General features: G+C 64.8%; 62 protein-coding genes and 1 tRNA gene (1 of these 63 cut by a window edge). 14 read left to right on the top strand and 49 right to left on the bottom strand.

The genetic code is table 11. The annotated features are described in order from the left end of the window. On the top strand, positions 1-108 hold the final stretch of the coding sequence (locus P24_RS19310) for a tetratricopeptide repeat protein (protein WP_008945219.1). It extends 2,283 nt beyond the left edge of the window; the window shows 108 of its 2,391 coding nt (coding positions 2,284-2,391); its start codon lies off the left edge, out of view; the stop codon is at positions 106-108. Positions 109-159: 51 nt separating this feature from the next. On the opposite strand, the gene P24_RS13125 is transcribed toward P24_RS19310, so the two are convergent. Then, positions 160-3,249, bottom strand: a complete 3,090-nt coding sequence (locus P24_RS13125) for a DUF4347 domain-containing protein (RefSeq protein WP_008945218.1) — start codon at positions 3,247-3,249, stop codon at positions 160-162. A 418-nt stretch (positions 3,250-3,667) separates the two neighbouring features. Between P24_RS13125 and P24_RS13120 the strand changes: the two genes are divergently transcribed. Next, on the top strand, positions 3,668-4,834 hold the full coding sequence (locus tag P24_RS13120; protein WP_008945217.1) for a glycosyltransferase: 1,167 nt from the start codon (positions 3,668-3,670) through the stop codon (positions 4,832-4,834). A gap of 38 nt (positions 4,835-4,872) precedes the next feature. Here the strand turns inward: P24_RS13120 and P24_RS13115 are convergent, their stop codons facing one another. The 5 genes from P24_RS13115 to P24_RS13095 form a co-directional block, all read right to left on the bottom strand. Further along, the gene (locus tag P24_RS13115; protein WP_008945216.1) at positions 4,873-5,619 is read right to left on the bottom strand and encodes an ABC transporter ATP-binding protein; all 747 of its coding nucleotides are present in this window, start codon (positions 5,617-5,619) and stop codon (positions 4,873-4,875) included. Beyond that, positions 5,619-6,377 (bottom strand): ABC transporter ATP-binding protein, encoded by a 759-nt coding sequence (locus tag P24_RS13110; protein ID WP_008945215.1) that lies wholly within the window; start codon positions 6,375-6,377, stop codon positions 5,619-5,621. Before P24_RS13110 ends, P24_RS13115 begins: the two co-directional genes overlap by 1 nt. Positions 6,378-6,387: 10 nt before the next feature. Continuing rightward, a complete protein-coding gene (locus tag P24_RS13105; RefSeq protein WP_008945214.1) occupies positions 6,388-7,527 on the bottom strand; it encodes a branched-chain amino acid ABC transporter permease in 1,140 nt (379 codons plus the stop codon). 1 nt (position 7,528) lies between these two features. After that, on the bottom strand, positions 7,529-8,551 hold the full coding sequence (locus tag P24_RS13100; RefSeq protein ID WP_008945213.1) for a branched-chain amino acid ABC transporter permease: 1,023 nt from the start codon (positions 8,549-8,551) through the stop codon (positions 7,529-7,531). A gap of 86 nt (positions 8,552-8,637) precedes the next feature. Next, the gene (locus tag P24_RS13095; RefSeq protein WP_008945212.1) at positions 8,638-9,978 is read right to left on the bottom strand and encodes a substrate-binding protein; all 1,341 of its coding nucleotides are present in this window, start codon (positions 9,976-9,978) and stop codon (positions 8,638-8,640) included. 187 nt (positions 9,979-10,165) lie between these two features. On the opposite strand from P24_RS13095, the gene P24_RS13090 reads away from it, so the two are divergent. The 4 genes from P24_RS13090 (at position 10,166) to P24_RS13075 (ending at position 15,131) form a co-directional block, all read left to right on the top strand. Further along, positions 10,166-11,617 (top strand): XRE family transcriptional regulator, encoded by a 1,452-nt coding sequence (locus P24_RS13090; protein ID WP_008945211.1) that lies wholly within the window; start codon positions 10,166-10,168, stop codon positions 11,615-11,617. Positions 11,618-11,803: 186 nt separating this feature from the next. After that, positions 11,804-12,178, top strand: a complete 375-nt coding sequence (locus P24_RS13085; RefSeq protein WP_008945210.1) for a response regulator transcription factor — start codon at positions 11,804-11,806, stop codon at positions 12,176-12,178. Positions 12,179-12,182: 4 nt separating this feature from the next. After that, the gene (locus tag P24_RS13080; RefSeq protein ID WP_008945209.1) at positions 12,183-12,431 is read left to right on the top strand and encodes a hypothetical protein; all 249 of its coding nucleotides are present in this window, start codon (positions 12,183-12,185) and stop codon (positions 12,429-12,431) included. Next, complete coding sequence (locus tag P24_RS13075; RefSeq protein WP_008945208.1) at positions 12,432-15,131, top strand: sodium:solute symporter family transporter; 2,700 nt, start codon at positions 12,432-12,434, stop codon at positions 15,129-15,131. Between the two features lie 132 nt (positions 15,132-15,263). On the opposite strand, the gene P24_RS13070 is transcribed toward P24_RS13075, so the two are convergent. Both P24_RS13070 and P24_RS13065 read right to left on the bottom strand, forming a co-directional pair. Next, positions 15,264-15,355, bottom strand: a tRNA-Ser gene (locus P24_RS13070). A 160-nt stretch (positions 15,356-15,515) separates the two neighbouring features. Next, positions 15,516-16,136: a glutathione S-transferase family protein gene (locus P24_RS13065; RefSeq protein WP_008945207.1), complete on the bottom strand. Its 621-nt coding sequence runs from the start codon at positions 16,134-16,136 to the stop codon at positions 15,516-15,518. Positions 16,137-16,320: 184 nt separating this feature from the next. Here P24_RS13065 and P24_RS13060 point away from each other — a divergent pair, with 184 nt between their 5' ends. Further along, complete coding sequence (locus P24_RS13060; protein ID WP_008945206.1) at positions 16,321-17,709, top strand: tetratricopeptide repeat protein; 1,389 nt, start codon at positions 16,321-16,323, stop codon at positions 17,707-17,709. Positions 17,710-17,794: 85 nt separating this feature from the next. Next, a complete protein-coding gene (locus P24_RS13055) occupies positions 17,795-18,772 on the top strand; it encodes a DMT family transporter (protein WP_008945205.1) in 978 nt (325 codons plus the stop codon). Here P24_RS13055 and P24_RS13050 read toward each other — a convergent pair. After that, positions 18,769-21,207, bottom strand: coding sequence for a mechanosensitive ion channel domain-containing protein (locus P24_RS13050; RefSeq protein ID WP_008945204.1), 2,439 nt, complete (start codon positions 21,205-21,207; stop codon positions 18,769-18,771). The two genes, P24_RS13055 and P24_RS13050, sit on opposite strands and share 4 nt — an antisense overlap. A gap of 229 nt (positions 21,208-21,436) precedes the next feature. Here P24_RS13050 and acs point away from each other — a divergent pair, with 229 nt between their 5' ends. Beyond that, entirely contained in the window at positions 21,437-23,383 is a 1,947-nt protein-coding gene (acs, locus tag P24_RS13045) for an acetate--CoA ligase (RefSeq protein WP_008945203.1), read from the top strand. A 97-nt stretch (positions 23,384-23,480) separates the two neighbouring features. On the opposite strand, the gene P24_RS13040 is transcribed toward acs, so the two are convergent. From P24_RS13040 to P24_RS12990, 11 genes are all read right to left on the bottom strand, one after another. Continuing rightward, entirely contained in the window at positions 23,481-24,254 is a 774-nt protein-coding gene (locus P24_RS13040) for an ABC transporter ATP-binding protein (RefSeq protein WP_008945202.1), read from the bottom strand. After that, positions 24,251-25,282: a FecCD family ABC transporter permease gene (locus P24_RS13035; protein WP_008945201.1), complete on the bottom strand. Its 1,032-nt coding sequence runs from the start codon at positions 25,280-25,282 to the stop codon at positions 24,251-24,253. Before P24_RS13035 ends, P24_RS13040 begins: the two co-directional genes overlap by 4 nt. Further along, positions 25,279-26,124, bottom strand: coding sequence for an ABC transporter substrate-binding protein (locus P24_RS13030; protein ID WP_008945200.1), 846 nt, complete (start codon positions 26,122-26,124; stop codon positions 25,279-25,281). The genes P24_RS13035 and P24_RS13030 overlap by 4 nt, the downstream gene beginning before the upstream one ends. Positions 26,125-26,620: 496 nt before the next feature. Beyond that, complete coding sequence (locus P24_RS13025; protein WP_008945199.1) at positions 26,621-27,598, bottom strand: Gfo/Idh/MocA family protein; 978 nt, start codon at positions 27,596-27,598, stop codon at positions 26,621-26,623. A 20-nt stretch (positions 27,599-27,618) separates the two neighbouring features. Then, positions 27,619-28,437 (bottom strand): sulfite exporter TauE/SafE family protein, encoded by an 819-nt coding sequence (locus P24_RS13020; protein ID WP_322095728.1) that lies wholly within the window; start codon positions 28,435-28,437, stop codon positions 27,619-27,621. A 124-nt stretch (positions 28,438-28,561) separates the two neighbouring features. Further along, on the bottom strand, positions 28,562-28,879 hold the full coding sequence (locus P24_RS13015; protein ID WP_008945197.1) for a hypothetical protein: 318 nt from the start codon (positions 28,877-28,879) through the stop codon (positions 28,562-28,564). A gap of 31 nt (positions 28,880-28,910) precedes the next feature. Next, positions 28,911-30,803, bottom strand: a complete 1,893-nt coding sequence (gene cysC / locus P24_RS13010) for an adenylyl-sulfate kinase (RefSeq protein WP_008945196.1) — start codon at positions 30,801-30,803, stop codon at positions 28,911-28,913. Beyond that, positions 30,803-31,597: a sulfate adenylyltransferase subunit CysD gene (cysD, locus tag P24_RS13005; protein WP_008945195.1), complete on the bottom strand. Its 795-nt coding sequence runs from the start codon at positions 31,595-31,597 to the stop codon at positions 30,803-30,805. Before cysD ends, cysC begins: the two co-directional genes overlap by 1 nt. Before the next feature lie 85 nt (positions 31,598-31,682). Next, on the bottom strand, positions 31,683-32,858 hold the full coding sequence (locus P24_RS13000) for a 2OG-Fe(II) oxygenase (RefSeq protein ID WP_008945194.1): 1,176 nt from the start codon (positions 32,856-32,858) through the stop codon (positions 31,683-31,685). 40 nt (positions 32,859-32,898) lie between these two features. Continuing rightward, on the bottom strand, positions 32,899-33,684 hold the full coding sequence (locus tag P24_RS19305) for an anti-sigma factor family protein (RefSeq protein WP_008945193.1): 786 nt from the start codon (positions 33,682-33,684) through the stop codon (positions 32,899-32,901). Positions 33,685-33,687: 3 nt separating this feature from the next. Beyond that, entirely contained in the window at positions 33,688-34,215 is a 528-nt protein-coding gene (locus tag P24_RS12990) for a sigma-70 family RNA polymerase sigma factor (RefSeq protein ID WP_008945192.1), read from the bottom strand. 203 nt (positions 34,216-34,418) lie between these two features. On the opposite strand from P24_RS12990, the gene crcB reads away from it, so the two are divergent. From crcB to P24_RS12975, 3 genes are all read left to right on the top strand, one after another. Beyond that, the gene (crcB, locus tag P24_RS12985; RefSeq protein ID WP_008945191.1) at positions 34,419-34,799 is read left to right on the top strand and encodes a fluoride efflux transporter CrcB; all 381 of its coding nucleotides are present in this window, start codon (positions 34,419-34,421) and stop codon (positions 34,797-34,799) included. Then, positions 34,796-35,782: an RluA family pseudouridine synthase gene (locus tag P24_RS12980; protein WP_008945190.1), complete on the top strand. Its 987-nt coding sequence runs from the start codon at positions 34,796-34,798 to the stop codon at positions 35,780-35,782. The genes crcB and P24_RS12980 overlap by 4 nt, the downstream gene beginning before the upstream one ends. 64 nt (positions 35,783-35,846) lie before the next feature. Then, complete coding sequence (locus P24_RS12975) at positions 35,847-36,467, top strand: glutathione S-transferase family protein (protein ID WP_008945189.1); 621 nt, start codon at positions 35,847-35,849, stop codon at positions 36,465-36,467. Here P24_RS12975 and P24_RS12970 read toward each other — a convergent pair. Continuing rightward, complete coding sequence (locus P24_RS12970; RefSeq protein WP_008945188.1) at positions 36,464-37,417, bottom strand: LysR family transcriptional regulator; 954 nt, start codon at positions 37,415-37,417, stop codon at positions 36,464-36,466. The genes P24_RS12975 and P24_RS12970 overlap by 4 nt on opposite strands. Before the next feature lie 116 nt (positions 37,418-37,533). Between P24_RS12970 and P24_RS12965 the strand changes: the two genes are divergently transcribed. Beyond that, the gene (locus P24_RS12965) at positions 37,534-37,749 is read left to right on the top strand and encodes an RSP_7527 family protein (protein WP_008945187.1); all 216 of its coding nucleotides are present in this window, start codon (positions 37,534-37,536) and stop codon (positions 37,747-37,749) included. Between the two features lie 99 nt (positions 37,750-37,848). Then, positions 37,849-39,000, top strand: coding sequence for a trans-sulfuration enzyme family protein (locus tag P24_RS12960; RefSeq protein ID WP_008945186.1), 1,152 nt, complete (start codon positions 37,849-37,851; stop codon positions 38,998-39,000). Positions 39,001-39,158: 158 nt separating this feature from the next. Here the strand turns inward: P24_RS12960 and htpG are convergent, their stop codons facing one another. The 28 genes from htpG to rpsJ form a co-directional block, all read right to left on the bottom strand. Then, positions 39,159-41,030, bottom strand: a complete 1,872-nt coding sequence (gene htpG / locus P24_RS12955; protein ID WP_008945185.1) for a molecular chaperone HtpG — start codon at positions 41,028-41,030, stop codon at positions 39,159-39,161. Between the two features lie 172 nt (positions 41,031-41,202). After that, positions 41,203-41,628, bottom strand: coding sequence for a 50S ribosomal protein L17 (gene rplQ / locus P24_RS12950; RefSeq protein WP_008945184.1), 426 nt, complete (start codon positions 41,626-41,628; stop codon positions 41,203-41,205). 96 nt (positions 41,629-41,724) lie between these two features. Then, positions 41,725-42,741 carry a DNA-directed RNA polymerase subunit alpha gene (locus tag P24_RS12945; protein ID WP_008945183.1) on the bottom strand — a complete coding sequence of 339 codons (1,017 nt, stop codon included), beginning with the start codon at positions 42,739-42,741 and terminating at the stop codon, positions 41,725-41,727. A 112-nt stretch (positions 42,742-42,853) separates the two neighbouring features. Further along, the gene (gene rpsK, locus P24_RS12940) at positions 42,854-43,243 is read right to left on the bottom strand and encodes a 30S ribosomal protein S11 (protein WP_008945182.1); all 390 of its coding nucleotides are present in this window, start codon (positions 43,241-43,243) and stop codon (positions 42,854-42,856) included. Between the two features lie 21 nt (positions 43,244-43,264). Continuing rightward, positions 43,265-43,633, bottom strand: coding sequence for a 30S ribosomal protein S13 (rpsM, locus tag P24_RS12935; protein ID WP_008945181.1), 369 nt, complete (start codon positions 43,631-43,633; stop codon positions 43,265-43,267). A gap of 131 nt (positions 43,634-43,764) precedes the next feature. After that, the gene (locus P24_RS12930; RefSeq protein WP_008945180.1) at positions 43,765-44,409 is read right to left on the bottom strand and encodes an adenylate kinase; all 645 of its coding nucleotides are present in this window, start codon (positions 44,407-44,409) and stop codon (positions 43,765-43,767) included. Then, complete coding sequence (gene secY, locus P24_RS12925; protein WP_008945179.1) at positions 44,406-45,749, bottom strand: preprotein translocase subunit SecY; 1,344 nt, start codon at positions 45,747-45,749, stop codon at positions 44,406-44,408. Before secY ends, P24_RS12930 begins: the two co-directional genes overlap by 4 nt. A gap of 6 nt (positions 45,750-45,755) precedes the next feature. Beyond that, a complete protein-coding gene (gene rplO, locus P24_RS12920) occupies positions 45,756-46,238 on the bottom strand; it encodes a 50S ribosomal protein L15 (protein WP_008945178.1) in 483 nt (160 codons plus the stop codon). A gap of 124 nt (positions 46,239-46,362) precedes the next feature. Beyond that, entirely contained in the window at positions 46,363-46,569 is a 207-nt protein-coding gene (rpmD, locus tag P24_RS12915) for a 50S ribosomal protein L30 (RefSeq protein WP_008945177.1), read from the bottom strand. A gap of 5 nt (positions 46,570-46,574) precedes the next feature. Continuing rightward, positions 46,575-47,159, bottom strand: a complete 585-nt coding sequence (gene rpsE / locus P24_RS12910; RefSeq protein WP_008945176.1) for a 30S ribosomal protein S5 — start codon at positions 47,157-47,159, stop codon at positions 46,575-46,577. 31 nt (positions 47,160-47,190) lie between these two features. Beyond that, a complete protein-coding gene (rplR, locus tag P24_RS12905) occupies positions 47,191-47,553 on the bottom strand; it encodes a 50S ribosomal protein L18 (RefSeq protein WP_008945175.1) in 363 nt (120 codons plus the stop codon). A gap of 29 nt (positions 47,554-47,582) precedes the next feature. Continuing rightward, positions 47,583-48,119: a 50S ribosomal protein L6 gene (gene rplF / locus P24_RS12900; RefSeq protein WP_008945174.1), complete on the bottom strand. Its 537-nt coding sequence runs from the start codon at positions 48,117-48,119 to the stop codon at positions 47,583-47,585. Between the two features lie 15 nt (positions 48,120-48,134). Beyond that, positions 48,135-48,533: a 30S ribosomal protein S8 gene (gene rpsH / locus P24_RS12895; RefSeq protein ID WP_008945173.1), complete on the bottom strand. Its 399-nt coding sequence runs from the start codon at positions 48,531-48,533 to the stop codon at positions 48,135-48,137. 15 nt (positions 48,534-48,548) lie between these two features. Then, positions 48,549-48,854, bottom strand: a complete 306-nt coding sequence (gene rpsN / locus P24_RS12890; protein WP_008945172.1) for a 30S ribosomal protein S14 — start codon at positions 48,852-48,854, stop codon at positions 48,549-48,551. A gap of 19 nt (positions 48,855-48,873) precedes the next feature. Next, entirely contained in the window at positions 48,874-49,416 is a 543-nt protein-coding gene (rplE, locus tag P24_RS12885; RefSeq protein WP_008945171.1) for a 50S ribosomal protein L5, read from the bottom strand. 11 nt (positions 49,417-49,427) lie between these two features. After that, positions 49,428-49,751, bottom strand: a complete 324-nt coding sequence (gene rplX, locus P24_RS12880; RefSeq protein WP_008945170.1) for a 50S ribosomal protein L24 — start codon at positions 49,749-49,751, stop codon at positions 49,428-49,430. After that, the gene (gene rplN, locus P24_RS12875) at positions 49,751-50,119 is read right to left on the bottom strand and encodes a 50S ribosomal protein L14 (RefSeq protein ID WP_008945169.1); all 369 of its coding nucleotides are present in this window, start codon (positions 50,117-50,119) and stop codon (positions 49,751-49,753) included. The genes rplX and rplN overlap by 1 nt, the downstream gene beginning before the upstream one ends. Before the next feature lie 18 nt (positions 50,120-50,137). After that, on the bottom strand, positions 50,138-50,386 hold the full coding sequence (rpsQ, locus tag P24_RS12870; RefSeq protein WP_008945168.1) for a 30S ribosomal protein S17: 249 nt from the start codon (positions 50,384-50,386) through the stop codon (positions 50,138-50,140). Between the two features lie 26 nt (positions 50,387-50,412). Further along, the gene (rpmC, locus tag P24_RS12865) at positions 50,413-50,616 is read right to left on the bottom strand and encodes a 50S ribosomal protein L29 (protein ID WP_008945167.1); all 204 of its coding nucleotides are present in this window, start codon (positions 50,614-50,616) and stop codon (positions 50,413-50,415) included. A 3-nt stretch (positions 50,617-50,619) separates the two neighbouring features. Continuing rightward, positions 50,620-51,039 (bottom strand): 50S ribosomal protein L16, encoded by a 420-nt coding sequence (rplP, locus tag P24_RS12860; protein ID WP_008945166.1) that lies wholly within the window; start codon positions 51,037-51,039, stop codon positions 50,620-50,622. A gap of 37 nt (positions 51,040-51,076) precedes the next feature. After that, positions 51,077-51,757: a 30S ribosomal protein S3 gene (rpsC, locus tag P24_RS12855; protein ID WP_008945165.1), complete on the bottom strand. Its 681-nt coding sequence runs from the start codon at positions 51,755-51,757 to the stop codon at positions 51,077-51,079. Next, entirely contained in the window at positions 51,757-52,137 is a 381-nt protein-coding gene (gene rplV / locus P24_RS12850) for a 50S ribosomal protein L22 (protein WP_008945164.1), read from the bottom strand. Before rplV ends, rpsC begins: the two co-directional genes overlap by 1 nt. A 2-nt stretch (positions 52,138-52,139) precedes the next feature. Continuing rightward, positions 52,140-52,418, bottom strand: a complete 279-nt coding sequence (rpsS, locus tag P24_RS12845) for a 30S ribosomal protein S19 (protein ID WP_008945163.1) — start codon at positions 52,416-52,418, stop codon at positions 52,140-52,142. 12 nt (positions 52,419-52,430) lie between these two features. Next, positions 52,431-53,258: a 50S ribosomal protein L2 gene (gene rplB / locus P24_RS12840; RefSeq protein WP_008945162.1), complete on the bottom strand. Its 828-nt coding sequence runs from the start codon at positions 53,256-53,258 to the stop codon at positions 52,431-52,433. 4 nt (positions 53,259-53,262) lie between these two features. Beyond that, positions 53,263-53,595 carry a 50S ribosomal protein L23 gene (locus P24_RS12835; RefSeq protein WP_008945161.1) on the bottom strand — a complete coding sequence of 111 codons (333 nt, stop codon included), beginning with the start codon at positions 53,593-53,595 and terminating at the stop codon, positions 53,263-53,265. Next, positions 53,592-54,209, bottom strand: coding sequence for a 50S ribosomal protein L4 (gene rplD, locus P24_RS12830; RefSeq protein ID WP_008945160.1), 618 nt, complete (start codon positions 54,207-54,209; stop codon positions 53,592-53,594). Before rplD ends, P24_RS12835 begins: the two co-directional genes overlap by 4 nt. 4 nt (positions 54,210-54,213) lie before the next feature. Further along, positions 54,214-54,984 (bottom strand): 50S ribosomal protein L3, encoded by a 771-nt coding sequence (rplC, locus tag P24_RS12825; protein WP_040707687.1) that lies wholly within the window; start codon positions 54,982-54,984, stop codon positions 54,214-54,216. 18 nt (positions 54,985-55,002) lie between these two features. After that, positions 55,003-55,311, bottom strand: a complete 309-nt coding sequence (gene rpsJ / locus P24_RS12820) for a 30S ribosomal protein S10 (protein ID WP_008945158.1) — start codon at positions 55,309-55,311, stop codon at positions 55,003-55,005. Between the last annotated feature and the right edge of the window lie 91 nt (positions 55,312-55,402).

The raw sequence follows: 55,402 nt of genomic DNA, 5'->3' as shown, positions 1-55,402 counted from the left end.
TATCCGTCGCTGACCCTGTTCCGCCGCCGCACGCCTGAGGGGTGGGACGCGCTAGCCGCAAGGGTCGCCCAGGCTTTGGCCCACTGGCGCGACGCGCGAGCACGATAAAAAAAGCCTCCCCGAAGGGAGGCTTTTTGTCTCTGGCATGCCGCCTGCCGGTCAGGCGTAGAAGGCGCTGTCGATATCGGCCGCGGTGAGGGCGCTGATGCCGAGGAAGGTGAGGGTCGCCCCCGCCACCTGGATCACCACGCCGGTCTCCGTTACCGTCTGGCTGGCAATCGCCGCCTGAAGCTCGGCCAGCGTCGCATTCTCCACTGCGAGGCGGTCGGTGCCCTGCTGGAAGTCGGTGATGGTCGGCGTCAGCACGGCGTTGCCGTAGTTCGGATCGAACCCCTTCAGCACGAACAGGTCCGCGCCGTCGCCGCCGGTCAGCGTGTCATTGCCCTGGCCGCTGTAGATCACGTCATCGCCGGCGCCGCCGGTGATGGAATCGTGGCCCTTGCCGCCACGCATCTGATCGTCGCCGGCACCACCCAGGATGGTGTCGCCATTCAGGCCGCCCTGCGCGATGTTCGCGCCGCCGCCGGTCAGGTCCAGCGTGTCATAGCCGTCACCACCGTCGAGACTGTCGTCGCCCTGACCGCCGAACACCGAGTCATTGCCGGCGCCGCCCAGCAGCGTGTCATTGCCATCGGCGGACCCGACCGTGTCATCGCCGGCACCGCCGTCGATATAGTCGTCATCCTCACCCAGCATGATGTACTGGCTGGCCTCGTCCGCGACGACATAGTTCTGGCCGGCGCCGCCATTGACGGTGGTCGCCCCCATGACCGAGGCGAACTCGATATTGTCGAGGCGCAGATAGGAGCCCGTGGGCAGGCTGCGCATATCGATGACGAAGGCTTCAGACTGGCTGGTCCCGGTCGAGCCGGTAATGACAATGGCCGTGGACAGCTTGGAATCCGTCGTCGTCGGAACGATGGTCCGCACGTCCAGCGTCGTGGTCTGCGCCAGATTGGTCAGGAAACTCTGCGCCCCGCCGACAAGCTGGGTCTCCGATGTGGAGCCACGGGTCTGGATCGAGGTCACCAGGCTGGTCAGGGCATCGGTCTTGGTCTGCGCCTGCGCCGGGCCTTCCGAGACAACGCTCGTATTCCCTGGCACGGTCGCATTCACCACATTGCCATTATTGTTGGAATTCTGAACGAGCGCCGCCACGCCGGGCGTGTTGCCGGTATTGGTGATCGTCTCCGCCTTGTTGCTGGCACCGTCAGTTCCCGGTGTTGTGGGAATTGTCGGCGTCGTGGGTGTGACGATAACGGGATTCACAGGCGTCTCGGTAGCTACCGGCGCGACCAGCGTAATCGTCGACTGGCTGCCATCAAGCACAACCTTGAAGGTGCCGCTGGCCGAGGAAATACCGGTCAGGGTCAGGCTGTTGCCGCCGCCCAGCTCGATGGTGCCGCTGGCCGCATTGCCGTTCAGCGCGGTCAGATCCGTGCTGGTAACGATGATGCTGTCGCCCAAGGCGAAATCGGCAATGGTATCGCCGTTAAATTCCGCGGCAGTGCCTGTGAAGACATCGTTGCCGGCACCACCATGTTGTTCGTCGGTTCCATCACCACCGCGCAGGGTATCGTCGCCAGCGCCACCCCAGAGCGTATCATTATCGCCGAACCCCGAGAGGACATCGTTACCATCCTCACCAAACAGCAGATCGTTGCCGGCATCGCCCGACAGCGTGTCACTGCCGTCACCGCCATAGAGCGTGTCGTTATCGTTCTGACCCCACATCCAGTCATTGCCGGCGCCGCCATACTCCAGATCGTCACCATTGCCACCGATGGTGGTGTCGTTGCCGTCACCGCCATAGATGGTGTCGTTGCCGTCGCCGGCGCTCAGCCCGTCATTACCGGCCTCGCCAAAAAGAATGTCGTTGCCATTGAAGGCGTAGAGGAAATCATTCCCCACACCGCCATACAGCGTGTCATTGCCGGCATCGGTGATGTTTGAGCCGCCATACAGCGTGTCATTGCCCAAGCCGCCATAGATGATGTCGGCGCCAGTGCCCCCCCGCAGCGTGTCATTGGCAGAGCCGCCTGTAAGATTGAAAGTGCCGTCCGTCTCCAGACCGCCTTCCCATATAATGGACGCCGTCGCGGCGGACCCATCCACGGTCATGGTCTGACCCGACGCTACCGTCGCGTCATGAGTGTAGATTTTGACGCTTCCAGTAGTGTGCCCGATCGTGATTTTCTCGACATTGGTCAGCGTCGTGGCATTGAAGCTAACGTCATGCGATGCCGTGATGACCAGCGTGTCGTTGCCACCCTCGCCATCGATGACATCACCCGCATTCACCGAGTTGCCGATGGCCGCGACGATGACATCGTCGCCATTGGTCAAGGCCGGCGTGTCATTCCCGGTGGTCAGCACCTCGTCGTTCACATCCGTGATGGTGATGGCAACGGCCAGCGCCGTGCTGGTCAGGGTGCCGTCCGAGGCCGTGACCTCGATGTCATAGACGTTGTTAGCGCCATTGTCGGTCGGGTTCTCGAAATCCGGCATCGTCTTGAAGGTGATCGCACCGGTCTTGCTGTCGATGTTGAACAGCGCCGCATCCGCACCGCCCGAAATGGCGAAGGTAAGCGTATCGTTCTCCGGATCGGTGGCGGTTACGGTGTAGACCGTACCGAAGCTGTTTTCCGCGAAACTGCCTCCCTCGCCGGACGTCACCGTCGGCGCGGCCAGCACGGCGCGGAACTCACCGGCCAGTCCGGCGGCGAAGGGCATCGGGACGGGCTGGCCGAGATCGCGGCGGAACAGCGTCCAGTCGCCGCCGAGATCGGCATGGCCGACGAGGCTGTCCGTGGCGGCGACAGTACGGCCGGTCAGTTCCTCCAGCTGGTCCAGCAGGGCTTCACCCTCGACATCCGCCGCGACGCGGCAGCCATAGAGCGAGATCAGCCCGTCCGGCGCCAGCGCGGCACCGATGGTAGCCAGCGTATCCGCGCGCGCGTCGAGCAGGTCCGCCGTCAGTGGAGTTGCACCCAGATACAGAGTGCCCGGCGCGCCATGCGCGACCAGCAGAAGATCAGTAATGTCTGCCGCGCCAGACAGCCGGGCGGCAATATGGGACAGCGCGTCTTCCTGCGCACCGATCCGCGACACCAGCGCACCGTGCGGCAGGTGCCGCAACAGGGTTTCGATCTGCGGTACGCGCGAATCGACAAAAATCAGGCTGCTCACCACTCTATCCCCAAACGACAGGTTGAAAGTTGGATGAAGCTAGCCGGCGATTATTAAAATTTCATTTATTTTTTCGAGAATCGAAACGTGATCATTTGATAATATAAAGAGAAACAGCGATTAATCTGAACAGAAATGCATATATAGCCTACTTGAATACCATATATATTATTGATTTAAATTCCATTAATATGGAATATTAGCTGTTCCATCTTTTAGTCTACACAATGATCTCTACCCTGCCGGCCAGTCCCGCCCGACACAGAGCCAGCACAGGGCAAGAATCGCGCTTTGACGTTCCTTTCCGGACAGGCTGCTTTATTCTCGCCTCGTTCCGCCCTGCACCTGGTAAACATGTATGCCGTCAACCCATCCCCCTGAGCGCGTCGAGGATACTTCCGGCAGGGGCCGTACCATCTTGCTCACCTGGGAAGTTGGCGAGGGTTTCGCCCATGCGACGCGCCTGCTGTTGATCGCCCGGCAGCTGCGCCAGACAGGCTGGCGCCCGGCTGTCGCCGCGCGCGACCCGGAAACCTTGCGGAGTGCATATGAGGCCGAGGGGATAGAGCTGTTCCCGGCGCCGCAGCACGAATCCTGCTTCACCGGCACACCGCCATTCCGCGCCGCCAGCTATGCCGATGTCATGGGCATCTGCGGCTATGCCGACCGCGACCGGCTGGCCGCCAGCCTTGCCGCATGGGAGTCCATCCTGGCGCGGCTCAAGCCTGCGGCGATCATCGCCGACTATGCGCCGCTGCTGTCGCTGGCCGCCTTCCGCCGAATTCCGCTGATCCCCATCGGCGACGGCTTCGTCGTACCACCTGCCCTGCCGGAGGGCGGCTTTCCGCCGCTTGGGGGAAAAGTGCCGGATGTCTGGCCACCGGCTGACCTGCTGGCCAATGCCCGTGCCGTACAGGCGGCACGCGGGCAACCCCTGCCGGAGAACCTGCCGGAGATCATCAATGGTATCGGCGGGGTGGTCTCCATACCGCCGGAACTGGACATCTATGCCGACTGGCGGCCGCAGCCCGCCGCCGGCCCGTGGGAGCACCCGGACACCCCCTTGCCAAGGCCGGATGCGCCGCGCTTCTTCGGCTATCTGCGCCTCAGCCATCCGCTGGCGCGACGCATCGTGAAGGCGCTGATCGACACCCGCATGCCCGGCGCGCTGTTCCTGCGCGACATTCCGCCGGGCCGGGCGGACGCGCTGGCGGGGGAGCTGAAGGCGGCCGGCATCCGGCTGCACGGGACGCCGCCTCCAATCCGCGAGGCGCTGGCCCCGGCCAGCCTGTTCATCCACCATGGCGGCATCGGCTCGCTGACTGACGGCGCCACTTTGGGGCGGATGCAGCTGCTGCTGCCCCGCCATCGCGAGCAGAGCTGCAACGCGAAGCGCGCGCTGGAGACTCTGCCCGGCTGCTTCCGGATTGGCGAGAACGCCCGGGATGAAAGTCTGCGCGAAACCCTGCCAAGGCTGATGTCCGACCGTCAGGCTTTCCGTCGCGCGCAGGAAACCGCGACGCGCATCGGCGCCCGGCCGGAAACTGCCTGGGCCGCCCTGCAGCCGCTGCTGGCCGGAATATAACCGCGTCGGCCAATTCCGAGCCGGATCCTGGGCCGGCCTCAGATGGCGAGGTATTCGTTCCGCAACTCCGGGCTTTCCAGCACCGATTTGGCGGTTCCGTCGAACACGATCTGCCCCATATCGAGAATCAGCGCGCGATTGGCGAGTTCGAGGGCGGCCACCGCATTCTGCTCGACGATGATGGTGGTGATGCCGAGTTCCTTGATCTGGGCGACGATCTTTTCGATCTCCCGCACAATGACCGGCGCCAGCCCTTCATAAGGCTCATCGAGCAACAGCAGCCGGATATCGCGGGCCAGCGCGCGCGCCACGGCAAGCATCTGCTGCTCGCCGCCGGAAAGCGTTACCCCCTCCTGCTTGCGCCGTTCCGCCAGGCGCGGGAAATATTCATAGATCTTCTCCAGCGGCCAGCCTTTCGGCTCGGCGATCTGCGAGAGCTGAAGATTCTCCTCGACGGTAAGGCCCGGAATGATGCGCCGGTCTTCCTGCACGAACTGGATGCCGGATTGCGACGCCTGATAATCCTTCAGCGTATGCACGGCAAGATCGCCAAGCCAGATCTCGCCGCTTTTGAGCTGCGGGTCCTGTGCCCGCGCCAGCGTGCGCAGCGTCGATGTCTTGCCCGCCCCGTTGCGGCCGAGCAGCGCCACGATATCGCCTTCCGCGATATCGAAGCTGACACCCTGGACGATATAGCTCTCGCCGTAATAGGCGTGGATATCCCGGACACTGAAGAAGGGAGCGTCGGTTGCGCTCTCAGCCCTTGGCATAGTCACGGCGTTCATCAATGCGCACCTCCCAGATAGGCTTCCTGCACGACCGCGCTGCGCCTGACCTCTTCCGGCGTGCCATCGGCGATGATCCGCCCCTGGGCGAGCACAGTGACGCGGTCAGCCAGCGAAAACACGACATGCATGTCGTGCTCGATGATGACCTTGGTCATGCCGCGCGCCTTGATCTTCTTCAGAAGGTCGATGGTGGAGTTGGTATCGTGGCGCGACATGCCGGCCGTCGGCTCGTCCAGCAGAAGCAGCCGCGGGCGCTGCACAAGCCCCATGGCCAGCTCCAGCCGGCGCTTGTCGCCGCGCGACAGGCTCGCCGCCTGCGTGTCCTTGTATCCGGCGAGCCCGACATCGGCGAGCCAGTGCTCCGCCTCCTCGCGGATTTCCGTCTCGCCATCGGTTCCCCGGAAGGCATTGAGCCTGAACGCGCCGTCGCGCTTGGCGAAAGCCGGCACCATGACGTTCTGGAGCAGCGTCAGGTCCGGAAATATCTCCGGCGTCTGAAACACCCGCACGATTCCCATCTGGTTGATCTCGTGCGGGCGCTTGCCCGTGATGACCTCCCCATCGAAGACCACGGCCCCTGTATCGGGCGCGATACGCCCGATACACACGTTCAGCAATGTCGATTTACCGGCGCCGTTGGGGCCGATGATCGCATGGGTCGTCCCCTCGACGATCTGCAGATCGATGTCGGACAGGGCCCGCAGACCGCCGAAGCTTTTGTGCACGTCCGCGACATGCAGCACCGCATTTGTCATCTTGTCCCTCCTATTCCGCCGGTGCCGGATTGCCCGAGGGCGCCTTGCTTCCCGTGCCGCGCCCCTTGCCGATGCGCGCCCTGATCCGGCGCGCGCCCTCCATCAGGCCGCCCGGCAGGAAAATGACGATCAGCATGAAGATGAGGCCGAGCGTCAGGTGCCAGCCCTCGCCGACGAAGGGAGAGACGACCGAGACCACGAAATCCTCCAGCCCATCGGGCAGGAACGAGAAGATGTCTTCCAGCCGTGCCTTGTGGAAGGCCGAGAAGATGTTCTCGAAATATTTGATCACCGCCGCACCGATGACAGGGCCGACGAGGGTGCCGACACCGCCAAGGATGGTCATCAGCACGACCTCGCCCGAGGCGGTCCACTGCATGCGCTCGGCACCGGCAAGCGGGTCCGTCACCGCCAGCAGGCCGCCGGCAATGCCAGCGTAAATGCCTGAAATAACGAAGGCCGCCAGCGTATAGGGACGGGTGTTGAAGCCGGTGTAGGCCATCCGGGTCTGGTTCGACTTGATGGCCTTCAGCATCATCCCGAATGGCGACCGGTCGATCCGCATCGCCACGAAGAAACACAGGATCAGGACCACCGCGCACAGGTAGAAGGCTTCAAGGCCGCCGAGTTCGAGCCCGAACAGGTTGGGACGGGGGATGCCCGGCACATCGGTGAAGAAGGCACGGTCGATGACCCGCGGGTCGTTGAGGGCGAGCTGCAATCCCGTCTCGCCGTTCGTGATCGGCGTGAACACCGAATAGGCGAGGTTGTACGACATCTGCGCGAAGGCGAGCGTCAGGATCGAGAAATAGATGCCGGACCGCCGCAGGCTGATATAGCCGATGGCGGCGGCAAACAGGCCGGAGATCAGGATCGCCAGCGCCAGCGCCGGAATGACGTTCATGGTCAGCAGCTTGAACGACCACACCGCCGCATAGGAACCGACGCCCAGGAAGGCGGCGTGCCCGAACGACAGGTAGCCGGTCATGCCGAACAGGATGTTGAAGCCGATGGCGAAGATGCCGTAGATCGCGAATTTCTGCATCAGGTCGGGGTAGGCCGCGCCGAAAGGGGCCAGCCAGATCGGCATGGTCAGCACCGCCGCAGCGAACACCACGAGATAGACGAGGTCGTTGCGCAAGGCGTTCATGTCAGTTCTCCATCACGCCTTTGCGCCCCATCAGGCCGCGCGGCATGACCAGCAGCACGACGACGGCGACGAGATATATGATGACCTGGTCGATGCCAGGCAGGATGCTGTTGACCTCGTTCATCGAGGCGAAGCTTTGCAGGACTCCGAGCAGGAAGCCGGCAAGGACAGCGCCACTCACCGAGCCCATGCCGCCAACGACGACCACCACGAAGGACAGGACCAGGAAGTCCATGCCGATATGGTAGTTGGGCGAGACAATGGGCGTGTACATGACGCCGGCGATTCCGGCGACCACGGCGGCAATGCCGAACACGACCGTGAAGCGCTTCTGGATGTCGATGCCCAGGAAGCCGACAGTCTGCCGGTCTTCCATGCCCGCGCGCACCACCATGCCATAGGTCGTATAGCGCAGGAACGCGATCACCATCCCCATGACGGCAAGCGCGAAGCCCAGATAGACCAGTCGCCACCAGGGATAGAAGATGCCGCTGAGGCCGATCCATCCGCCAACATCGACACTGCCCGCCAAAGCGGCCGGCGCACTTGTCGGTATCGGGTTGGCGCCGAAATTCGCCTTCACGATTTCCTGCAGGACAATCGCCAGCCCGAAGGTGACCAGGATCTGGTCCGCATGGGCGCGCTTGTAGAAGTGGCGGATGAGCCCGCGCTCCATGGCGATGCCGACAATCAGCATAACCGGAATGGCAAACAGGATCGAAAGCGGCACCGACCATTGCACCAGGATGGCGCCGAAATCACCGAGCCATGCCTGGACAAGCGGCGTGCGCACCTCCATCGGCGACCCCCACGGGGTCAGCCGGTCGGGGTCGATGGTCACGGTCTCGAGCTTGAGCAGACGGCTGAAGACGACGGCACAGAAGGCGCCGATCATGAACAGCGCGCCATGCGCGAAATTGACGATGCCGAGCGTGCCGAAGACGAGCGTCAGGCCAAGCGCGATCAGCGCATAGGCCGCACCCTTGTCGAGTCCGTTGAGCAATTGCAGAAAAATTTGGTCCATGAGCCCCATCCGCTCCGGTAGAGAAACGATGCCTCAAGCGAGACGGCGACCGGCCCCCCCGGAGGCCGGCCGCCAGGGTCAGCCGATCAGCACTTAGTGCTGACCGGGCCCAATTCTCCGCCAAAGATCGATGGGTCATAGGTGACAGTCTTGGTCGGGACCTCTTTCACGACCTGCAGCAGATCGTACTTGTCCTTCGGGTTCTCCTTACCCTGCACGACCAGCACCGGCTTGAAGCACTGATGGTCGGAGCCGCGATAGAGCGTCGGCCCGTTGCCGAGACCGTCGAACTCGAAATCCTCCAGCGCCTTGACGACGCCTTCCGGATTGAAGGTTCCGGCGCGCTCGCAGGCATCGGCATAGAGCAGGGCCTGCACATAACCGGTCTGCGCGGCCTGCGACGGCGGGGTTCCATAGGCCTCGCCGAAGGATTTCGTGAACGCCTTGGTGCCTTCGTTCTGCAGCTTCCAGTCCCAGTTGGCGGTGCCGTAGATGCCCTTGATGGCATCGCCGGCGCCCTGCGCCATCAGCTCGGAGAACAGCGGCACGACAATCTCGAAATTCTTGCCGTTGACCTGCTTGTCGCGCAGCCCGAACTGAACCGCCTGGCGCAGCGAGTTCACCATGTCGTTGCCATAGTGATTGAGGATCAGCACATCGGCGCCGGAGTTCAGGACCGGCGTGATGTACTGCGAGAAGTCGGCAGCACCGACCGGCGTGCGAACGGTCTGCACCGTCTCCCAGCCAAGACCCTCTGTCGCGTTCTTGATCGATTCTTCCTGGGTCCAGCCCCAGGTGTAGTCGGCGGTGAGGTGATAGGCGCGGCGGTCCTTGCCATAGGCCTCGCCAAGCACTGGCGCGATGGCCACACCCGACATGTAGGCGTTGAAGAAGTGCCGGAAGCCGTTCTTCTTCTTGTCCTTGCCGGTGGTGTCGTTGGAATGCGTCAGGCCGGACATGAAGATGATGCCCATGTCCTGGCACAGCGACTGCACCGCAACGGCAACGCCCGACGAGGAACCGCCGGAGATCATGATGGCGCCGTCGCGCTCGATCATGCGGGTTGCCGAGGCGCGCGCCGCGTCACTCTTGGTCTGCGTGTCGCCGGTGACGTATTCGACCTTCTTGCCCAGGACGCCGTTGCCCTTCAGCGCGGTGCCCTTGAAGGTGTTCAGCATGCCGCCATCACCCTCGCCGTTAATATGCTTCACGGCAAGCTGGTAGGCCTTCAGCTGGTCCTTGCCCTCTTCGGCATAGGGGCCGGTCTGCGGACAGTTGAAGCCGAACACCACCTTGGAGCCGGTCGGGCTGTTGCAGAAGCTCTGAGCACGCGCGGCACCCGACAGAATCATGGGCATCGCAAGGCCGGCACCGACAAGGCTGGTGCGTTGCAGGAACAAGCGTCGGTTGATCTTCTCGATTGGCATCTTTTTTCCTCCCAGTTCGCGTTGCCGGCTGCTCGCCGGTCGGTCGACGGGTTCTTTGACCCTGCGACATCATTACGCGGGATTGTAATTTATTCAATAAGTCATTGGTAAATCACAGTTTTTTTGTAAATTATTTTATTGCGATCATAAGAAATTTGTCATTAATTTACAAACTAGGGGGTAAAGGATGGCAGCGAAACTCGTCGGGCTGAAGATCAGGACCCTGCGCATGCAGGCGGGGCTGTCCCAGAACATTCTGGCCCAGCGCGCCGGCATATCGCCGTCCTACCTCAATCTGATCGAGCGCAATCGCCGCCCGGCATCGACGCTGCTGCTCGACCGGATCGCTGCCGAGCTGGCCGTCGATCGCGCGCAACTCGACGGCGAGGCGGAACGGCGCCTGGCGGATGAGGTGCGCGAGGTCTCGGCGGAGCTGGCGGCCAGCGAGAAGCTGCCCGAACTTGCGTCAGCCGAGGAATTTGTCGGCCATCATCCGGGATGGGCAGCGCTGCTCCTGCGCCTCTATCGTTCCTACCAGGACCGCGACGCCGCGGTTCTCGCCCTTGCCGACCGGCTTGAACATGACCCGTTCCTGCGTGACAGCGTCCACCAGATGCTGACCCATGTGACCTCGATTCGCTCGGCGGCGGAGATCATGCAGGCCAGCGACACACTCGAATCGACCGACAGCCGCCGTTTCCTGGAGATTGTCGCCGGCGACAGCGCACGGCTTTCCCAAACGGCCATGGCCCTTGCCGCCTTCTTCGACAGTGCGCAAACCCGTGTGCGCGCCGCCACCCCGACCGAGAAGGTCGATGCGCTGATCGTGGCGTCGCAGAATTATTTCCCTGAACTGGAAGCCTATGCCGACGCTGTCCGCGCCACCGGGGAGCACGAAACGCTGCTGCACATCCCGCCTGCGTTCGATGCGGCAGACAATGAGGAGCGGCCATCGCCCTTCGAGCAGCTGCGCGCGCAGGCGCGGCTGGGCGCGGCCGGCGAGGTTGCCGCGATCCTGTCGCGCCATGAGGGGTTCGAGCAGGATGGCGAGGCCTTCCGGCTGGCCGCCAATGCGTTGTTCGCCTACACCGCTGCGGCAGTGCTGATGCCGTACGAGCCGTTCCATGCCGCCGCGGAACGGCATCGCTATGATCCCAACAGGCTGGCCAGACTGTTCGGCGTTTCCTACGAGCAGGCGGCACACCGGATGACCACACTGCGCCGTCCCGGCCGGGAAGGGGTGCGCTTCGCCTTCATGCGGGCCGACCCGTCAGGCTATATCAGCAAGCGTCTGCCCCTGCCCCGTCTCCCGCTGCCCCGCTACGGCAATGCCTGTCCGCTCTGGGTGATCTATACCGCGTTCCAGACGCCCGGCATGACGGCGCGCGCCTTCGGCGCCCTGGCGTCAGGCGATGATTTCCTTTTCTTCGCCCGCGCCGTCGAGAAGCAGCCGGCAATGACCGGCGGGGCGCGGCACCTGATGTCGATCATGCTCGCCTGTGATGGCGATGACGCGGCCCGCGTGGCCGCCGCCGACGGCATCGAAAGGCGGGCGGCAACAGTGCCCGTTGGCACGACATGCCGGCTGTGCGTCCGTGAGGCGTGCCGGCAGCGACAGGAACCGCCGCTGATCGCCTGAGCCGCCGCGTAGCAAAAGCGATGGCAAGAGGCGGTATTGCGCGCCGGAACACGGGCTTAGCCAAAAGGCTTGTTTGACCGCCATGCAGGCCCGATTATGGCATCAGTGGTCCCAGCATAAGAACCATGGCTGCCAAACAGGCGGTCAACAAGGTTGAAGAAGCGGACCGCAGGGGAGGACGAAACATTGGGGAGAACCAGAATACTGATCGTCGAGGATGAGCCGAACATTGTCGAATCGCTCAGCTACATTCTCAGACATGCGGATTTCGACGTCTCCATAGCGGAGAATGGGCTGGAGGCGCTGGAACGGCTGCGCCGCGCGAAATTCTCGGCGATGATCCTCGATGTCATGATGCCGGGAATGAGCGGATTCGATGTGCTGCGGGAAGTCCGCGCCGACCGCACCCTGTCCGGCCTGCCTGTCATTGTCCTGACGGCCAAGGGCCAGAGCCGCGACCGCCAGACCGCCAGCGAGGCCGGGGCGACCGAATTCATCACCAAGCCCTTCTCGAACGCCGAGATCATCGCCTGCATGCGACAGGTCACCGGCAAGGGCTGAAGCGGTGAAGCACTGGGACAGCAGAACCCGGAATATCCGGGACGGCGCTGCGATACTCCCCGTCGCAGCGATATTCCTGCTCCTGCCGCCAACGATCCTCGTCTTCTCAGCCCCCGTCCTGATTGCCGGCATCCCGCTGATCGTCCTCTATGTTTACGGCGTCTGGGCCTGCCTGATCCTGTGCGCGTTGCTGGTGGCCGTGCGCGTCAGGGAAGTCGACGCGAACGGCGAGAACGATCAGGACGGCACCTGAATGCTGCATCCCGATCTCGTCATCGTCATATGCCTTGTCTATGTCGCCGTTCTGTTCGGGGTGGCGTTCGCAGGCGACCGGCGGGCCAGACGCGACTCGGGCGGCTGGCTCTCGTCTCCGCTGGTCTATACCCTGTCGATCTCGATCTACTGTACCTCCTGGACATTCTTTGGCGCCGTTGGCTCGGCGGCACGGAACGGGCTGGAATTCATTACCATCTATCTTGGCCCGACCATCGTGTTCGTCGGATGGTGGATATTCCTGCGCAAGCTGGTCACGGTCGGCCGCGTCCATAATACGACCTCGATTGCCGACTTCATCTCCGCGCGCTTCGGCAAGAATCCGATGCTGGGTGCCCTGGTGACGCTGATCGCCGTCATCGCAACCGCGCCCTACATTTCGCTGCAGCTCAAGGCCCTGACCGACAGCTTCCAGGTGCTGACATATCCTCGCGGGGCGGTGACGGCGGCAAGCTCGACGATCGAGCCCGACTATGCGCTGGCCTTCTGGATCGCGGCGGGCATGTGCGTCTTCTCGATCATGTTCGGCGTGCGCAATATCGATGTGAACGAACGGCATCAGGGCGTCGTCGCCGCCATCGCGCTGGAGGCGGTGGTCAAGCTGGTCGCCCTTCTGGCCGTAGGCCTGTGGGTTGTCGGCCTGTCTGACTGGGACCCGGCCGCGGCTTTCGCCAATGCGCCGGCAAGCATCATCGACCCCGCCGAAACCTTTGGCCCGCGCTGGCTGACCCTGCTGTTTCTCGCGGCGGCAGCCGTTATCTGCCTTCCGCGCCAGTTCCAGGTCACCGTAGTGGAGAATTCCAACAACAGCCAGATCAGGACCGCCTCCTGGCTGTTTCCGCTGTATCTGCTGCTGCTGTGCCTTTTCGTGATTCCGATCGCCATCGCGGGGCTGGAGCGGCTTCCCAGCGGTTCCAACCCCGATCTCTTCGTGCTGACCCTGCCGATGCAGGAGAACAACAATACGTTGACCTTGCTTGCCTTTCTGGGCGGCTTCTCCTCCGCCACCTCAATGGTGATCGTATCCTCGATTGCGCTTTCGACGATGATCTCGAATCACATCATCATGCCCCTGGCCTTGCGGTTTTCGCTGCTGCCGCAGGCCAGTGCCAAGGCGATGCGCCATTTCATCCTGACCGCGCGGCGCGGGGCGGTGATCTTCGTGGTCCTGCTCGGCCTGATCTATTTGCGGGCAAGCAACTCCGAGGCGCTGGCCGCCATCGGTCTTGTCTCCTTCTGTGGTGTTGCCCAGTTCCTGCCCAGCCTTGTCGGGGGGCTGTACTGGAGCCGCGCAACCGCCGCCGGCGCGCTGGTCGGGCTGTTCGCCGGCCTCATCGTATGGGGATACACGCTCGTCCTGCCCAGCTTCGGGGAGAGCGCCCTGATATCGGCTACGATGATGGCCGATGGCCCGTTTGGCTTCCTGTGGCTGCGGCCACACGCCCTGTTCGGCCTCACCGGCTATGACCCGCTCGTCCATGCGGTGTTCTGGAGCATGACCGCAAATATCGGGCTGTTCGTGCTGGTGTCGCTGATCAGCGAACCGACACCGCTGGCGCGTTTCCAGTCGATGCTTTTCGTCGATGTCTTCCGCCGCCAGACCGAGACCGAACAGCGCATCATCCGCCGCACGGCACGGGTCGCCGACCTGCGCCAGATCGCCGAGCGCATCCTCGGCCCCGCCGAGGCAACCGCAATGTTCGCGGATCGCGACGTCCACCGTTCGGTCCTTGCCGGCGATGAGACGATCTCGCGCGTCGAACAGCGGCTGGCGGCGAATGTTGGCGCGGCATCAGCCCGCTCGCTGATCTCACGGGTGGTCAGCGACGAGACCATCAGCGTGCAGGAGCTGAAACGCATCGCTGGCGAGGCCGAGCAGATCCGCGCCTATTCCGAGGAGCTGGAGCGCAAGTCGCGCGAGGTGGAGGCCACGGCCGCAGCCCTCGCGGCGGCCAACCAGCGCCTGCGCGAGGTCGATGCGCAGAAGGACGAGTTCCTCAGCCAGATCAGCCATGAGGTGCGCACCCCGATGACCTCGATCCGGTCGTTCAGCGATATCCTGCTCGCCGAACCGGCCATGCAGGAGGAGCGGAAGCTGCGTTTCCTCAACATCATCCAGAATGAAAGCATCCGGCTGACCAGGCTGCTCGACAGCATTCTCGAAATCGACCAGCTGCGCACCGCCTCGGCGCGCCAGGCGCCCGTCGATTTCGACCCGGAAGAGATTCTGACCTCCGCCCTGGAAAGCTGCGAGGCGCTTGCCCACACCGCCGGCACCACACTGGTTCAGCAGCGGCACGAGGGCGCCGTTACGCTGTCGGGCGAACCGGACAAGCTGGCGCAGATCTTCATCAACCTGATCTCCAACGCCATCAAGTACAACGACGCGCCGAACCCCAGCGTGACCGTCTCCAGCCGCTCAGACCAGGGCATCTATGAAGTGCGTGTCGAGGATAACGGGCGTGGCATCCCCAGTGAGGATCACGAACGCATCTTCCTGAAATTCGAACGCGGCGCTATCGCGGGCCATCAGGGGGCGGGCCATCACGGGGCAGGGCTGGGGCTGGCCATTTCGCGCCAGATCGCCGAGCAGTTTGGCGGCAAGCTGTTCCTCGACGATCATGGCAAGGCTGGCGCCTGCTTCGTCCTGCAGGTCCCGATAGCGGGCGGCAAGGTCTAGATCAGGTCGCGCGGGACGATACGGAAAGCGTCGATGTTCGTGTGGGCCCAATAGCCTCGCGTCGCGCAACCACGCGCGCCCCCAAAAGGGGAAAGCAGCGCGTTGTCTTGATCGGAAAATTCAGAAGGAAGCTGGCGGAGGGGATGGGATTCGAACCCACGATACAGTTTAACCTGTATAACGGTTTAGCAAACCGTCGCCTTCAGCCACTCGGCCACCCCTCCGCCGTGAGCGGCTTACGTTCACGACGTATGCGGAGGCCCCTTCTATAGACCGCCCCTGCCCCTGTCAACGAGAGATGGCGTATCCGTCTGAGGGGGCTGAAAAAAGCCGGAAGAGCCCGCCCCGGCGCGCGATCGGCCGGGGCGGAATCGTCTCTGAGGATCAGGCCGGAACCGCCATGCCCTTTTGCACGGCAGGCCGCGCGCCAACATCATCGAACCAGCGCTTCAGGTTCGGATAATTGGCCCAGTCGATGCCGTGCCATTCCCAGCGCGAGACCCACGGATAGGTGGCCACATCGGCGATGGTGTACTCCTGCCCGGCAAGGTAGGGCACCTCGCCCAGCCGCTTGTCCATGACGCCATAGATGCGGTGCGTCTCGTTGGTGTAGCGGTCGATGGCGTAGGGCACCTGCTCCTTGGCGAAGCGGCGGAAATGGTGAGCCTGGCCGAACATCGGGCCGACGCCGGCCATCTGGAACATCAGCCACACCATGGTCTCGTAGCGGGCAGCCGGATCGGCGGGCAGCAGCTTGCCGGTCTTCTCCGCCAGGTAGAACAGGATGGCGCCGCTCTCGAACAGGCTGATCGGCTTGCCGCCCGGCCCCTCCGGATCGACGATGGCGGGAATCTTGTTGTTCGGGCTGACCTTCAGGAAGTCCGGCGCGAACTGCTCGTCCTTGCTGATGTTCACGCTGTGCGTGTTGTAGGGCAGGCCGACCTCCTCCAGCATGATGGAGATCTTGCGGCCATTCGGCGTACCCCAGGTATAAAGCTCGATCATTTCGGTTCCTTAGTGATGGTTAAGGATGGATGGCCGCACCTTAGTGCATGGACCGCCGCGATGGAACCGGGCTGGGCATTGAAAGGGCCGGCCTCACGCCCTCTTGACGGAAGCCGGGCGAAGGCGCATTTCTCCGCTGCCCCGCCGGATTTCCCGGCGGGCTTTTCATGGACAGAACGCACCCATGTCGTCCGCGTCGTCGCTTCCTTCGGCGCTGCCGCCCTTTCTGGCGGCCCTTCCCGATTCCGAATCCTCCGCTCCACTGTACGCCGGCGACGGCATCGCCGCCGCGCTGACACTGCGCGAAGCGGGTGCGCCAGGAGCGGCACTCGACCGGCTGGCCGCCGTGCTGCGCCACTGGCCGGCCGAGACCGAGCCCTGCCTGCTCGCCGGAGAGATATTGCTGGAGCTGGGCCGCTCGACAGAGGCTGCCGGCATCATCACCCGCGCCCTGGCGCTGGCGCCCGGCGATACGCGTATCCGCCTTGCCCATGCCGAGGCGCTGGCCCGATCCGGCCGTCCGGCGACCGCGATCACTGCCTATGAGGCGCTGCTGCGGCTGCGGCCCGGCCATGCCGGTGCCCTGCTCGGTCTGGCGCGATTGCAGGCGGTGACGGGCGAGCAGGAGCGCGCCGCCGACACCTACCGCGAACTCTGCCGGATCGACCCGCGCGATCCCGTTGCGGCGCAGGAGCTTGGCGCGCTGCTGATCGGGCTGGATGCCCTGCCGGAGGCCGTGGAGGCGCTGCAACGCGCGCTGCGGCTTGACCCCAGCAATGCAGAGAGCCATGCCCATCTCGGCCGGGCCTGGATGCTGTTGGGCGAGCGCGAGAAGGCCCGCGCCAGCCTGGCCCGGGCGCTTGAACTCGACTCCGCGGACCGGCTAGGCGTACAGAGCCTGCTGGAGGCGCTGGACGCGCCGAGCGACAGCCTGCCGCCCTCCTATGTCCGGCACCTGTTCGACCAGTATGCTGAAGCGTTCGACAAGGCGCTGCTGGAGGTGCTGGACTATCAGGGTCCCCGCCTCCTGCGCCGGGCACTGGACCGGCTGATTCCGACGGAAAGCCACGGCCATCTGGCGATGCTGGATATCGGCTGTGGTACCGGGCTGACCGGCCGCGAGCTGCGCCCCTTCGCCCGCCACCTTGCCGGTATAGACCTTGCCCCGCGCATGATCGAGCAGGCCGCCCGCACCGGCGTCTATGACGCGCTCGCCGTGGCTGATGCGGTCGCCGCGCTGCGCGACGGGGTGGAAGAGTGTACGCGTTGGGATGTGGTGGTCGCCGGCGATGTGCTGGTCTATCTGGGTGACCTCGCCCCGCTGATGGAGGCGCTGGCGGCAGCGCTGGAACCCGGCGGGCTGTTCCTCGCCACCGCCGAGGCCCTGCCGGAAGGGTCGGACGGCCCCTTCCAGCTGAAACCGACCCGGCGGTTCGGCCATGCCGAAGGCTATATCGCGCGGCTGGCCGCGGAGCGCGGCCTGTCCGTGGTGCTGGCCGAGCAGGCGGTGCTGCGGCTGGAAAAACGCCAGCCGGTGCAGGGCTTCGTCATCGCCCTCAAAAGAAGCGCATAAAGCAGGGCTGCCCCGACGCTTTCCATCTGGCTGCGCGGCGGGTTTGGCCGCAGAGTGACAAAAACGCCGAGGAAATGCCCCGCCCGTGACCGCCACCCCCTCACCCGCCCCGGCCCCGACGCTGACCGAGGCCGACCGCCCTTTTACAGCCATCGCCTTCACCTTGGCGGCGATGCTGCTGTTCAGCGTGATGGACGGCATCGCGAAGCACATGACCGCAAGCGTTCCACCGCTGCAGGTGGTCTGGGGGCGCTATTTCTTCAACACGCTGTTCCTGCTGCCCTGGCTGCTGCTGGTGTGGCGCGACCGGCCGCTTGCCACCGGCCAGCCGAAGCTGCAGCTGACGCGCGGCCTGTTCATGCTGGGCTCCTCCACCTTCTTCGTCACCGGGCTGGCGCACCTGCCGCTGGCGCAGGCGACCGCCATCGGCTTCGTCGCCCCGCTGATGGTGACGGCGCTGTCGATCCCGCTGCTGGGGGAAAAGGTGGGGCTGCGCCGCTGGCTGGCGGTGCTGGCCGGCTTCATCGGCATGCTCATCATCATCCGGCCGGGCAGCGACCAGTTCGACCCGGCAGCCTTCTTCCCGATGTTCTCCGCGACCAGCTGGGCGCTGGGCCTGATCATGACCCGCCGCATGCGCCATGCCGAAAAGCCGGTGACGACGCTGTTCTACACGGCGCTGGTCGGGGTGGTCATCATGAGCGCGATCATGCCCTTCCTGTGGGTACCGGCCGATGCCGCCTACTGGGGCTTCATGGTGGTGATGGGCTTTCTGTCGGTGACCGGCCAGTACCTGCTGATCCGCGGCTTCAACCTGGCCTCGGCCTCGCTGCTGGCGCCATTCTCCTACAGCAACCTGATCTGGACGACGGCCATCGGCTATCTGGTCTTCGCCTCGGTCCCCGATGGCTGGACCTGGGTTGGGGCCAGCATCGTCATCGCGTCCGGCGTCTATGTCTGGCATCGCGAGCGGGTGAATGCCCGGCCGGTGGTGGTGGCGGGCGCCTCCATCGCGCCCACCACGATACCGGCCTCATCGAAACGACGCTGGCGCAGAGGCTAGCTCTTTTTCTTTTCCTTCTCCGCGGCCTCCTCGGCCTGCTTCTCCTCCGCCTCTTCCTTCGCGGCCTGAACCTTGGCGTCAGCGGAATCGCGCATCTCCGGCGGCGGGCCCTTGGGCTGCTTCGCCTCGGACGTGGCAGCGTCGACGGCGGCCTCGTCCTTCTGCACCGGCTTGGCGCGCTTTGTCCGGTCGATCAGCAGCCGCGCCGGCGGCGAGCCGCCCTCCTTGTCGATGCCGAAATACAGCGTCTGATGCGGGAACGGAATCTCGATGCCCAGCTCGTCGAAGCGGTTCTTCACCCGGCGGTTCATCTCGCGGCTGATGGCCCACTGCATGCCGGCCTTGGTGGTGAAGCGGCAGCGGATGACCACGGCGGAATCGCCCAGCGCCTGCACGCCGAAAATCTCCATCGGCGCGGTGATATTGGCCTTGAAGTTCTCGTCCTCGGCCAGTTCCTCGCCGATCTTGCGCAGCACCTCGATGACCTCGTCCACATTCTCCCGGTAGGCGATGCCGACATCGACCACCGCGCGGCCGAAATCCTTGGTCATGTTGGTGATGATATCGACCGAGCCGAACGGGATGACATGCACGTTGCCGCCCAGGTCGCGCAGCCGGATGGCGCGGATCGACATGCCCTCGACCACGCCGGACTGGCTGCCGACCTGCACCACGTCACCGACATTGATGGTGTCCTCGACCAGCAGGAACAGGCCGGTGATCACATCCTTCACCAGCGCCTGCGAGCCGAAGCCGATGGCCAGGCCGATGACACCGGCACCGGCCAGCAGCGGCGCGATATTGACCCCCAACTCCGACAGCACGATCAGCGTGACCAGCGTGATCAGCACGATCAACAGCGCGTTGCGCACCAGCGGCAGCAGGGTCTTGGCGCGGGTGTTGGTCTGGCCCTGATCGTCCAGCCGCTTCAGATAGCGCTCCACCATCAGGCTGACCGCCTCCCAGATCGCGGCGGCCACGCCGAGGATGATCAGGATGGTCAGCACCGTGGTCACGAAACGCTGGCCGCCGGTTGAGGTGACATAGGCGAAGGCGTCCAGCCCCCAGACCTGCAGCAGCGCCACGGCGGCGATCACGACGATGAGGCCATGCAGCACGGTGCTGAGCACAGGCACATAGCGGTTGGCGCGGGCCTCCAGGCTGGGGAAATCCTGGCGCATCTGCTCGCTGACCGAAAACAGCTGCGTGACCGCCCGGTCGATCCCGGTCCAGGCCAGACGGGCCAGGACCAGGATGATGCCGGAAATGATTGTCGCGCGGATCACGAAGGTGAAGCCGCCCTGGACCTCAAGGATCAGGATGCCGAAGAGGGCGAAGATGTAGAGCAGCGCCACAAAGTGCCAGATGCCGGCAATCCGCCGACGCATCCGCCGCATCGCGCGGGCGGCGGCGGGCAGTTCGGGCTGCGGCTCCTCGCCTTCGGCCTGCCAGGCGGTCGCCGGATCACCGCCGCGCAGCGCATCGGCCACCGGCTTGCGGTTCTGCAGCACGAAGATGACCGCCATGACCGCCAGCACGACATAGATCAGCTTCACGAAAACCTCAGCCACCGCGTTCGGCAGGCCAAGCGGCACCGCGGCCTCGACGGCGAACAGGCCGAACACGGCGGTTATCGTGAAACGGCGCAGCCAGATATGCAGATAGGCCGCGGTCTCGTCGGTGATGCGCAGATGGCGGCGGTCGCGATGCTGTGGCGACAGCATCAGGTCGATGGCGGCCATCACCGCCTTGTACACGACGAAGGCGAAGATCAGCGCAACCGACGCCAGCCGCACGGAAGGCGGCATCTGCGCCATAACGATGACCGCCTGGGCGGCGCCGAAGAAGGCCAGGACCGGGATCAGGTCGAACACGCCGCGCACCAGAAGCATCAGCCAGCTGAGCCAGCGGGTCTGCGTCTCCTTCTCCGCCGCCTGACGCCGTAGCCGCCGGAACAGCAGGCGCACCACGTAATAGGCGACATAGCCCGACAGCACGACGACGAGGATCTTGCCGAGGCCGAGCAGCAGGCGCTCGCGGCGCTGTTCGTCCCGCGCCAGCGTCATACCCCAGTCGAGAACGCGGTCATAGTTGAACACCGCCTCGATGCCCTGGACCAGCGCGCCGCTCAGCACACCGATGCGCGCCGACACGCGGCCCAGCAGGCTGGACACCGGCACCGGCTCCTGCGCCTCGCCGCTGGCATCCTGAACCTTGACCAGCGCCTCGATCTGCTCGATCAGCGCCTGGCGCTTCTGCTCGTCCTTCAGCGTATCGGCCAGCTTCTGCAATTCCTGCTGCGCTGGCACCTGGGCAGAGTCCTGGGCCGTTTCCTGGGCCTGGCCGGACTGTTGCGCCATCGCACCGGCGGCCGGCACGAGAAGGGCGCAGGCAAGACTGAGGGCGAAAAGCGCGGTCCGCAGGCCAGAAAGCATTGTGGAATTTCCCCTTCGTGATTTGCCGTCACTATAGGGCTTCATTCCCGTCGCTCAAGGGCGGGGCCGATTTCCCGGCAGAAGCGAGCGATTTCGGCGGGCTTGTTTCGCGCCGTGCGAGCATGGATAATCGCCCCGCTAACCGCGTGATTGGCCAGATCGCTGCGAGCCCCCGGACAGCCCGTACGGTCATATAAACGCATTCGGAACTTAGGGAGACGGCCGCATCATGTCAGACGCCTCAGTGATACCGATTCGCGAAGACCGGGCTAAATCCGCCTGGATTGACGAAAAAGGGTATTTCGACCTCTACGAACGCTCGATCAAGGACCCGGACGGTTTCTGGGCCGAACACGGCAAGCGCATCGACTGGATCAAGCCCTACAGCAAGGTCAAGGACATCTCCTTCGACCGCAACAACCTGCATATCCGTTGGTTCGAGGATGGCACGCTGAATGTCGCGGCCAACTGCATCGACCGGCACCTGGCCAAGCGCCGCGACCAGGTGGCGATCATCTGGGAAGGCGACGATCCGTCCGAGCATAAAAACATCACCTATGGCCAGCTCCATGAGGAGGTCTGCCGCTTCGCCAATGTGCTGAAGGCGCAGGGCGTGAAGAAGGGCGACCGGGTGACGATCTACCTGCCGATGATCCCGGAAGCGGCCTATGCCATGCTGGCCTGCGCGCGCATCGGCGCCATCCATTCCGTGGTGTTCGGCGGCTTCTCGCCGGACGCGCTGGCAGGCCGGATCGTGGATTGCGATTCCACCGTGGTCGTGACCTCCGACGAAGGGCTGCGCGGCGGCCGCAAGGTGCCGCTGAAGGCGAACACCGACGAGGCGCTGAAGAAGTGTCCGGGCGTGAAGAGTGTCGTCGTGGTGAAGCGCACCGGCGGCAAGATCGACTGGGCGGACGGGCGCGATGTCTGGTACCACGAGGCGGCCTCCAAGGTTCCGGCCGACTGCCCGCCGGAGGAGATGAAGGCGGAAGACCCGCTGTTCATCCTCTATACCTCCGGCTCGACCGGCAGTCCGAAGGGCGTGCTGCACACCTCGGGCGGCTATCTCGTCTATACCTCGATGACCCACCAGTATGTCTTCGACTATCACGAGGGCGATATCTACTGGTGCACCGCCGATGTCGGCTGGGTGACCGGCCACAGCTACATCGTCTATGGCCCGCTGGCGAACGGGGCCACCACGCTGATGTTCGAGGGCGTGCCGAACTATCCGGACGGCTCGCGCTTCTGGCAGGTCGTGGACAAGCACAAGGTGAATACCTTCTACACCGCGCCGACCGCCATCCGCGCCCTGATGCGCGACGGCGAGGAGCCGGTAAAGAAGACCAACCGCAAGAGCCTGCGCCTGCTGGGCTCGGTCGGCGAGCCGATCAACCCGGAAGCCTGGCTGTGGTACTACCGCGTCGTCGGCGACGAGAAGTCGCCCATCGTCGATACCTGGTGGCAGACCGAGACCGGCGGCATCCTGATCAGCCCGCTGCCTGGCGCCACGCCGCTGAAGCCGGGATCGGCCACCCGCCCGTTCTTCGGGGTTCTGCCGGTGCTGGTGGACCATGAAGGCAACGAGCTGAAGGGCGCCACCGAGGGCAATCTCTGCATCGCCGACAGCTGGCCCGGCCAGATGCGCACCGTCTATGGCGATCACCAGCGCTTCATCGACACCTACTTCTCGACCTTCCTCGGCTACTACTTCACCGGCGACGGCGCGCGGCGGGACGAGGATGGCTATTACTGGATCACCGGCCGCGTCGATGACGTGATCAACGTGTCCGGCCATCGCATGGGCACGGCCGAGGTGGAAAGCGCGCTGGTCGCCCATCCGAAGGTGGCGGAAGCCGCCGTGGTCGGCTACCCGCACGACATCAAGGGCCAGGGCATCTATGCCTATGTGACGCTGACCGCCGGCGAGGAGCCGACCGAGGCGCTGCGCAAGGAACTGGTGCAATGGGTGCGCAAGGAAATCGGCCCGATCGCCAGCCCAGACCTCATCCAGTGGGCGCCCGGACTGCCAAAAACGCGCTCGGGTAAAATTATGCGTCGCATTCTGCGCAAGATTGCGGCAAATGAATATGACGCCCTTGGCGATACCTCAACGCTGGCCGATCCCGGCGTCGTGAATGATCTGATCGAAAATCGGATGAACCGCGCGTCCTGACAGGCAGCGGGTTGAGGTGGGGTAAAACGCCCCGCCGCCAAGACGCGAACGCACACCGACAAAATTCGGCCCGGGGAGCAATCCCCGGGTTCTTTTTTTATGGACGAGTCACGGCGATGGCGACCTGGCCGCCCAGCGTGCCGACCGTCGCCTCTATGCCATAGGCGGCGCGTAGGTTCTCCGGCGTCAGCACAGCCTCGGCAGCGCCTTCGGCCAGCAGCGTCCCCTCGGACAACAGGATGAGCCGCGTGCAGAAGCGCGCCGCCAGTGTCAGGTCGTGCAACGCCACGACTACAGTTCCCCCACCTGCGGCCCGGCGCGCCAGCAGCGCCATCACGTCCAGCTGATGGCCGGGGTCGAGCCCGGCCACCGGCTCGTCCGCCAGCAGCAGTTCGGGATCGCCGGCCAAAGCGCGGGCCAGCAGCACGCGCGCCAGCTCGCCGCCGGAGAGCTGCGTGACGGGCCGCCCGACAAGGCCGAGCACGCCGGTAAAGCGCATCGCCGATTCGATGGCAGCCATATCCTCCACCGACAGACGGCTCCAGGGCGTGCGGTGCGGCAGGCGTCCCAGCGCCACCAGCGCCTCGGCCACCAGCGGCCACTGGCACTCGTTCCCGGATGCCAGATAAGCCAGGCGCCGGGCCAGCACCGGCGGAGACATCGCCGCCAGCGGCGCACCATCCAGCGTCACCGCCCCGGCCTGCGGAGCCTGCAGCCCGGACAGGGCGCGCAACAGCGTCGTCTTGCCCGCTCCGTTCGGTCCCAGCAGGCCGACCAGCTCGCCCGGCCCCGCCGCGACATCCACCCCGGACAGGACAGAGCGGCCGCCAAGCGAAACGGCAAGGCCGGTGGCATGCAGCAGGCCGCTCATCGCATCTGTCTCCGCGTGGTATAGAGCAGATGCAGGAAGAAGGGCGCGCCGACTAACGCCGTGACCACGCCCAGCTTCAGCTCCATGGCGCCGACCGGCAGGCGGACGGCGATGTCGGCGGCCAGCACAAGGGCCGCTCCGCCCAGCGCGCTCAGCGGCAGCAGCCGCGCCGGGTCATAGCCCACCAGCGGGCGAAGCAGATGCGGCACGACCAGCCCGACAAAGCCGATGGCACCGCTGACCGACACCGCCGCCCCCACCGCCAGCGCGGTGCCGCCGATCACCAGCAGGCGCAGCCGCCCCAGCCGCACGCCCAGGCTGCGCGCGGTATCCTCGCCGAGGCTGAGCGCTGCCAGGCTGCCGCCGCTCGCCAGCAGCAGCACCATGCCGGCCAGCATGAAGGGGGCGGCCAGCCAGACCTCCCGCATGCTGCGGTCGGCCAGCGAGCCCAGCAGCCAATAGACGATCTCCAGCGCGGCATAGGGCGATGGGGCCAGGTTCAGCGCCAGCGCTGTCAGTGCACCGGCAAGGCTGTTCAGCGCCACCCCGGCCAGGATCAGCGTCAGCACGCTGGCATCCCGTCCCGCCAGCGCATAGAGCAGCAGCACCGACAGGGCAGCACCGATCAGCCCACCCAGCGGCAGGATCAGCGACAGGCTGCCGGCGAGCCCGAAATAGAACACGGTGACCGCCCCCAGCGCGGCACTGGCCGAGATGCCCAGCAGCCCCGGCTCCGCCAGCGGGTTGCGCAGCAGCCCCTGCAGGGCGGCCCCCGACAGGCCCAGCGCCGCGCCCACCAGCAGGCCCAGCAGCGCGCGCGGCAGGCGGATATCCAGCAGGATCGACCGGGCGATGGCCGCCTCCTCCCCGCCCATGCTCAACAGTTCGAGCAGCGCCAGCGGCGCCCGGCCGATCAGCAGGGAAGCGGCAAAGAGAATCACGACCAGCAGGACCAGCCCCAGCCCGACATGCCAGGCGGACCGGCCAGCCCGCGCCAGCGAGGCCGAAATATCGGGGGATACCGTCACGGGCGCGCCTCCGCCAGAATTTCCGCCGCCACCGCCAGCCCCGGTCCGGGGCAGGTCAGCAACCGCCCTTCCAGCGAGACGCGCCGCTGTGTCGAAGCCTGCAGCGCCGCATGATCGAGGCGATGCCGCGCCAGCGAGACGCCTTCGCCTATTGCTTCCTCCAGTACCAGCACATCCGGGCGGGCGAGCAGAATATCCTCCAGCGTCAGGAACGTGCCTTGGCGGGCGGTTGGGCCTGCCGCGAGATTACGGAACCCGGCCTGTTCCAGCAGGTGACCGGCCAGCGAATCCGGCCCGCTGGCATAGAGGTTGGGTTGCAGCAGAAACGCGCCTGGCCGATCCGCCTTGGGCGACGGACGGGCAGCGGCAATGCGCCGTTCAAGCGATTGCGCCAGCGCCTCGCCCTTCTCCGCCGCCCCGATGGCGGTCGCGACGCTGCGGATCTGCGCCAGCGCCCCGTCCAGCGAGTCCGCCGGTGGCAGCTCCAGCACGGCAACACCCAGCCGGCGCAGCATGCCGTTCGTCATACGCTGCTGATAGGTGCCGGACAGCACGAGGTCCGGCTGAAGTGCGACGATCTCCTCCGCCCGGCCGCTGTTCAGGGGAATATCCCCCACCCGGTCGGCCAGCGCCGACACGGCAGGATCGGCGGCAAGATAAGACAGGCTGGCGATCTGCCGGCGTTCCGCCAGCAACAGCAGCAGCTGGTCGCCGCACAGATTGATCGAGGCCAGCCGCCGCGGCGGTTCGGCACGGGACGATTCGGCATGAGCCGGTTGCGCACCGGCCGCCAGCAGCGCCACAGCGATAGAAATGGCCGTAATGACGATACCCCGTTTCATAAGCCGCGCGGTCCCCGCATCCGCTGGCCGACAGCGCCAGCGCCGCGATCTTCCCCGCAACGAGCCGCGCCCGCAACCCGCTTGGCGCAAACAAAAAAAGGCCCTCCCCCGCGCAGGAGAGGGGGAGGGCCAGTGGTGGGGAGGCACACCTCGCAGAACGAGGGTGCATTTCGAGGCCGTACGGCTAAACGACCACGAAATCAGTAGGGTCACGAGGGAACGCCGAACCCGATCCTGTCCTCTCGGACAAGCCGGCTACCCTTGCAACGATAGACGGCACACCAAAAAGTTCATCTCAGGAGAGAATGATATGCCAAGCTGGTATCCCGGTAAACATGAAAAGTAATTCCCAGAAAAACTTTTTGAACAGAATGCTATTTGAACAAAAACCTTCCGAATGAACGGCAGTCAAACACCATCCAACCCTTTGACTCCAGACGAAAAAGCCCGCCGGCGATGCCGGCGGGCGCATTCCGATCAAAGAAAGTGGGGTGGGTCAGGCGGTCGTATGCTGCCCCAGCAGCGCCTCGACGCAGCCCTGCACGGCATAGCCTTCCTCGAAGGTGGCCAGCCGGTGCGGCTTGCCCTGCAGCATCAGGGAGAGCTGGTTCAGCTGCTGCTGCACGGAGCGCGGGCGCAGCGTATCGGCGGGACCGAGATCGACCGTTTCCCAGCTGGTCGCCCCGAACCGCTCCGCAGTCATCCAGTCGCAGATGCGCATCGCGCCCTTCTCGCCGGTGACAGTCCAGCGATTATGGTCATCCTTCTCGCCCTCAACACGACCCTGCAGTCGTACCGCGACACCCCCCGCCATCATGTCGGCCTCGATGGCGACCTCTGCCGTCACACCGTCTTCCGGGTACTCCACGGTGACACCGCGGATCGACAGTGGGCCAATCAGGCGGCGGGTCAGGAACAGGAAATGCGACAGCACCTCGCGGGTAAAGCCGCCCTGCTCCCGCCGGGCCAGCCAGCCGACAGCGCCCTCCTGCCAGCCGCGCGGCCATTTCGCGAAGGCGACCTCGATCTCGACCTGCTTCACGGCACCCAGCGCTCCCGACTCCAGCGCCTCGCGCATCGTCGTACCGGCCAGCGAGGAGGCGAATGGGAAATTCACCGCCGCCTTCATCCCTTCCTTCATCACCCGGTCCGTCACCTGCCCGGCCTCGGCCAGATCAACCGCCAGCGGCTTCTCGCAGAACACCGCCTTGCCGGCATCGAAGCTGGCCATCGCATAAGCCAGATGGCTGGTCGGCGGCGAGGCGATATAGACGCACTCGATGGCCGGATCGGCGATCAGCGCTTCGGCGCTGGCGGCGCGGCGGATCTGTGGCCGGTCCTTCGCCAGCGCGGCCATCGCCTCGGCAGACGGGTCCCAGGCCACTGCGACCTCGAAGCCGTCATGCACCGCCATGCTGTTCAGCATGCGCTGCCCCATGATGCCAAGGCCGATGATTCCGATCTGGTGCGCCATTTTGGCTGCTTCCTTATGGTTCAGGCGAACAGGCTGTAGAACATCCGCGCCGAGGTGATGGCGAGGAAAAGGGCAAAGGCGCGGCGCAGCCACTTCGTGCTCATCGCATGCGCCATGCGCGCCCCCCAGGGGGCGGCCAGCATGGTGGCCGGCACGATCAGCGCGAAGCCGATCAGCGAGACATAGCCGATACTGAGCGGCGGGCGGTTCGGCATGCCGATACCGCTGTAGAGGAAGCCGATGGTGCCCGGAATGGCGATCACCAGCCCCAGCGCCGAGGCGGTGCCGACCGCCCGCTTGATCGGGAAGTTGAACAGCGACAGGGTCGGCACGCTGAGCGTTCCGCCGCCAATGCCCATCATGGTCGAGAAGCCGCCGATGATCACCGCGATCAGATGCTTCAGCGGCGCCCTGGGCAGCCGATCGGAGATATGCATGCCTTCCCGCGCGAAAGCCATATGGGCGGCGACGATCAGTGCAACCACGGCGAACACGCCGGTTAGCACCGCGCCCTTCACATAGACCGCAATGACCGTGCCGATCAGCGCGCCGATCAGCGCCATCGGCGCCCAGGACTTCAGCAGGTCGAAATCGACCGAGCCGCGCTTGTGGTGCGAGCGCGCCGACATGATCGAGGTCGGGATGATGGTGGCGAGCGAGGTGCCGACCGCCAGATGCATCTTCACCGACGGGTCGATGTTGAAACCGGTCAGGATATGGAACAGCACCGGCACGATGACGATGCCGCCGCCCACGCCGAGCAGGCCAGCCAGAACACCGGCGAACAGGCCGGTCGCGAAAACCGCAAAGGCGAGCGCCAGCAGCGTCGCGTCGATCACGCTTGCATCCATGGGAAGGCTCGAAAGTAGTGGGCGGGACGATCCGTTAGACTATCCGATGTCATAGGCGAGGCAGCGGGACGGCACAAGACCGGTGTTGCCGGCCAGCCTGCATGGCTGGCCCTCAGGCGGGGCGGCCGAGACCTTCCAGCGCCGTGGCGACGGCGGCCTCCGGCTGGCTGAAATCCAGCTGGTGGAAATCCGCGTCATACAGCACGGGGATGGCGTTCTGCTGGCAGAACTGGCGTGCGGCACTCAGGGCTTCATCGCGGCTTGGCGCCAGCTTGTCGGCGATGCGCTGCACATCCAGCTTGTCGCCGCAGCGCCGGCACCAGTTCATGACCGTATAGCAGCCCTTCTGCCCCTGCGGCGCCGGCAGGGTGACACAGATCAGGACATTATCCTCGTCCCACAACGGGTCGAACGGTTTTTCTTCCGTCATCCTTGCCTCCCTGATCCATGGACCCCGGATATTAGCCTGCCGCGGCCGTCTTTGTCGTCAGCCGGAAATGCGTGGTGACATAGGCCAACAGTTCGGCCACCGACTGCTCGATGCTCTGGTTCGCCGTATCCACCACCAGCTCCGGCGCCTGCGGCGGCTCGTAGGGGGCGGAAATGCCGGTGAAATCCTTGATCTCGCCGGCCCGCGCCTTCTTGTACAGCCCCTTCGGGTCGCGCAGCTCGCAGGTGGCGACATCCGCCTTCACATGGACCTCGTGGAACAGCGTCCCGGCAATGTCGCGCACATGGTCACGGTCGGCCCGGTAGGGCGAGATGAAGGCGGTGACGACGATCATGCCGGCTTGGGCGAACAGCGCCGACACCTCGCCGACGCGGCGGATATTCTCCGCCCTGTCGTCTGGCGAGAAACCCAGATCGGCGGACAGGCCGTGGCGGATATTGTCGCCGTCCAGCACATAGACCTGATAGCCCTTGCGGTGCAGTTCATGTTCCAGCGCCAGCGCCAGCGTGGTCTTGCCCGCCCCGGACAGGCCGGTCAGCCAGATCACGCCGCTCTTGTGGTTGTTCTTCTGCCAGCGATCCTCCATCGCCACCCGGCTTTCCACCGCGTGGATGTTGGTGGAGACCACGGTGCGCTGGGCGCGCTGGTCGGGATAGCCTTCCATCGAGACGATGCCGCCGCCGACAATGTCGTAGCCCTCGACCAGCACGAAGCGCCCGGTGCGCGGGTTGCGCTGGAACTCGTCCAGCGCCAGCAGCGAGCGGGACCGCAGCACCACCTCGGCAACGCCATTGCGCTCCACCGCCTCATTGGCGCTGAGCGACAGGTCGCCGACATCGATGACCGTCTCGACCCGCTCCACCTCGACCGGGAACTCGCCGGTCGCCAGCTTCATCTTGTAGGTCCGGCCCTGTCGCAGCGGCGAGTGACCCAGCCAGAACAGCCGCGCGCGGAACACGTTGGTCTCGACCGGCGCGGTCTCGGCATGGCTGACGATCTGCCCGCGCTCGACGAAGATCGGCTCGTCCAGCGTGATGCCGACCGACTGGCCGGCACTGGCCGTCGTCACCGGCGCGGCGGCGTTCCATGCCTCGATGCTGGCGATGCGCGCACTCTTGTTCGCCGGCGACACCAGGATGCGGTCGCCGACCGACAGGCTGCCGCTTTCGATGCGGCCGGCGAGAATGCGGCGCTGGTCGAACTTGTAGACGTCCTGCACCGGCAGGCGCAGCGGCAGATCGACCGGCGGCGGCGGCGGCATGCAGCCATCCAGCGCCCCAGTAACGGTCGGCCCCTGATACCAGGGCATGGCGTCCGAGCGGCGGGCGATATTGTCGCCCTCGCGCGCGGAGACCGGCACCACCTGCAGCGGCTCCACCCCGATGGAGGCCAGATAGGCGCGGATATCCGCCTCAACCTGGGCGAACCGCCCGGCATCGTAGCCGGCGAGGTCCATCTTGTTCACCGCCACCACGACCTGACGCACCCCCAGCAGATGCAGCAGATAGCCGTGCCGGCGCGACTGTTCCTGCACGCCATCCACCGCATCGACCACCAGCACAGCGGCAGCAGCAGCGGACGCACCGGTGATCATGTTCTTCAGGAATTCCTTGTGACCCGGCGCATCGACGATGAGGTAGGGCCGCGTCTCGGTCTTGAAGTGGATCTGCGTCGTGTCGATGGTGATGCCCTGGTCGCGCTCGGCCTGGAAGGCATCCAGCAGGAAGGCCCATTCGAAGGGCATGCCGCGCTTTTCCGACATCGCCCGGATGGCTTCCAGCTTGCCGTCTGGCATGGAGCCGGTGTCATGGATCAGCCGCCCGACCAGCGTGGATTTACCGTGATCGACATGGCCGACGATGACGATGGTCAGCGGAGCCGTGCCCTGGATCGTTGCCGTCATCACATATACCCCGCCGTGCGCAGCCGCTCGAAGGCGTCCTCGGTCTCGGTATCCATGGCACGGCCGCTGCGCTCCGGCACGCGGGTCTGCTCCAGCTCGGCGATGATCTCCTCGATGGTCGCCGCCTCGCTGGCAACCGGATGGGTGATGTCGGTATCGCCCAGGCTGCGGTAGCGCTTGCCGTTCTTCGAGAAATAGAGCGGCACCACGGGGATCTTCTCGCGCTGGATGTAGCGCCAGATGTCCAGCTCCGTCCAATGCAGGATCGGATGGATGCGGACATGCGTGCCGGGTGCGAAATCGGTGTTGTACTGGTCCCAGAATTCCGGCGGCTGGTCCTTGAAGTTCCAGGCCGCATCGACGCCGCGCGGGCTGAACACACGCTCCTTGGCGCGTGTCGGCTCCTCGTCGCGGCGGATGCCGGCAACCACCGCCTGGAAGTCGAATTCCGCGATGGCGCGCTTCAGCGCCTCGGTCTTGCGCGCGGCCGACCGGGCGGCAGGCGGCAGGGTCGCGTCGATCTCCTCGATCGGCGGGCAGTCCCGTACGACAAGGTTCAGTTCCCACTCCTGCCGGTAGCGGTCGCGGAACTCGTACATTTCCGGGAACTTCTTGCCGGTGTCGCAGAACAGCAGCGGAAACGGGATATGGCCGAAGAAGGCCTTGCGGGCCAGCCATATCATGACGTTCGAATCCTTGCCCAGCGACCACAGCATGGCCAGCCGGTCAAACCGGTTGAACGCCTCGCGGAAAATGTAGATCGACTGGCTTTCGAGCGCGTCGAGATGATCCATGGGGATGTCGGCTTTCTCGCAATCGAAGGCGGCGTTCTAAGGTATCGGCCCCCGAAAGTCCAGCCAGCTGAGCCGTTATCCCCTGCTACCCGTCATTCCCGACGGCCTTAAGCCGTTCATATTCGGGCGTGCCGCGCACCGTCTCGTGCCCGATGCCATGGGTCTGGGCGTACTGTTCGCGCACCCTGGCCTCGCGTTCGCCATAGAAGAAGGAGAGCAGCGCGAAGCGGCGCCCGCGCGTGACCGGCCGCACCTCATGCATCAGATAGCCCGAGAACAGCACCGCATCACCGGTTCCGGGACGGTAGAGATGCGGCCCAAACTCCGGGAACACCAGATGTCCGCCCTCATACTCCTCGGCGTTCAGATTGATCGTCATGGCGAAGGCGCGGTGGGATTCCGGCCCGGTGAAATCCCGGTGCGCCTTGAAATAGCCGCCGCCATCCTCGCCGTCATAGCAGGCAATGCAGAAGCGCTCGACCCGGCTGATCTGGTAGTGATAGGCGCGCGCCACCATCGGCACGATGCGCTGCGTGACGATGTCTCTCAGATTTACATAGAGCGGCGACTGGTTCGGCAGGAAATGATCGCGGCGGCGCTTGCGGCTGTGGTCGATATAGCCGACCAGCTTGCCCTTGCCGTCGCGCTCCATATAGCCGGACTCGGTATTGCCTTCCTGCTCCCAGGTCTCGATCAGCGTCCGGCAGAGCTGCCGGTCGATCACATTCGGCACCTGCAGCACCGGCGCGCATTGTTCGACCAGACGCGGGGCGGGCCGCGGCGGCAGCGCATCGATCCGCGCGAGTGTCCGCGCGACATGCGTCTTCGCATCGCCCAGCGGAATCCAGTCAATGACCCGCAGATTTTCGTCCAGCAGACAAACAGCCGGCGCATAGGACCAGTTGGCCATGACCGCGCCCGGGCCCGCACCCGGCGCCATCTGCCGCTGCGCCACGCCGAACAGGCTGCTGATCTTCATCTCCGCGTCCCACAGGGTGACGAAGTCCTGCCGTGCATCGATCAGCCGGGGTTGCTGCCGGTCACGCGGATCGACACTCACCCCGATGACACGGAAGCCCCGCGCCGCGAACTGCAGCCGCGCGGCGAAAAAGGCCTCCCACAGCTGCGCCATGAGCGGCGTTGCGAACGATCCGAAGAAAAAGACCGCAATCGGCTTGTCCGCGACCGAAGGAAAGAAGAAACGCGGATTGACCGTGGAATCGCAGGAAAACCAGGGAACGGGGTCGCCGGGTGCCAGCATGGCCTGTTCATACTCTCGTTGGCGGTAGGGAAAGGCCGGTTCAGCCGCGCCGCTCGGTTTCATGTTCGATATGCGTGGCATAAGCGTTCAGCACGGTTTCCGGCAGATCGCCGCTGAGCGCGAAGGCCAGCCGGCCGCTCTGCCAGTACACCATCGGCACGCCCTTCAGCTTGACTGGACGCGGCTCCAGATGCGCCGCCTTGCTGGGCACGGCAACGAACAGGGTGACGCGCTGGCCGCCATCGGCCTTCTCGAACACGAATTGCAGCGCCGTACCTTCATCCCAGGGGACCAGCTGCGCGCCGCGAACCAGCAACCCATCCAGCGAAAGCGCCCGTACCGGCAGGTCGGCCTGGTCATGCCGGGCGAGATAATTGACCAGCGTCATCGGCTCCGCACGCAGCACCTCTGACAGTGGCAGGTCGATTTCGGCGACCGTCTCATGCGCTTCGGACGCTTCATTGGCGAAGACCGGCAAGGCGGCGGTTGCCGGCAAGGTGGCCAAATCCCGTGCCCCCCAGCCCAGCGCGACCAGCAGGCAGGCGGCAATACTGCGCATCAGCCAGGGACGCGCATTCCGCAGCACCAGCGCCTGCGACAAGCGCCTGGACAGCCGTTCGGTGCGCAGCGGCTTCACCTGCATTTCCGCATCCAGATAGCGGGTGATCTCCAGCCGCTGCAGGGCGTAGGCGCGCACGCGTTCGGCCTCTTCCGGATGGGCGTCGAGATAGGTCTCGACAGCGCGCATCCGCTCTTCCTCCAGCCCGCCATCGATATAGGCGTGCAGATCGGTTTCACTGATCGAACGGTCGATGGGCGTTTCCATGTCTCACCTCACCAGTTTCAGCCCGCCCGGGCGTTTCTCGTCACGGTCCACCGCCTGCCGCAGGGCTTCACGGCCACGCGCCAGGCGCGACATCAGCGTGCCCAGCGGGATATCGAGGCGGGCGGCGGCCTCCTCGTAGGACAGGTCCTCAATGGTCACCAGCACCAGCACCTGGCGCTGCTCCTCCGGCAGGTCGTAGAGCGCCCTCAGCGTCTCATTCAGCTCCATCTGGGCGGCGGGCGTGCTCGGTGCCGAACGGGGCGGCTCCAGCAGCAGCCCGATATGGCGCAGTGCCCGCTCGCGCGACTGCGCACGGCGCATGCCGCTGGCATAGAGATTGTGCAGGATGCTGAACAGCCAGGGTCCGAGCGGCCGTGACGGGTCCCAGGAAGAAGACCGTTCGATGCCGCGCAGCAGGGTCTCCTGCACCAGATCCTCCGCCTCCTCCCGGCCACGGACCAGGCTGCGGGCATAGCGCCGCAACCGGTCGGTCTCTGTGGCAAGCAGATGGGAGAGGGAATGGCGCGGCATCGAACGGCTCAGGTCGGGTCGGGGAAACCGAAGGATAGCGCGGATTTCCTTCCGCACTCGTGAAGGTATACGCCTGAGCCCCTGCCTCTAATCCCGGCTGGATGCGATTTTTTTGCATTTTTCCTGCCCACGGGTGTACAGGCTTGACCCAAGGCACGGTCGGCGCAGGATCGACCTGAATGAAAGCGAGCTGAAGAACGCCCATGAACATGCTGATAGCAGTCGCGCTGGGCGGCGCGGTGGGCGCCGTGGCGCGCCACGAGGTGAACAGGCTGATGGGCCAGTGGCTGGGCACCGGCTTCCCATGGGGAACGCTGACGGTGAACCTGATCGGCTGCTTCCTGATCGGCGTGCTGGTCGAGGGGCTGGCGCTGAAGTTCCAGGCCTCGCCGGAGCTGCGCGGCTTCCTGGTCACCGGCTTCCTGGGCGCGCTGACCACTTTCTCCGCCTTCTCGCTGGATGTCGCCGTGCTGTCCGGGCGCGGTGCCTACGGGCCGGCCTTCCTCTATGTCGGCGCGTCGGTCATCGGTTGTCTGGCCGCCGTCTTCCTGGCCATGTATCTGACAAGGCAGGTGCTGTCATGAGCGGCGTCGAGACCCTGACCATCACGCCGGAGGATGCGGATACCCGCCTCGACCGCTGGTTCCGTAAGCATTATCCGGCGCTGGGCCATGGCCGGCTGGAAAAGCTGCTGCGCACCGGCCAGGTGCGCGTCGATGGCAAGCGCGTGAAGGCGAACCACCGGCTGGAGGCCGGGCAGGCCGTGCGGGTGCCGCCGCTGGGCGACCTCGACTCCGCGCCGCCGCCGAAGACAGCGCCGCGCCCGAAAGCCGATGCGAAGCTGGAGGCGATGCTGCGCGACGCCGTGCTGTACCGCGATGACGAGGTGCTGGCGATCAACAAGCCGGCCGGCCTTGCCGTGCAGGGCGGTACCGGCATGACCACCCATATCGATGCGCTGCTGGACGCGCTGACCTTCGATGCGAAGGAACGGCCGCGCCTGGTCCACCGGCTGGACAAGGACACCAGCGGCGTGCTGCTGCTGGCGCGCACGGCGGCGGCGGCGCGCTGGCTGACCGCGGCCTTCCGCGCCAAGGATGCGGAAAAGCTGTACTGGGCGATTACGGCGGGCATCCCGAAGCCGCGCGAGGGCCGCATCGACCTGCCGATCGCCAAGCTGCCCGGCAAGCGCGGCGAGAAGATGGATATCGACGAGGAAGAGGGCAAGCGCTCGATCACCGACTTCATGGTGGTGGAGGCCGTCGGCAAGCAGGCCGCCTTCGTCGCCATGCGCCCGGTCACCGGCCGCACGCACCAGCTGCGCGTGCACATGCAGGCCATCGGCACGCCGATCCAGGGCGACGGCAAATATGGCGGGCAGGCGGCCCTGCTGGCCGGCGACGGGCTGTCGCGCAAGCTGCACCTGCATGCGCGGCAGATCACGCTGAAGCGGCCGAACGGCAAGACCCTGACCGTCACCGCGCCGCTGCCGCCGCACATGGCGCAGAGCTGGGCCTTCTTCGGCTTCTCCGAACCGAAAGGCTCCCCCTTCGAGCCTCTGGCGTAGGACGCAGGAGCGGCATACCCTCGGCAGCAGTTCCATCTCCGGAACAGTCTCAACCGAGGAAACCATGTCCAGCTACACCCTCTACGGTACCTTCCTGTCCATGCCCTGCGTGAAGGCCGGGCTGATGCTCGACCTGTGCGGCCTGCCCTATGACTACAAGCACGTCAATCTGCGTGCCGGCGAGAGCAAGACGCCCGACTTCCTGAAGCTCAACAAATGGGGCCAGGTGCCGGTGCTGGTCGCCGATGGCACGCCGATGACCCAGTCCGGCGCGATCCTGCTGGAGCTGGCGGCAAAGACCGGCAAGTTCGATGGCGCCAATGCGGAGGAGAAGCGCCAGGTCCGCGAATGGCTGTTCTGGGAGGCTGACCTGTTCTACCCCGGCATCGCCGCCACCCGCGCCCAGCGCCTGTTCTACAACGGCCCGGCCGAAGTGATCGCCTTCTTCAAGGGCCGGGGCGAGCGCGCGCTCGGGATGCTGAACGAGGCGCTGACCGGCAAGGACTATCTGGTCGGCAAGAATCCGACCGTCGCCGATATCGCCTGCTATGTCACCGCCGCCTATGCCAGCGATGCAGAGCTGTCGTTGGATGCCTATCCGGCCATCCAGGCCTGGATGAAGCGTATGGCGGCCCTGCCCGGCATGAAGACCCCGCAGGAGGCGCTGCCGAAACCGGCAGCCTAATCGGCCTCGACCAGTTCCGCCTTGGGAGCCGCTGCCGGCATACGGTCAACGCATTCCCAGGGCGGCATCGGGCTGAAGCGCGCGACCATGAAGTCGATGAACGCCCGCACCTTGATCGACAGGTGGCGCGAGGACGGAAACACCGCCTGGATCACCGTGTCAGGTACAGTGTAGTCCGGCAGCACCGGCACCAGCCGTCCGGCGATCAGATGGTCGCAGACCATGTAGCTGGGCAGCACCGCCAGCCCGCCACCGGCGAGGCAGGCGGCCAGCACACCCTCCACAGAATTCAGCTGGATATCGCCCAGCAGGTGCAGCGAGCGGACCTCATCCCCGCGCGTCAGGGTCAGGTCCAGCAGCGGCGAGCCGGGCGGCATCGTCACCAGCGCGTGCTGTTCGATGTCCGATGGCGTGACAGGCAGGCCGTGCCGGGCGATATAGTCCGGCGCCGCGTAGATCTTGCGGTGGTTGGAGGCCAGCTTGCGCGCCACCAGGCTGGAATCGCGCAGGTTGGCGATGCGGATGGCGAGGTCGAACCGCTCCGCCACTAGATCGACCACCCGGTCCTCCAGGAACATCTGCACCACCACCTCCGGGTGCTGCGCCCGGAAATCCGGCAGCGCCGGGGCCAGATGGCGCTGGCCGAAACTGATCGGCGCGGAGACGCGCAGCACGCCGCGCGGCGCGCCTTCCATGCGGCTGACCATGCCGTCCGCCTCCTCCAGATCGCCCAGCAGCCGCGCCGTGCGCTCGTAATAGGCTTCGCCGGCCTCGGTCAGGCTGACGCGGCGCGTGGTACGGTTCAGCAGTCGCGCGCCCAGCTCCTCCTCCAGCGCCGCCAGATTCTTGCTAATGGCGGAGGGCGACAGCGCCAGCTTGCGGCTGGCGCCAATCAGGCTTTCTTCCTCCACGACCGCATTGAAGATGCGCAAGGCGAGAAAACGATCCATCGCTTTATTTCCCTAATGGAAATTAATCGGCCACATTTCAGCGGATTATCATTTAAGTGGCAATGAATAATCTTGGGGACAGGCATCTTCCCGCCAGCCACCGACAGGAGGAAGAGATGAGCACACCCCGCATTATCATCCTTACCGAGTACCCCACGCCAGAAATCGTGGCAGCCCATATCCGCCATGCCCATCATTTGCGTGCCGAGACCAGCGCGCAATGGCTGCGCTCAATCGGCCAGCACATCAGGCGGCTGTTTTCTCCCCGGCAGCGCATCGCCGTGAAGCGCCCGCTGCCGCCGCTGTCCCTGCCGCGTATCGCTTCTTTCTGAGGCGGGGGCTGAAGCGGGTGGGCCGCACCAATATCAGCGTGCGGCCCATGCGCGCAGCGCACTTGCCGGGGATGGCCGCGCCGCGCTAGTGCTAGCGGCATGAGCAAGAACTTCCCTGATGCGTCGCCCGAGACGCTGGCCGCCCAGGCGCTTGGTTTCGTCGAGCCCCTGACCGGCGCCGTCACCCCGCCCGTCTATATCGCCAGCACCTATGAGCGCGAGGCGGACCTGACCTACGCCCGCGGCCATATCTATGGCCGGCCGGACAACCAGACGGTCCGCCTGGCCGAGGGCGTGCTGACCAAGCTGGAGAACGGGACTGCCAGCCTGCTGGTGGCGTCCGGCATGTCGGCGGCGACCGGCATCTTCATGGCGCTGAAGCCCGGCGACACCGCGCTGGTGCCGGAAGTGATGTACTGGGGCGTGCGCAAATGGCTGAACGAATGGGGCGCCGAATGGGGCGTGAAGATCGTCTATTACCAGAATGACGACATGGCCGCGCTGAAGGCGCTGACCGAACAGCACCGCCCGGCGCTGATCTGGGCGGAAACGCCCTCCAACCCAATGTGGACGGTGACCGACCTGGCCGAGGCGGCGCGCATCGCCCATTCCGTGGGTGCTAAGCTGGCGGTCGATTCGACGGTCGCCACGCCGGTGCTGTCGCGCCCGCTGGAGCATGGCGCCGATCTCGTCATGCATTCGGCCACGAAATACATCAACGGCCACAGCGACGTGATCGCCGGCGCCATCGTCACCGCCAAGGAGGATGATTTCTGGCGCCGCATCGTCGCCATCCGCAAGGATGTCGGCACCATCATCGGCCCGTTCGAGGCCTGGCTGCTGCTGCGCGGCATGCGCACCCTGCACATCCGCGTGCGCGCCGCCAGCGCCAACGCCATGGCCATCGCCCAGCATTTCGAGAAGCACCCCAAGCTGGAACGGATGCTTTATCCGGGACTGCCCGCGCACCCCGGCCATGCCATCGCTGCGCGCCAGATGAGCGGCGGCTTCAGCGGCATGCTGTCGATGCGGGTGAAGGGCGGCGAGCAGAAGGCCATCGCCCTGGCCGCCAACCTGAAGCTGTTCAAGCGCGCCACCTCGCTGGGCGGCGTGGAGAGCCTGGTGGAGCATCGCCGCTCCATCGAGGGCGATACCAGCCCAGTGCCCGGCGACCTGCTGCGCTTCTCCGTCGGCATCGAGAAGATCGAGGACCTGATCGCCGATCTGGAACAGGCGCTGGCGGCGATCTGAGGCCCAAGCCCCTTACACCCTGTTTGTCATTGCCGGGCTTGACCCGGCAATCCAGGGGCCACGTCCTGAGACGTTTCAGGCAGAGCACCGCCCCTGGACCCCCGGGTCAAGCCCGGGGGTGACGATGGGAGCTGTAGGTTAGGTGCTGGTCAAACCGCTCAGCCCAGCCCTTTTTCCAGGAAGGCGGACAGGCGGGTGGCGAAGCCCCTGGCATCGCGCAGCGGCTCGCCTTCCAGGATGCGGGCCTGATCGAGCAGCAGCAGGGCGGCATCGTCGATGCTGGCCTCGCCGCCCTTCGCCGCCACATGGGCCGCCAGCTTGCGGATCACCGGATGGGCGGGGTTCACCTCCAGGATGCGCTTGAAGCTGTTGTCGAGCTGCTTGTGCTGGCGCAGCAGCCGCTCCAGATGCATGTCCATGTCGCCCTCGTCGGCGACCAGGCAGACCGCACTGTCGGTCAGCCGTTCGGAGGCGCGGACATCCTTCACCTCGTCCTTCAGCGCCAGTTGCATCAGCGCGACCAGGCTGCCGACATCGTCCTTGCTGTCGGCCTCCTCCTTCTTCTCCGCGTCCGACTTCTCGGCACCCTTCACCTTGGCCAGGTCGGTGCCGCCGCGGGTGACCGACTTGAACTTGTGCCCCTCATACTCGACGACCGAGGGAATCCAGAACTCGTCGATCGGGTCGGTCAGCAGCAGCACCTCAACGCCCTTGGCGCGGAAGCCTTCCAGCTGCGGGCTTTCCAGCAGGGCCGCCGCATCCTCGCCGGTGATGTAGAAGATGGTGTCCTGACCTTCCTTCATGCGGCCGGCATAGTCGGCAAGGCTGACCAGCCCGTCACCATTGCTGGAACGGAAGCGCGCCAGCTTCAGCAACTGCTCGCGGTCGCTGCCATGCTCGCTGTAGAGCCCTTCCTTCAGCACCGGGCCGAAATTCTCCCAGAAGCCTGAGTAAGCCTCCGGCTCCTTCTCGGCCTTCTTCTGCAGCTCGCCCAGCACGCGCTTTACGATACCCTGGCGGATTTTCTGCACCACGGGGCTCGCCTGCAGCATCTCGCGGCTGACGTTCAGCGGCAGATCTTCGGAATCCACCACGCCGCGCAGGAAGCGCAGATATTCCGGCACCAGTTCCTGGCAATCGTCGGTGATAAAGACGCGGCGCACATAGAGCTTCACCCGGCTCTTGCGCTCCGGATGGAACAGGTCGAACGGGCGCGATCCCGGCACGAACAGCAGGCCGGTGTAGGAGATCAGCCCCTCGGCCTGCCAGTGCAGCGTCTCCCACGGCTCATCGAAGGCGTGGGCGGCGTGGTGATAGAATTCCTTGTATTCCTCCGGCGTGATCTCGCTCTTGGAGCGCGTCCACAGCGCGGAGGCGCGATTCAGCGTCTCGGTCTTGTCGCCCTCGACCAGCCGGATCGGGATGGCGATATGATCGGAGTAGCGCTTCACGATCTGGCGCAGCCGGTCGGCCTCCAGATATTCCTCGCTGCCTTCGCGCAGATGCAGCGTGATCAGGGTGCCGCGCCCGGCCTTCTCGCTCTGCTGGATGGTGAAGTCGCCGCGCCCGTCGGAGGTCCATAGCCAGGCGGCCTCCTCCCCCGCCTTGCGGGTCAGCACCTCGACCTTCTCGGCCACCATATAGGCGGAATAGAAACCGACGCCGAACTGGCCGATCAGGTTGGTGTCCTTCTTGGCGTCGCCGCTAAGCTCGCCAACGAAAGCCGCCGTGCCGGAGCGCGCAATGGTGCCCAGATTGGCGATCAGCTCGTCCCGGTCCATGCCGATGCCATTGTCCGAGATGGTGAGCGTGCGCGCCTTCGCGTCAGTAGTGAGCGTGATCGCGAACGCCGCGTCATCGCCCAGCAATTCGCCCTTGGTGAGCGCCAGATAGCGCAGCTTGTCGCAGGCATCCGAGGCGTTGGAGACCAGTTCGCGCAGGAAGATTTCCTTCTCGCTGTAGAGCGAGTTCACGACGATATCGAGGAGGCGGCTGACTTCCGCCTGGAAGGAGAGCTTTTCTGCCGACATGACCGTTTTTCTGTTCTTGCTGTTGGTGGAAAAGGATGCGGCAGATATGTGAACTGAAAGGCTGGCTGCAAGCCCCTGCGGATGATGGGGGCATATGCACGGGATGAGGGGGATAAACGAAAAGGGCGCCCCGAAGGACGCCCTTTTTTGCGTAATTGCCTGTGTGCCGGCCTTAGGCGGCGACCGCCTCAGCCTCGTCAGCGCCCATCACCGGGCCGCTGTCCTGGCCCTTGGCCTCCGGATCGCGGTCCACCAGCTCGATGATCGCCATCGGGGCGGCATCGCCATAGCGGAAGCCAGCCTTCAGCACGCGGGTGTAGCCACCCGGACGCTCCGAATAGCGCTGGCCCAGCGTCTCGAACAGCTTGGCCGTGGTGGCATCGTCGCGCAGGAAGGCGAAGACCTGACGGCGGGCATGGATGCCGCCGCGCTTGCCCAGCGTGATCAGCTTCTCGACCACGGGGCGCAGCTCCTTGGCCTTCGGCAGCGTCGTCTTGATCTGCTCGTGCTTGATCAGTGCTGCCGCCATGTTGCTGAACATCGCCTGACGGTGCGACGAAGTGCGATTGAGCTTCCGACCGCTCTTACCGTGACGCATTTCTAAAACTCCCTCGCGACGGCTTCCCGCCGTTGCTTCTGAAACCCGGCCGGGGATGTACCGCCAACCGCGACCTAACGCAAGACTGAAACCGGCTTAGTAGGGCTCTTCCAGCCGCTTCGCCAGTTCCTCGATGTTCTCCGGCGGCCAGTTCGGAATTTCCATGCCGAGGTGCAGGCCCATCTGCGACAGCACTTCCTTGATCTCGTTCAAGGACTTGCGGCCGAAGTTCGGGGTCCGCAGCATCTCGGCCTCGGTCTTCTGAACCAGATCGCCGATATAGACGATATTGTCGTTCTTCAGGCAGTTGGCCGAGCGGACCGACAGTTCCAGCTCGTCCACCTTGCGCAGCAGGTTCTTGTTGAACGGCAGTTCCGAGGATTCCTCCTCCGAGCCGCGCGCCTGCGGCTCCTCGAAGTTGATGAACAGCTGCAGCTGGTCCTGCAGGATGCGGGCAGCCAGGGCCACCGCGTCCTCAGGCGTCACCACGCCGTTCGTCTCCAGCACCATGGACAGCTTGTCATAGTCCGTGGTCTGGCCGACGCGGGTGTTCTCCACCTTGTAGGAGACCTTGCGCACCGGGCTGAAGATGGCATCGACCGGGATCAGACCGATCGGTGCATCCTCGGCGCGGTTGGCCGACGACGGGACATAGCCCTTGCCGGTCTCCACGGTCAGCTCCATCACCAGATGCGCATCGGCATCCAGCGTGCAGATATGCAGGTCCGGATTCATGATCTCGATGTCGGCACCGGTCTCGATCATGCCGGCAGTCACCTCGGCCGGCCCGTCGACGCGCAGGCGCATCTTCTTCGGGCCTTCCGCATGCATCCGCAGGGCCAGCGCCTTGATGTTCAGGACGATGTCCGTCACATCCTCACGCACGCCCGGGATCGAGGAGAACTCGTGCAGCACGCCATCCACATGGATGGCGGTCACGGCCGCGCCCTGCAGCGAGGACAGCAGCACGCGGCGCAACGCGTTGCCGAGCGTCAGGCCGAAGCCACGCTCCAGCGGCTCGGCGACAATGGTTGCCTGCCGGTCCGCGTCGCCGCCCTGCTGGACGTCGAGCTTGTTCGGTTTGATCAATGCCTGCCAGTTCTTCTGGATCACTGGAGCAACCTCACACAATCTGTGTCAAAAGCGGGCTTCCTTGCTAACACTGACGCGGCCGTCTTTCTTGAAGCAACGGCCGCGGCAGGAAACCCGGAGAAAATGGCCTCGATCAGACCCGGCGCCGCTTGGGCGGCCGGCAGCCATTATGCGGGATCGGGGTCACGTCGCGGATCGACATGATCTGCAGACCAAGCGACTGCAGCGCCCGCAGCGCCGACTCACGACCGGAGCCCGGACCCTTGACCTCGACGTCGAGGGTCCGCATGCCATGCTCCTGGGCCTTCCGGCCCGCATCCTCAGCCGCCATCTGGGCAGCATAGGGGGTGGACTTACGGGAACCCTTGAAGCCCATCATGCCAGCCGACGACCAGGAGATCGCGTTGCCCTGGGCATCGCTGATCGTGATCATCGTGTTGTTGAAGGAGGCGTTCACGTGCGCCACGCCAGAGGAGATATTCTTGCGCTCTTTGCGGCGGCGCTGCTGCGGCTGCTTGGCCATAATTCTTGCGTCCTTCCAGTCTTACTTCTTCTTGCCGGCGATCGGACGCGCCGGGCCCTTGCGGGTGCGGGCGTTCGTGTGGGTCCGCTGACCGTGCACCGGCAGCCCCTTGCGATGACGCAGGCCGCGATAGCAGCCGAGGTCCATCAGGCGCTTGATGTTCATCGCGGTCTCACGGCGCAGATCGCCTTCGACAATGAAATCGGCGTCGATGGTCTCGCGGATGCGCAGAACCTCGTCGTCGGTCAGTTCGTTCACGCGGCGCTCGAAGGGAATGCTGAGCTTGGAGCACAGTTCCTTCGCCTTGGTGCGGCCAATGCCGTGAATGTAGGTAAGGGCGATTTCCACACGCTTCTGCGTCGGAATGTTCACGCCAGCAATACGAGCCACGAGACCTGCTCCTTAAACAACAGACAGGGGCTGAACATCAGCCCTGATTTCAGACACGACAAACGGTACGGAAGCTGCGCAACCGAGGGCGCGGATTATACGGCCCTTCGATCCGGAGTCAACCAATACCGTCACCCAATAATCGCCTCGATCTGACGAGTGACCTCGTCGATCTCCGCCATGCCATCGACCGCCTTCAGCACGCCCTTGCCCCGATAGTAGGGCAAGATCGGCGCGGTCTGGTCACGATAGGCAACGAGGCGCGCGCGCACCGTTTCCTCATTGTCGTCGGCGCGGCGCTTGAACTCGGTGCTGCCGCAGCTGTCGCACACGCCCTCGACCTTCGGCTTCTGGAACCGGTCGTGATAGCCGGCACCGCACTTGGCGCAGCTGTACCGGCCGGTCACGCGCTCCACCAGCGCCTCTTCATCGACCTTCATCTCGATCACATGGTCGAGCTTCAGGCCCTTCTCGGCCAGCATACCGTCCAACGCCTCGGCCTGGGCCGTGGTGCGCGGAAAGCCGTCCAGGATGAAACCGTTCTTGCAGTCCGGCTGGGAGATGCGGTCGGCGATCATCGCAATCATGATGTCGTCGGACACCAGCTTGCCGGCATCCATGATCGCCTTGGCCTTCTTGCCCACCTCGGTGCCGGCGCTGACAGCAGCGCGCAGCATGTCACCGGTGGACAGCTGGACAAGCCCATGCTTGTCCTGCAGACGCCGTGCCTGGGTTCCCTTCCCAGCGCCCGGCGCCCCCAGCAGTATCAGATTCATCCCCGCCTCCCCCGAAGCTTCGACTTCTTGATCAGCCCTTCATACTGGTGTGCCAGCAGGTGGGACTGTATTTGACCGACTGTATCCATGGTCACCGTGACCACGATCAGCAGGCTGGTGCCGCCGAAATAGAACGGCACGGCATACTGGCTGATCAGCAGCTCCGGCAGGATACAGACGATAGCAAGATAGGCAGCGCCAACGACGGTCAGCCGGGTCAGCACATAGTCGAGATAATCGGCCGTGTTCTTGCCCGGACGGATGCCGGGGATGAAGCCGCCATGCTTGCGCAGGTTCTCCGCCGTGTCCGCCGGGTTGAAGACGATCGCCGTATAGAAGAAGGCGAAGAACACGATCAGGAAGATATACAGCGCCATGTACAGCGGCTGGCCATGGCCCAGCAGGCTGGTCACGGTGCTCATCCAGGCCGGGCCCTGGCCCGCCGTGAAGTTCGCCAGCGTGATCGGCAGCAGCAGCAGCGACGAGGCGAAGATCGGCGGAATGACGCCCGAAGTGTTGAGCTTCAGCGGCAGGTGCGAGGTGTCGCCGCCATACATCTTGGCGCCGACCTGGCGCTTGGGATACTGCACCAGGAGACGGCGCTGCGCGCGCTCCATGAAGCAGACGAAGGCGATGACCGCCACCGCGCCGAGCAGCAGCAGGATGATCAGGCCGGCCGACAGCGCACCGGTACGGCCCAGTTCCAGCGTGTTCACCAGGGCAGCCGGCAGGTTGGCGACAATGCCCGCGAAGATGATCAGCGAGATGCCATTGCCGATGCCGCGCGCGGTGATCTGCTCGCCCAGCCACATCAGGAAGATGGTGCCGCCGACCAGCGTGATGACCGCGGTCACGCGGAAGAACCAGCCCGGATCCACCACGGCGGAACCGGCCGAACCGCTCATCCCCTCAAGCCCAACCACGATGCCGAAGGCCTGAGCGGTCGCCAGCACCACCGTCAGATAACGGGTGTACTGGTTGATCTTCTTACGGCCTGACTCGCCTTCCTTCTTCAGCGCCTCAAGCGTCGGCGATACCGCCGTCATCAGCTGCAGAATGATGGAGGCCGAGATGTACGGCATGATGTTCAGGGCGAAGATCGTCATGCGCCCCAGCGCACCGCCGGCGAACATGTCGAACATGCCCAGAATACCGCCGGAATTCTGTCGGAAGATTTCCGCCAGAATCACCGGGTCAATACCGGGAATCGGGATATAGGTGCCGAGACGGTAGACGATCAGCGCACCCAGCGTGAACCAGATGCGCTTCTTCAGTTCCGTCGCCTTGGAGAAGGCGCCGAAATTGATCTGAGAGGCGAGCTGTTCGGCGGCAGAGGCCATGAGGCGTTACTCGCTCGCGGCCGGCGCGGACGCCTCCGGGAGCGTGACGGAGCCGCCGGCCTTCTCAACGGCGGCCAGCGCCGTCTTGGAAGCCCGGTCCACGGCCAGCTTCACCTTGGCCTTCAGCTCGCCCTTCGCCAGCAGGCTGACCTTGTCGCCAGCGCTGCGGATCAGGCCGGCACCGGCCAGCGCAGCCGCGTCGATGTCCTTCTTGGCGTCCAGCTTGCCATCGTCGATGGCGGCCTGCAGGCGGCCCAGGTTTACGACCTGGTACTCCAGCTGCGAGCGGGAGCGGAAGCCGCGCTTCGGGATGCGGCGCTCCAGCGGCATCTGACCGCCTTCGAAGCCCTTGATCGCCACGCCGGTACGCGCACCCTGGCCCTTGTGGCCACGGCCCGACGTCTTGCCGAGGCCCGAACCGATGCCCCGGCCGAGGCGCTTGCGGCCCTTGCGGGCCCCTTCATTGTCGCGAATCTCGTTCAGCTTCATGATGACGTATCCCTGGAGCGAAGGCGCTCAATCCTAAATGGTCTTTCGCGGCCTGGAAGGCCACGGGAAAATTCTTCCCGAGAACCGGAGGCCCCGCCGGTCTTGCGGCGGGGCGGAACCGGTATCAGGCTGTGGGTTCGACCCGCACGAGATGATGCACCTTGGCGATCATGCCGCGCACCGCCGGAGTATCCTCCAGCTCGCGGGTGCGGTTCATCTTGTTCAGGCCCAGGCCAACCAACGTCGCGCGCTGGTCCTTCTCGCGGCCGATCGGGCTACCGATCTGCGTCACGCGGAGGGTGGCGGCGGCCGCCTTCTTCTTCGTCGCCATCTATCTTACTCCTGCAGAGCGGCTTCCGCCGAATCGGCGTCCGCCTTGTCGCCACGGCCCAGAATGTCGGACACGCGCTTGCCGCGACGTGCCGCCACCTGGCGCGGCGAATAGATGTGCTTCAGCGCCTCGAAGGTCGCCCGGATCATGTTGTGCGGGTTGGAGGTGCCGACCGACTTGGCCACCACGTCCTGCACGCCCAGCGCTTCCAGAATGGCACGCATCGGACCGCCGGCGATGATGCCGGTACCGGCCGGCGCCGCGCGCAGCACGACATTGCCGGCGCCATAATGGCCGAACACGTCATGATGCAGGGTGCGGCCCTCGCGCAGCGGCACGCGGACCATGGTGCGGCGCGCCATTTCCGTTGCCTTGCGGATGGATTCCGGAACCTCGCGCGCCTTGCCGGTGCCGAAGCCGACCCGGCCACGGCCATCGCCGACGACGACCAGGGCAGCGAAGCCGAAACGACGGCCGCCCTTCACCACCTTCGCGACGCGATTGATGCCGACCAGCTTCTCGATCAGATCGGACTCTTCCCGATCCCGATCCCGGTCCCGGCCGCGCTCTTCTCTCTGCCCACGTGCCATCTTCAGGCCCTTCCGTATTCCTAGTCTCGGCTCAGAACGACAAGCCGGCCTCACGGGCGGCGTCGGCCAGGGCCTTCACACGTCCATGATAGATATAGCCGCCACGGTCGAACACCACGGTGGTGACGCCCGCCTTCAGCGCGCGCTCCGCGATCAGCTTGCCAACTTCCTTGGCCGCATCGATCGTCGCACCGGTCTTCAGCTTCTCGCGCAGATCCTTCTCGATCGTCGAGGCCGACGCCAGGGTCACCCCCTGGGAGTCGTCGATGATCTGCACATAAATCTGCTTGCTGGAACGGAACACCGACAGGCGCGGGCGCCCGCTCGACTTCTTCCGCAGCTGCGAGCGCACCCGCATCTTGCGCCGTTCATAAAGCTCATTCGCCTTCCGCATTGGGAGGATCCTTACCGTTCTTTCAAGCCTTACTTCTTCTTGCCTTCCTTGCGCAGGATCACCTCGTCGGCGTAGCGCACGCCCTTGCCCTTATAGGGCTCGGGGCCGCGATAGGCGCGAATTTCCGAGGCGACCTGGCCGACCAGCTGCTTATCGGCGCCGCTGATCTCAACCTGGGTCGGCGCAGGGCACACAATCTTGATCCCCTCGGGGATCGGATGCCGCACCGGATGGCTGAAGCCGAGGCTCAGCACCAGGTCCTTGCCCTCGACGGCGGCACGATAACCAACGCCGGTAATTTCCAGCTTCTTGGTCCAGCCCTCGCTGACCCCGACCACCATGTTGCGGACGAGGTTGCGGGTGGTGCCCCAGAGCGACCGGGACTCCTTGCTGTCATTCGCCGGCTTCACATCGACGGAACCGTCGGTGACGCTGACGCTGACCAGGTTGGTCACGTACGGCACGCTGAGCTGGCCCAGCTTGCCCTTGGTCGTGATCGTTCCGTCGGCGACCTTAACCTCGACGCCGCTGGGAACGGAGACCGGATTTTTCCCTACGCGAGACATGACACTCCGCCTTCCTTAGAACACGCGGCAGAGGACTTCGCCGCCGACATTGGCAGCGCGGGCCTCATGATCGGACATCACGCCACGCGGGGTCGACAGGATCGAAATCCCCAGGCCGTTATAGACCTGCGGCAGTTCCTTGATCCGCGAATAGACGCGGCGGCCCGGCTTCGACACGCGGCTGATCTCGTTAATGACCGGCGCGCCGTCGTGATACTTCAGCTCGATGCGGATCTCGCGCACGCCGGGGCGCACATCGAGTTCCTCGAAGCCGCGAATATAGCCTTCGCTCTTCAGCACGTTCAGAACATTCAGCCGGAGACGCGAGGACGGGCTCACGACGCTCGTCTTACGTGCCTGCTGCGCATTCCGAATGCGGGTCAGCATATCCCCCAAGGGATCACTCATCGACATGTGACCGCCCTCTCTCTACCAGCTCGACTTGACCATACCGGGGATCTGCCCGGTGGAGGCCAGATCGCGCAACGCAATGCGCGACATTTTCAGTTTGCGATAGAACGCCCGCGGACGCCCGGTAACTTCGCAGCGGTTGCGCACGCGCGTCGGCGCGCTGTTGCGCGGCATCTGAGCCAGCTTCAGGCGGGCGGCGAACCGCTCCTCCATCGGCAGGCTCTGATCGTCGGCAATCGCCTTCAGGCGGGTCCGCTTCGCGGCATAGCGCTGGGCCATCTGGGCCCGACGCTTGTTCTTCTCGATTGCACTCTTCTTAGCCATCGTCTTTCGCCTCCGCCCGTCAGTTCTTGGTGAACGGCATATTGAAGCCGTTCAGAAGCTCGCGGGCTTCCTCGTCCGTCTTCGCGGTGGTGCAGATCACGATATCCATGCCGCGGATATCATCGACCTTGTCGTAATCGATTTCCGGGAAGACGATCTGCTCTTTCAGGCCCAGCGCGTAATTGCCGCGCCCATCGAAGCTCTTCGTCGGCACGCCGCGGAAGTCGCGGACGCGCGGCAGGGCGATCGTAATCAGCCGATCCAGGAATTCATACATGCGCTCGCGCCGCAGGGTGACCTTGCAGCCGATCGGCATGCCGTCACGCAGCTTGAAGCCGGCAATCGACTTCTTGGCGCGGGTGATGACCGGCTTCTGGCCGGTGATCAGGGCCATCTCCGAAGCCGCCTGCTGGACCTTCTTGGAGTCCTGCACCGCCTCGCCGACACCCATATTGATCACGATCTTGTCCAGGCGCGGCACGGAGAACGGGTTATCGTACCCGAACTTCTCCTGCAGGCTCTTTCGGATCGTGCTCTCGTACTGCTCTCGCAACCGGGTCATGGCCTTGGTCCTCACGCGTCGATGACTTCGCCGGAGCGCCTGGCGAAGCGCACCTTGCGGCCATCATCGAGAATCTTGAAACCGACGCGGGTCGGCTTGTCTTCCTTCGGGTCGATATGGGCGACGTTGGAGATGTGCAACGCCGCTTCCTTCTCGACAATCCCGCCCTGGCTCGTCTGGGTGGCGCGCTGATGGCGCTTCACCATGTTGACGCCCTGGACCAGCACACGATTCTCCGTGCGCAGCACGCGCAGCACTTCGCCGCGCTTGCCCTTGTCCTTGCCGGTCAGGATGACGACCTGGTCGCCCTTCTTGATCTTGAACTTTTCGGCCATCACAGCACCTCTGGCGCCAGCGAGACGATCTTCATGAACTTCTTGGCCCGCAGCTCTCGCACCACCGGACCGAAGATACGGGTGCCGATCGGCTCGCCCTGCTTGTTGATCAGCACGGCGGCGTTACGGTCGAAGCGGATCACCGTGCCATCGACACGGCGCACGTCCTTGGCGGTACGCACGATGACGGCGCGATGCACGTCGCCCTTCTTCACACGGCCGCGCGGGATCGCCTCCTTGACCGAGACGACGATGATATCCCCGACCGACGCAAACCGACGCTTCGAACCGCCCAGCACCTTGATGCACTGCACACGGCGCGCGCCGGAATTGTCGGCCACTTCTAGGTTGGTCTGAACCTGGATCATTTCTTCGTCCTCGATCCCTTAGGCGCCCGCGCCCAGCTCGTCGGATACGACGCGCCAGCGCTTGTTCTTGGAGATCGGCCGGCACTCCTCGATCTTCACCAGATCGCCGACCTTCAACCGATTCTCCTCGTCATGCGCATGGTACTTCTTGGAGCGCGTGATGAATTTCTTATAGACCGGGTGCATAACGCGACGATCGACCTGTACGACGACGGTCTTGTCGTTCGCGTCACTGACCACGGTGCCCTGCAATTGACGCCTCGGCATCTTCTAACTCCCGCCCTTTTCCGGGCTCACGCCGCGCCAGCGCCGGCCTGGCGCTGGTGCAGAATGGTCTTGATCTGCGCGATGGTGCGACGCACCTGACGGACGCGCGCGGTGTTCTCAAGCTGGCCGCTTGCCTTCTGGAAGCGCAGGTTGAACGCCTCCTTGCGCAAATCGACCAGCTGCTGCTTCAGCTCGTCCTCGCTCTTGGCGCGAATATCGGACGCCTTCATTTTTTAGCCCTCCTCGCCCAGGCGAGTCACGAAACGGGTGCGGATCGGCAGCTTCGCGGCCGCCAGTTCGAAGGCCCGCTCCGCAAGATCGCGCGGCACGCCGTCCAGTTCGAACATGATCCGGCCCGGCTTCACACGGCACGCCCAGTATTCCGGCGTACCCTTACCCTTACCCTGACGAACCTCGGCCGGCTTCTTGGAGACCGGGACGTCCGGGAAGATGCGGATCCACACCCGGCCCTGACGGCGGATATGGCGGGTGATCGCGCGGCGAGCCGCCTCGATCTGACGCGCGGTCACGCGCTCCGGCTCCATGGCCTTCAGGCCAAAGGCGCCGAAATTCAGCGTCGTGCCACCCTTGGCCGCGCCATGGATACGGCCCTTGAAGGCCTTGCGATACTTGGTCCGCTTCGGTTGCAACATGATACGTTACCCGTTTCTTCTCGCGTTCCGTTCCGCCTTAGCGCGACGCCGGCTGCGCATCAGCCTGGCGCTTGTCCTGGGCGTAGGGGTCATGCCCAAGGATTTCGCCCTTGAACACCCAGACCTTCACGCCGCAGGTGCCATAGGTCGTCTTCGCCGTGGCCGTGCCATAGTCAACTTCCGCGCGCAGCGTGTGCAGCGGAACCCGCCCTTCGCGGTACCATTCGGTCCGGGCGATCTCGGCGCCGCCGAGGCGGCCGCCACAGTTGATCCGGATTCCCAGCGCGCCCAGACGCATGGCCGACTGCACCGCGCGCTTCATGGCACGGCGGAAGGCGACGCGGCGTTCCAGCTGCTGCGCAATGCTCTCCGCGATCAGGCGGGCATCGATCTCCGGCTTGCGGATTTCGACGATGTTCAGGTTCACCTCGTTACCGGTCTGGCCCTGCAGGTCAGCACGCAGCTTGTCGATGTCCGAGCCCTTCTTGCCGATCACCACGCCCGGACGGGCGCTGTGGATGGTGATACGGGCCTTCTTGGCCGCACGCTCGATGATCACCTTGCTGACGCCGGCCTGGGCCAGGCGGTCATGCAGGTAGGTGCGCAGGCGCAGGTCCTGGTGCAGCAGGTCGGCGTAACCGCGATCCGCGAACCAGCGCGAATCCCACGTCCGGTTGATGCCGAGCCGCAGCCCGATCGGATTGACTTTATGGCCCATTACGCCAACTCCTCGCGTTCGCTGACCACGATCGTCACGTGGCTGAAGGGCTTCTCGACGCGCCCGGCGCGACCGCGCGCACGGGCATGGAACCGCTTCATCACCAGGCCGCGACCAACGGTCGCTTCCTTAACGTAGAGCCGGTCCACATCGAGCTGATGGTTGTTCTCAGCATTGGCGATGGCCGACTGCAGAACCTTCTTCACATCGCCGGAAATCCGGCGGTTCGAGAAGGTCAGAGCGTTCAGCGCCTTCGCCGCATCCATGCCGCGGATCATCTGGGCGACGATGTTCAGCTTCTGCGGGCTGACGCGCAGATTGCGCAGCACCGCCTTCGCCTCATTGTCGGCCAGAACGCGTTCCCGTGCCTGCTTGCCCATCGTTAACCCCTCTTCGCCTTCTTGTCGGCAGCGTGACCGTAGAAGGTACGGGTCGGCGAGAACTCGCCGAACTTGTGACCGACCATGTTCTCGGTCACGAGCACGGGCACGAATTTCTGGCCGTTGTACACGCCAAAGGTCAGGCCGACGAACTGCGGCAGGATCGTGCTGCGCCGGGTCCAGATCTTAATGACCTCGTTCCGGCCCGACGCGCGCGCCTTATCCGCCTTCTTGAGAAGGTAGCCGTCGATGAACGGACCCTTCCAAACAGAGCGAGCCACGTCTGCTCTCCTTTACTTCTGATACCGGCGGCGAACGATCATGCCGTCGGTCTTCTTGTTGTTTCGAGTCCGCCGGCCCTTGGTCGGCTTGCCCCACGGAGTGACCGGATGACGACCGCCCGAGGTACGGCCTTCACCACCGCCATGCGGATGATCGATCGGGTTCATGGCAACGCCACGCACCGACGGGCGACGGCCCAGCCAGCGGTTACGGCCAGCCTTGCCCTTGTTGATGTTCTGCTGGTCCGGGTTGGACACGGCACCCATCGTCGCCATGCACTCGCCGCGCACCTGGCGCAGTTCGCCGGAAGCCATGCGCAGCACCACATTGGCGCCGTCGCGGCCGACGATCTGGCAGTAGCTGCCGGCGGAACGGGCGATCTGGCCGCCACGGCCCGGCTTCAGCTCGACATTGTGCACCACGGTGCCGACCGGAATGTAGCGCAGCTGCGCCGCATTGCCCGGCTTGATGTCCGTGCGCAGGCCCGAGACAACCACGTCGCCGGCCTTCACGCGCTGCGGCGCCAGGATGTAGGCGAGCTCGCCATCCTCGTACTTGATCAGCGCGATGAAGGCGGTGCGGTTCGGGTCATATTCCAGCCGCTCAACAGTGGCCGGCATGTCGAACTTGCGCCGCTTGAAGTCGACCAGACGATAGCGGCGCTTGTGACCGCCGCCCCGCTGGAAAGCGGTGATGCGGCCGTAATTGTTGCGCCCGCCGGTCTTGGTCAGACCTTCGGTCAGCTGCTTGACCGGCTTGCCCTTCCACAGATCGCTGCGGTCAACAACGACCAGCTGGCGCTGCGAGGGCGTAGTCGGCTTAAAGGATTTCAGTGCCATGGTCTCAGACCCCGGTGGTCACGTCGATGGAATGACCCTCGACCAGGGTCACGATCGCCTTCTTGGTGTCGCTGCGCTGGCCGACGATGCCACGGAAACGCTTCACCTTGCCCTTCTGGCGCAGCGTGTTCACGGCATCCACCTTCACCTCGAACAGGGTCTCGACTGCGACCTTGATCTCCGGCTTGGTGGCGGTCAGCGGCACCCGGAACGCAACCTGGTTGTGCTCGGACACCCGGGTTGCCTTCTCGGTGATGATCGGGGAGCGGATGATCTCGTACATCTGCTCCTTGCTCAGCTTCACCTCTTTGGTGTTGCGCGGCTTCAGGCTGCTCATTTCAGACGCGCCTCCAGCGCTTCGATGGCGTTCTTCGTCAGCACAAGCGTGTCGCGCCGCAGAATGTCGTAAACATTGGCGCCGATCTGCGGCAGCACATCGATCCCGATCAGGTTCGAGGCGGCCTTCTTCAGATTCTCGTCCACCGCGCCATCGACGATCAGGGCCGAGGTGATGCCCAGCTTCTCCAGCTGCGCCTTCAGCTCCTTCGTCTTCGGCTCGGACAGCTTGGCGTCGTCGAGGACGATCAGCTTCTCGTCCTTCAGCTTCGCGGCCAGCGCCGTCTTCAGGCCCAGCTTGCGGACCTTCTTCGGCAGATCGTAGCCGTGATCGCGGACCACCGGACCGAAGATCGTCGCACCGCCGCGGAACTGCGGCGAACGGGTGCTGCCCTGGCGGGCGCGACCGGTGCCCTTCTGCTTGTAGGGCTTCTTCGTGGTACCGGCGATCTCGCTGATACCCTTGGTCTTGTGGTTGCCGGAACGGCGCTTGGCAAGCTGCCAGTGCACCACGCGCGACAGCAGGTCGGCCCGGACATCGACGCCGAAGACGGCCTCGTCCAGTTCGATCGCGCCGACGTCGGCGGCTTCAAGGTTCTTGACCGTGACCTTCATCGTCTCAGTCCTTGTTCTCGGGCGCTTCGGCGCCATCATTCTCGGCCTCAGTGACGGCCGGGGTTTCAGCCGGCGTCTCCGCAGGCGCTTCCGCAGTAGCGGCCTCGATCAGCTTCGCCGGGAAGGGCAGGCCCTCCGGCAGCTTCGCCTTCACCGCGTCGCGGACCAGCACCCAGCCGCCCTTGGAACCGGGGATGGCACCCTTGACCAGGATCAGACCGCGATCCTCGTCGCTGGCAACCACTTCCAGGCTCTGAGTGGTCACCCGGACATCGCCCATGTGACCGGCCATCTTCTTACCCTTGAAGACGCGGCCCGGATCCTGGCGCTGACCGGTCGAACCATGCGAGCGGTGCGAGATCGACACGCCGTGCGTTGCCCGCAGACCGCCGAAATTGTGCCGCTTCATGACGCCAGCGAAGCCCTTGCCGATGCTGGTGCCCGTCACATCGACCTTCTGGCCGGCGACGAAATGCGCGGCAGAGATCTCCTGGCCCGGCTCCAGCAGCGCGTCGGCGCTGACGCGGAACTCGGCCAGCTTCTTGCGCGGCTCCACATTGGCCTTCGCGAAATGGCCGCGATTGGCCTTCGAGACGTTCTTCACCTTGGCCTTCCCGACACCGAGCTGCACGGCGTTGTAGCCGTCCTTCTCCTCGGTGCGGACGGCAACCACCTGGCAGCCATCGATCTTCAGAACGGTGCAGGGGATATGGCTCCCCTCCTCGTTGAAGACCCGCGTCATGCCCAGCTTCTGGGCGATCAATCCGGTACGCATCTTCCGCTACTCCCGGCCTTACAGCTTGATCTCGACGTCGACGCCGGCGGCCAGGTCGAGCTTCATCAGCGCGTCCACGGTCTGCGGAGTCGGATCGACGATGTCCAGAAGGCGCTTGTGCGTCCGCATCTCGAACTGTTCACGCGACTTCTTGTCGATGTGCGGGCCCCGCAGCACCGTAAACTTCTCGATTCGCGTCGGCAGAGGCACCGGGCCGCGAACGCGAGCACCCGTACGCTTCGCCGTGTTGACAATCTCCTTCGTGGACTGGTCCAGAAGTCGATGGTCAAACGCCTTCAGCCGAATGCGAATATTCTGCGTATCCATCATTTCACCCTTGGGCGCTCGGGCCCGTTCACAGCAAGACGCCGTTGCGCCCGAATATTACTCGACGACCTTGGCGACGACGCCGGCGCCG

This window comes from Oceanibaculum indicum P24 (assembly GCF_000299935.1).
Taxonomy (GTDB): domain Bacteria; phylum Pseudomonadota; class Alphaproteobacteria; order Oceanibaculales; family Oceanibaculaceae; genus Oceanibaculum; species Oceanibaculum indicum.
The sequence above is the reverse complement of the archived record's forward strand: the minus strand, read 5'-3'. Positions and strand labels throughout refer to the sequence as shown.

What these genes read in the sequence shown, in the direction of transcription:
- P24_RS13115 (WP_008945216.1), bottom strand. Translation starts at nt 5,619, where the DNA reads ATGAACGCCGTGACTATGCCAAGGGCTGAGAGCGCAACCGACGCTCCC.
- P24_RS13110 (WP_008945215.1), bottom strand. Translation starts at nt 6,377, where the DNA reads ATGACAAATGCGGTGCTGCATGTCGCGGACGTGCACAAAAGCTTCGGC.
- P24_RS13105 (WP_008945214.1), bottom strand. Translation starts at nt 7,527, where the DNA reads ATGAACGCCTTGCGCAACGACCTCGTCTATCTCGTGGTGTTCGCTGCG.
- P24_RS13100 (WP_008945213.1), bottom strand. Translation starts at nt 8,551, where the DNA reads ATGGACCAAATTTTTCTGCAATTGCTCAACGGACTCGACAAGGGTGCG.
- P24_RS13095 (WP_008945212.1), bottom strand. Translation starts at nt 9,978, where the DNA reads ATGCCAATCGAGAAGATCAACCGACGCTTGTTCCTGCAACGCACCAGC.
- P24_RS13090 (WP_008945211.1), top strand. Translation starts at nt 10,166, where the DNA reads ATGGCAGCGAAACTCGTCGGGCTGAAGATCAGGACCCTGCGCATGCAG.
- P24_RS13075 (WP_008945208.1), top strand. Translation starts at nt 12,432, where the DNA reads ATGCTGCATCCCGATCTCGTCATCGTCATATGCCTTGTCTATGTCGCC.
- P24_RS13065 (WP_008945207.1), bottom strand. Translation starts at nt 16,136, where the DNA reads ATGATCGAGCTTTATACCTGGGGTACGCCGAATGGCCGCAAGATCTCC.
- P24_RS13060 (WP_008945206.1), top strand. Translation starts at nt 16,321, where the DNA reads ATGTCGTCCGCGTCGTCGCTTCCTTCGGCGCTGCCGCCCTTTCTGGCG.
- P24_RS13050 (WP_008945204.1), bottom strand. Translation starts at nt 21,207, where the DNA reads ATGCTTTCTGGCCTGCGGACCGCGCTTTTCGCCCTCAGTCTTGCCTGC.
- acs (WP_008945203.1), top strand. Translation starts at nt 21,437, where the DNA reads ATGTCAGACGCCTCAGTGATACCGATTCGCGAAGACCGGGCTAAATCC.
- P24_RS13040 (WP_008945202.1), bottom strand. Translation starts at nt 24,254, where the DNA reads ATGAGCGGCCTGCTGCATGCCACCGGCCTTGCCGTTTCGCTTGGCGGC.
- P24_RS13030 (WP_008945200.1), bottom strand. Translation starts at nt 26,124, where the DNA reads ATGAAACGGGGTATCGTCATTACGGCCATTTCTATCGCTGTGGCGCTG.
- P24_RS13025 (WP_008945199.1), bottom strand. Translation starts at nt 27,598, where the DNA reads ATGGCGCACCAGATCGGAATCATCGGCCTTGGCATCATGGGGCAGCGC.
- P24_RS13015 (WP_008945197.1), bottom strand. Translation starts at nt 28,879, where the DNA reads ATGACGGAAGAAAAACCGTTCGACCCGTTGTGGGACGAGGATAATGTC.
- cysC (WP_008945196.1), bottom strand. Translation starts at nt 30,803, where the DNA reads ATGACGGCAACGATCCAGGGCACGGCTCCGCTGACCATCGTCATCGTC.
- cysD (WP_008945195.1), bottom strand. Translation starts at nt 31,597, where the DNA reads ATGGATCATCTCGACGCGCTCGAAAGCCAGTCGATCTACATTTTCCGC.
- P24_RS13000 (WP_008945194.1), bottom strand. Translation starts at nt 32,858, where the DNA reads ATGCTGGCACCCGGCGACCCCGTTCCCTGGTTTTCCTGCGATTCCACG.
- P24_RS19305 (WP_008945193.1), bottom strand. Translation starts at nt 33,684, where the DNA reads ATGGAAACGCCCATCGACCGTTCGATCAGTGAAACCGATCTGCACGCC.
- P24_RS12990 (WP_008945192.1), bottom strand. Translation starts at nt 34,215, where the DNA reads ATGCCGCGCCATTCCCTCTCCCATCTGCTTGCCACAGAGACCGACCGG.
- crcB (WP_008945191.1), top strand. Translation starts at nt 34,419, where the DNA reads ATGAACATGCTGATAGCAGTCGCGCTGGGCGGCGCGGTGGGCGCCGTG.
- P24_RS12980 (WP_008945190.1), top strand. Translation starts at nt 34,796, where the DNA reads ATGAGCGGCGTCGAGACCCTGACCATCACGCCGGAGGATGCGGATACC.
- P24_RS12975 (WP_008945189.1), top strand. Translation starts at nt 35,847, where the DNA reads ATGTCCAGCTACACCCTCTACGGTACCTTCCTGTCCATGCCCTGCGTG.
- P24_RS12970 (WP_008945188.1), bottom strand. Translation starts at nt 37,417, where the DNA reads ATGGATCGTTTTCTCGCCTTGCGCATCTTCAATGCGGTCGTGGAGGAA.
- P24_RS12965 (WP_008945187.1), top strand. Translation starts at nt 37,534, where the DNA reads ATGAGCACACCCCGCATTATCATCCTTACCGAGTACCCCACGCCAGAA.
- P24_RS12960 (WP_008945186.1), top strand. Translation starts at nt 37,849, where the DNA reads ATGAGCAAGAACTTCCCTGATGCGTCGCCCGAGACGCTGGCCGCCCAG.
- htpG (WP_008945185.1), bottom strand. Translation starts at nt 41,030, where the DNA reads ATGTCGGCAGAAAAGCTCTCCTTCCAGGCGGAAGTCAGCCGCCTCCTC.
- rplQ (WP_008945184.1), bottom strand. Translation starts at nt 41,628, where the DNA reads ATGCGTCACGGTAAGAGCGGTCGGAAGCTCAATCGCACTTCGTCGCAC.
- rpsK (WP_008945182.1), bottom strand. Translation starts at nt 43,243, where the DNA reads ATGGCCAAGCAGCCGCAGCAGCGCCGCCGCAAAGAGCGCAAGAATATC.
- P24_RS12930 (WP_008945180.1), bottom strand. Translation starts at nt 44,409, where the DNA reads ATGAATCTGATACTGCTGGGGGCGCCGGGCGCTGGGAAGGGAACCCAG.
- secY (WP_008945179.1), bottom strand. Translation starts at nt 45,749, where the DNA reads ATGGCCTCTGCCGCCGAACAGCTCGCCTCTCAGATCAATTTCGGCGCC.
- rplO (WP_008945178.1), bottom strand. Translation starts at nt 46,238, where the DNA reads ATGAAGCTGAACGAGATTCGCGACAATGAAGGGGCCCGCAAGGGCCGC.
- rpmD (WP_008945177.1), bottom strand. Translation starts at nt 46,569, where the DNA reads ATGGCGACGAAGAAGAAGGCGGCCGCCGCCACCCTCCGCGTGACGCAG.
- rpsE (WP_008945176.1), bottom strand. Translation starts at nt 47,159, where the DNA reads ATGGCACGTGGGCAGAGAGAAGAGCGCGGCCGGGACCGGGATCGGGAT.
- rplR (WP_008945175.1), bottom strand. Translation starts at nt 47,553, where the DNA reads ATGCGGAAGGCGAATGAGCTTTATGAACGGCGCAAGATGCGGGTGCGC.
- rplF (WP_008945174.1), bottom strand. Translation starts at nt 48,119, where the DNA reads ATGTCTCGCGTAGGGAAAAATCCGGTCTCCGTTCCCAGCGGCGTCGAG.
- rpsH (WP_008945173.1), bottom strand. Translation starts at nt 48,533, where the DNA reads ATGTCGATGAGTGATCCCTTGGGGGATATGCTGACCCGCATTCGGAAT.
- rpsN (WP_008945172.1), bottom strand. Translation starts at nt 48,854, where the DNA reads ATGGCTAAGAAGAGTGCAATCGAGAAGAACAAGCGTCGGGCCCAGATG.
- rplE (WP_008945171.1), bottom strand. Translation starts at nt 49,416, where the DNA reads ATGACCCGGTTGCGAGAGCAGTACGAGAGCACGATCCGAAAGAGCCTG.
- rplX (WP_008945170.1), bottom strand. Translation starts at nt 49,751, where the DNA reads ATGGCCGAAAAGTTCAAGATCAAGAAGGGCGACCAGGTCGTCATCCTG.
- rplN (WP_008945169.1), bottom strand. Translation starts at nt 50,119, where the DNA reads ATGATCCAGGTTCAGACCAACCTAGAAGTGGCCGACAATTCCGGCGCG.
- rpsQ (WP_008945168.1), bottom strand. Translation starts at nt 50,386, where the DNA reads ATGCCGAGGCGTCAATTGCAGGGCACCGTGGTCAGTGACGCGAACGAC.
- rpmC (WP_008945167.1), bottom strand. Translation starts at nt 50,616, where the DNA reads ATGAAGGCGTCCGATATTCGCGCCAAGAGCGAGGACGAGCTGAAGCAG.
- rplP (WP_008945166.1), bottom strand. Translation starts at nt 51,039, where the DNA reads ATGTTGCAACCGAAGCGGACCAAGTATCGCAAGGCCTTCAAGGGCCGT.
- rpsC (WP_008945165.1), bottom strand. Translation starts at nt 51,757, where the DNA reads ATGGGCCATAAAGTCAATCCGATCGGGCTGCGGCTCGGCATCAACCGG.
- rplV (WP_008945164.1), bottom strand. Translation starts at nt 52,137, where the DNA reads ATGGGCAAGCAGGCACGGGAACGCGTTCTGGCCGACAATGAGGCGAAG.
- rplB (WP_008945162.1), bottom strand. Translation starts at nt 53,258, where the DNA reads ATGGCACTGAAATCCTTTAAGCCGACTACGCCCTCGCAGCGCCAGCTG.
- P24_RS12835 (WP_008945161.1), bottom strand. Translation starts at nt 53,595, where the DNA reads ATGAGCAGCCTGAAGCCGCGCAACACCAAAGAGGTGAAGCTGAGCAAG.
- rplD (WP_008945160.1), bottom strand. Translation starts at nt 54,209, where the DNA reads ATGAAGGTCACGGTCAAGAACCTTGAAGCCGCCGACGTCGGCGCGATC.
- rplC (WP_040707687.1), bottom strand. Translation starts at nt 54,984, where the DNA reads ATGCGTACCGGATTGATCGCCCAGAAGCTGGGCATGACGCGGGTCTTC.
- rpsJ (WP_008945158.1), bottom strand. Translation starts at nt 55,311, where the DNA reads ATGGATACGCAGAATATTCGCATTCGGCTGAAGGCGTTTGACCATCGA.